Source organism: Burkholderia sp. AU4i, from assembly GCF_000466765.1.
Classification (GTDB): domain Bacteria; phylum Pseudomonadota; class Gammaproteobacteria; order Burkholderiales; family Burkholderiaceae; genus Burkholderia; species Burkholderia cepacia.
The window spans coordinates 57,392-114,160 of the sequence record NZ_ASSI01000107.1; the positions used below are offsets into that span (position 1 = coordinate 57,392).

At 58.8% G+C, this 56,769-nt stretch carries 47 protein-coding genes and 1 pseudogene (1 of these 48 running past the window's edge); 11 read left to right on the forward strand and 37 right to left on the reverse strand.

The genetic code is table 11. The features are described from left to right. The 14 genes from L810_RS24595 to L810_RS24660 all read right to left on the reverse strand — a co-directional run. A protein-coding gene (locus L810_RS24595; RefSeq protein ID WP_042975990.1) for a DUF7146 domain-containing protein crosses the window boundary here: on the reverse strand, window positions 1-464 show its beginning. The gene continues 610 nt to the left of window position 1, outside the view; only the first 464 of its 1,074 coding nucleotides appear in the window; it begins with the start codon at window positions 462-464; its stop codon lies off the left edge, out of view. A 59-nt stretch (window positions 465-523) separates the two neighbouring features. Further along, entirely contained in the window at window positions 524-2,659 is a 2,136-nt protein-coding gene (locus L810_RS24600; protein WP_021161019.1) for a hypothetical protein, read from the reverse strand. 57 nt (window positions 2,660-2,716) lie between these two features. After that, window positions 2,717-3,817, reverse strand: coding sequence for a DUF3150 domain-containing protein (locus L810_RS24605; RefSeq protein ID WP_021161020.1), 1,101 nt, complete (start codon window positions 3,815-3,817; stop codon window positions 2,717-2,719). A gap of 212 nt (window positions 3,818-4,029) precedes the next feature. After that, entirely contained in the window at window positions 4,030-5,358 is a 1,329-nt protein-coding gene (locus L810_RS24610) for a hypothetical protein (RefSeq protein WP_042975992.1), read from the reverse strand. 421 nt (window positions 5,359-5,779) lie between these two features. Beyond that, complete coding sequence (locus L810_RS24615; RefSeq protein WP_155836364.1) at window positions 5,780-6,214, reverse strand: hypothetical protein; 435 nt, start codon at window positions 6,212-6,214, stop codon at window positions 5,780-5,782. An 86-nt stretch (window positions 6,215-6,300) separates the two neighbouring features. Then, complete coding sequence (locus tag L810_RS24620) at window positions 6,301-7,374, reverse strand: ribonucleotide-diphosphate reductase subunit beta (RefSeq protein WP_021161022.1); 1,074 nt, start codon at window positions 7,372-7,374, stop codon at window positions 6,301-6,303. A gap of 79 nt (window positions 7,375-7,453) precedes the next feature. After that, the gene (locus L810_RS24625; protein ID WP_021161023.1) at window positions 7,454-10,294 is read right to left on the reverse strand and encodes a ribonucleoside-diphosphate reductase subunit alpha; all 2,841 of its coding nucleotides are present in this window, start codon (window positions 10,292-10,294) and stop codon (window positions 7,454-7,456) included. Between the two features lie 400 nt (window positions 10,295-10,694). Continuing rightward, entirely contained in the window at window positions 10,695-10,922 is a 228-nt protein-coding gene (locus L810_RS24630) for a hypothetical protein (protein WP_021161024.1), read from the reverse strand. Window positions 10,923-11,034: 112 nt separating this feature from the next. Beyond that, window positions 11,035-11,508, reverse strand: a complete 474-nt coding sequence (locus tag L810_RS24635) for a single-stranded DNA-binding protein (RefSeq protein WP_021161025.1) — start codon at window positions 11,506-11,508, stop codon at window positions 11,035-11,037. A 16-nt stretch (window positions 11,509-11,524) separates the two neighbouring features. Further along, window positions 11,525-12,553, reverse strand: a complete 1,029-nt coding sequence (locus L810_RS24640) for a hypothetical protein (RefSeq protein ID WP_042975996.1) — start codon at window positions 12,551-12,553, stop codon at window positions 11,525-11,527. A 10-nt stretch (window positions 12,554-12,563) separates the two neighbouring features. Next, on the reverse strand, window positions 12,564-13,169 hold the full coding sequence (locus tag L810_RS24645) for a hypothetical protein (protein WP_042975997.1): 606 nt from the start codon (window positions 13,167-13,169) through the stop codon (window positions 12,564-12,566). A 2-nt stretch (window positions 13,170-13,171) separates the two neighbouring features. Then, window positions 13,172-14,287 carry an AAA family ATPase gene (locus L810_RS24650; RefSeq protein ID WP_021161027.1) on the reverse strand — a complete coding sequence of 372 codons (1,116 nt, stop codon included), beginning with the start codon at window positions 14,285-14,287 and terminating at the stop codon, window positions 13,172-13,174. Window positions 14,288-14,345: 58 nt separating this feature from the next. Next, window positions 14,346-14,969, reverse strand: a complete 624-nt coding sequence (locus L810_RS24655; RefSeq protein ID WP_042975999.1) for a hypothetical protein — start codon at window positions 14,967-14,969, stop codon at window positions 14,346-14,348. Further along, complete coding sequence (locus L810_RS24660) at window positions 14,966-15,229, reverse strand: hypothetical protein (RefSeq protein ID WP_042976056.1); 264 nt, start codon at window positions 15,227-15,229, stop codon at window positions 14,966-14,968. The genes L810_RS24655 and L810_RS24660 overlap by 4 nt, the downstream gene beginning before the upstream one ends. A 676-nt stretch (window positions 15,230-15,905) precedes the next feature. Here L810_RS24660 and L810_RS24665 point away from each other — a divergent pair. The 3 genes from L810_RS24665 to L810_RS24675 are packed head-to-tail and all read left to right on the forward strand — an operon-like array spanning window position 15,906 to window position 18,935. Then, window positions 15,906-16,649, forward strand: coding sequence for a hypothetical protein (locus L810_RS24665; protein WP_021161029.1), 744 nt, complete (start codon window positions 15,906-15,908; stop codon window positions 16,647-16,649). Window positions 16,650-16,652: 3 nt separating this feature from the next. Further along, complete coding sequence (locus L810_RS24670) at window positions 16,653-18,494, forward strand: ATP-dependent helicase (protein ID WP_042976001.1); 1,842 nt, start codon at window positions 16,653-16,655, stop codon at window positions 18,492-18,494. A 42-nt stretch (window positions 18,495-18,536) separates the two neighbouring features. Beyond that, window positions 18,537-18,935, forward strand: coding sequence for a hypothetical protein (locus tag L810_RS24675; protein ID WP_021161031.1), 399 nt, complete (start codon window positions 18,537-18,539; stop codon window positions 18,933-18,935). Between the two features lie 56 nt (window positions 18,936-18,991). Here L810_RS24675 and L810_RS24680 read toward each other — a convergent pair whose 3' ends face one another. The 6 genes from L810_RS24680 to L810_RS45575 form a co-directional block, all read right to left on the reverse strand. After that, on the reverse strand, window positions 18,992-20,239 hold the full coding sequence (locus L810_RS24680) for a hypothetical protein (protein WP_257008965.1): 1,248 nt from the start codon (window positions 20,237-20,239) through the stop codon (window positions 18,992-18,994). An 82-nt stretch (window positions 20,240-20,321) separates the two neighbouring features. Next, a complete protein-coding gene (locus L810_RS24685) occupies window positions 20,322-21,011 on the reverse strand; it encodes a polymer-forming cytoskeletal protein (protein ID WP_021161033.1) in 690 nt (229 codons plus the stop codon). Then, complete coding sequence (locus tag L810_RS47490) at window positions 21,008-21,619, reverse strand: hypothetical protein (protein WP_155836365.1); 612 nt, start codon at window positions 21,617-21,619, stop codon at window positions 21,008-21,010. The genes L810_RS24685 and L810_RS47490 overlap by 4 nt, the downstream gene beginning before the upstream one ends. Before the next feature lie 300 nt (window positions 21,620-21,919). Continuing rightward, window positions 21,920-23,194: a recombination directionality factor gene (locus tag L810_RS24690; RefSeq protein WP_021161034.1), complete on the reverse strand. Its 1,275-nt coding sequence runs from the start codon at window positions 23,192-23,194 to the stop codon at window positions 21,920-21,922. A 65-nt stretch (window positions 23,195-23,259) separates the two neighbouring features. Further along, on the reverse strand, window positions 23,260-23,898 hold the full coding sequence (locus L810_RS24695) for a hypothetical protein (RefSeq protein WP_257008967.1): 639 nt from the start codon (window positions 23,896-23,898) through the stop codon (window positions 23,260-23,262). Between the two features lie 112 nt (window positions 23,899-24,010). Next, window positions 24,011-24,412, reverse strand: a complete 402-nt coding sequence (locus L810_RS45575; RefSeq protein WP_081712895.1) for a hypothetical protein — start codon at window positions 24,410-24,412, stop codon at window positions 24,011-24,013. A 124-nt stretch (window positions 24,413-24,536) separates the two neighbouring features. On the opposite strand from L810_RS45575, the gene L810_RS24700 reads away from it, so the two are divergent. Continuing rightward, window positions 24,537-25,439, forward strand: a complete 903-nt coding sequence (locus L810_RS24700; RefSeq protein ID WP_042976004.1) for a PD-(D/E)XK nuclease-like domain-containing protein — start codon at window positions 24,537-24,539, stop codon at window positions 25,437-25,439. 11 nt (window positions 25,440-25,450) lie between these two features. Here the strand turns inward: L810_RS24700 and L810_RS24705 are convergent, their stop codons facing one another. Beyond that, window positions 25,451-26,029, reverse strand: coding sequence for a YcbK family protein (locus L810_RS24705; protein WP_042976006.1), 579 nt, complete (start codon window positions 26,027-26,029; stop codon window positions 25,451-25,453). Window positions 26,030-26,166: 137 nt separating this feature from the next. After that, window positions 26,167-26,370, reverse strand: coding sequence for a hypothetical protein (locus L810_RS24710; RefSeq protein WP_021161037.1), 204 nt, complete (start codon window positions 26,368-26,370; stop codon window positions 26,167-26,169). 1,058 nt (window positions 26,371-27,428) lie between these two features. On the opposite strand from L810_RS24710, the gene L810_RS24715 reads away from it, so the two are divergent. The 3 genes from L810_RS24715 to L810_RS24725 all read left to right on the forward strand — a co-directional run bounded on the left by L810_RS24715 (window position 27,429) and on the right by L810_RS24725 (window position 31,492). Continuing rightward, window positions 27,429-28,766, forward strand: a complete 1,338-nt coding sequence (locus L810_RS24715; RefSeq protein ID WP_021161038.1) for a replication initiation protein — start codon at window positions 27,429-27,431, stop codon at window positions 28,764-28,766. Window positions 28,767-29,791: 1,025 nt separating this feature from the next. Next, entirely contained in the window at window positions 29,792-30,457 is a 666-nt protein-coding gene (locus L810_RS24720) for a ParA family protein (RefSeq protein WP_042976009.1), read from the forward strand. Between the two features lie 6 nt (window positions 30,458-30,463). Then, window positions 30,464-31,492, forward strand: a complete 1,029-nt coding sequence (locus L810_RS24725) for a ParB/RepB/Spo0J family partition protein (RefSeq protein ID WP_042976010.1) — start codon at window positions 30,464-30,466, stop codon at window positions 31,490-31,492. A 280-nt stretch (window positions 31,493-31,772) separates the two neighbouring features. Here L810_RS24725 and L810_RS24730 read toward each other — a convergent pair whose 3' ends face one another. Together L810_RS24730 and L810_RS24735 are read right to left on the reverse strand one after the other, a co-directional pair. Beyond that, window positions 31,773-32,057: a hypothetical protein gene (locus tag L810_RS24730; RefSeq protein ID WP_021161041.1), complete on the reverse strand. Its 285-nt coding sequence runs from the start codon at window positions 32,055-32,057 to the stop codon at window positions 31,773-31,775. 510 nt (window positions 32,058-32,567) lie between these two features. After that, window positions 32,568-33,092, reverse strand: coding sequence for a hypothetical protein (locus tag L810_RS24735; protein WP_021161042.1), 525 nt, complete (start codon window positions 33,090-33,092; stop codon window positions 32,568-32,570). 605 nt (window positions 33,093-33,697) lie between these two features. Here L810_RS24735 and L810_RS24745 point away from each other — a divergent pair. After that, on the forward strand, window positions 33,698-35,308 hold the full coding sequence (locus L810_RS24745; protein WP_021161043.1) for a replication initiation protein: 1,611 nt from the start codon (window positions 33,698-33,700) through the stop codon (window positions 35,306-35,308). Window positions 35,309-35,510: 202 nt separating this feature from the next. On the opposite strand, the gene L810_RS24750 is transcribed toward L810_RS24745, so the two are convergent. From L810_RS24750 to L810_RS24760, 3 genes are all read right to left on the reverse strand, one after another. Further along, window positions 35,511-36,761: a DUF3443 domain-containing protein gene (locus tag L810_RS24750; protein ID WP_021161044.1), complete on the reverse strand. Its 1,251-nt coding sequence runs from the start codon at window positions 36,759-36,761 to the stop codon at window positions 35,511-35,513. Window positions 36,762-36,772: 11 nt separating this feature from the next. Then, the gene (locus L810_RS24755) at window positions 36,773-37,249 is read right to left on the reverse strand and encodes a DUF2844 domain-containing protein (RefSeq protein ID WP_063625746.1); all 477 of its coding nucleotides are present in this window, start codon (window positions 37,247-37,249) and stop codon (window positions 36,773-36,775) included. Window positions 37,250-37,442: 193 nt separating this feature from the next. Further along, window positions 37,443-37,670 (reverse strand): hypothetical protein, encoded by a 228-nt coding sequence (locus L810_RS24760; RefSeq protein WP_021161046.1) that lies wholly within the window; start codon window positions 37,668-37,670, stop codon window positions 37,443-37,445. A 936-nt stretch (window positions 37,671-38,606) separates the two neighbouring features. Here L810_RS24760 and L810_RS24765 point away from each other — a divergent pair. After that, entirely contained in the window at window positions 38,607-41,933 is a 3,327-nt protein-coding gene (locus tag L810_RS24765; protein WP_042976015.1) for a hypothetical protein, read from the forward strand. 210 nt (window positions 41,934-42,143) lie between these two features. Here the strand turns inward: L810_RS24765 and L810_RS24770 are convergent, their stop codons facing one another. Beyond that, window positions 42,144-43,484, reverse strand: coding sequence for a tyrosine-type recombinase/integrase (locus L810_RS24770; protein ID WP_021161048.1), 1,341 nt, complete (start codon window positions 43,482-43,484; stop codon window positions 42,144-42,146). Window positions 43,485-43,695: 211 nt separating this feature from the next. Here L810_RS24770 and L810_RS24775 point away from each other — a divergent pair, with 211 nt between their 5' ends. Beyond that, window positions 43,696-44,781, forward strand: a complete 1,086-nt coding sequence (locus L810_RS24775; protein WP_021161049.1) for a DNA-binding protein — start codon at window positions 43,696-43,698, stop codon at window positions 44,779-44,781. Window positions 44,782-44,924: 143 nt separating this feature from the next. Here L810_RS24775 and L810_RS24780 read toward each other — a convergent pair whose 3' ends face one another. The 4 genes from L810_RS24780 to L810_RS24795 all read right to left on the reverse strand — a co-directional run bounded on the left by L810_RS24780 (window position 44,925) and on the right by L810_RS24795 (window position 51,269). Further along, window positions 44,925-46,622: a phage integrase family protein gene (locus L810_RS24780; RefSeq protein WP_021161050.1), complete on the reverse strand. Its 1,698-nt coding sequence runs from the start codon at window positions 46,620-46,622 to the stop codon at window positions 44,925-44,927. A gap of 105 nt (window positions 46,623-46,727) precedes the next feature. Next, entirely contained in the window at window positions 46,728-47,933 is a 1,206-nt protein-coding gene (locus L810_RS24785) for a hypothetical protein (RefSeq protein ID WP_011875610.1), read from the reverse strand. After that, on the reverse strand, window positions 47,930-48,277 hold the full coding sequence (gene tnpC / locus L810_RS24790; protein WP_011875611.1) for a Tn3 family transposase post-transcriptional regulator TnpC: 348 nt from the start codon (window positions 48,275-48,277) through the stop codon (window positions 47,930-47,932). The genes L810_RS24785 and tnpC overlap by 4 nt, the downstream gene beginning before the upstream one ends. After that, a complete protein-coding gene (locus L810_RS24795) occupies window positions 48,264-51,269 on the reverse strand; it encodes a Tn3 family transposase (RefSeq protein WP_011875612.1) in 3,006 nt (1,001 codons plus the stop codon). Before L810_RS24795 ends, tnpC begins: the two co-directional genes overlap by 14 nt. A 137-nt stretch (window positions 51,270-51,406) precedes the next feature. Here L810_RS24795 and L810_RS47495 point away from each other — a divergent pair, with 137 nt between their 5' ends. Beyond that, window positions 51,407-51,937 (forward strand): hypothetical protein, encoded by a 531-nt coding sequence (locus L810_RS47495; RefSeq protein WP_042976018.1) that lies wholly within the window; start codon window positions 51,407-51,409, stop codon window positions 51,935-51,937. A gap of 206 nt (window positions 51,938-52,143) precedes the next feature. Here L810_RS47495 and L810_RS45590 read toward each other — a convergent pair. The 5 genes and pseudogenes from L810_RS45590 to L810_RS24820 all read right to left on the reverse strand — a co-directional run. Continuing rightward, window positions 52,144-52,405 (reverse strand): annotated as a pseudogene (locus L810_RS45590) (transposase zinc-binding domain-containing protein); the annotation flags it as partial. A gap of 18 nt (window positions 52,406-52,423) precedes the next feature. Further along, window positions 52,424-53,299: a tyrosine-type recombinase/integrase gene (locus L810_RS24805; RefSeq protein ID WP_011875615.1), complete on the reverse strand. Its 876-nt coding sequence runs from the start codon at window positions 53,297-53,299 to the stop codon at window positions 52,424-52,426. Window positions 53,300-53,647: 348 nt separating this feature from the next. Further along, window positions 53,648-54,514, reverse strand: coding sequence for a LysR family transcriptional regulator (locus L810_RS24810; RefSeq protein WP_011875616.1), 867 nt, complete (start codon window positions 54,512-54,514; stop codon window positions 53,648-53,650). A 4-nt stretch (window positions 54,515-54,518) separates the two neighbouring features. Then, the gene (locus L810_RS24815; RefSeq protein WP_042976020.1) at window positions 54,519-55,523 is read right to left on the reverse strand and encodes a phosphonate dehydrogenase; all 1,005 of its coding nucleotides are present in this window, start codon (window positions 55,521-55,523) and stop codon (window positions 54,519-54,521) included. Between the two features lie 16 nt (window positions 55,524-55,539). Further along, window positions 55,540-56,739 (reverse strand): PhnE/PtxC family ABC transporter permease, encoded by a 1,200-nt coding sequence (locus L810_RS24820; RefSeq protein ID WP_306415728.1) that lies wholly within the window; start codon window positions 56,737-56,739, stop codon window positions 55,540-55,542. Window positions 56,740-56,769 lie beyond the last annotated feature (30 nt).

A 56,769-nucleotide genomic window follows, 5' to 3' on the forward strand; every position in this document is an offset into this window, starting at 1 on the left:
ACCGGATCACCAACCGAGATTCGCCGAGCCTCGTTCCAAAGCTTTACGTGGCGAGCCTTGCGTCGAGCAAACTCCTCCTTGCTCATCGGCTCGCCAGACCGGCGCGGTGCATCTGCATTGCGTGGACGTACCGGAGACTCGGGCAAACCCGCCCCAAGTGACTCCAGCACCCAGCGAACACGTTGCATGAACGTCTTCTCAGGGAAAACCACGCTCAGCAGCTTGAGGCCGTTGCCGCCGCCGCATCCGCGGCAGAAGTAACTTCCATCACCGTACTTGTCGGTAAAGACATATCGGTCCTTGCCCCCACAAAAAGGACACGGACCGTTTCGCTTCAGTCGCAGATACTGTTCGTCCAGGCCGGCCACCTGCAGCAAGTCAGGCCAACGACCATCCGAACGCGACTGAGCTTCGGCGACCTGCCTTTCATTCTCAAGCCGACGCTCGAGCACATCAACGCTCATCGTCTACCCCTTTTGCTACTGCAGTTGAAAAACCGGGGGGATTTCCCCCCGGGCCCGGCCTACGCCGCCTTTTTCAGAACGAGATGCTTGCGAAGCAGCTCGAACATCTGGGTCGGCAAATCTGCAACCTCCGTGATACAGATGCTGTTGGGAATCACACCGGAGATATCGAGGCCGATACCAACACCCATCACCTCAATACCCCAGCGCTGACACGATGCAACCACATCCACCACGCCTTCCTTGCTGTCCGGCATACCGTCGGTTATCGGCAGAAGAATCCGCCGGGTCGCCTTGGTCGACAACAGCGAATACTGGCCATACAGCATCGCGTCTGCGAGCGGCGTGTTGTGACCGTCCGCTCGAACCGCCGCGATCCGGCCGGCACGTTTCCGCACCGGCTCGCCGAAGCGATTCAGCACGAGAACATCCCGATCGCACTCCTTCGATCCAGCCGGAAACGCGGACGTTGCCACCTGTACCCCGTCGATTTGCCCTAAAGCAATACCGAGCGCGGTGCAGGTATCCATCGCCAACGTCATCCGCTCTTCCAATCGCATACTTCCGGAACGATCCAGAAGCAGGTGGATGGCCACGTCGATGCTGGTGCGCGACGACTCCCGCTCGAAGATGTTCAGGTCGCCAGTCGACAGCCTGAGAGCACCCAGATTGGAAAGCCGTTCACCCGCATACGCATCCCAGCTTCTGGTTTGCGTTACTGCTTCCAGAGCCGTCGTCAATCTCCGACGCAGCGCGATCGACTCGCGCTTGACGCGCTGGACGATTTCGCCGTTGTCTTCGATCTCTTCCGTGAACGGGATCGCGTTCGACAGAACAGGAGGCGCCTCCGACTCAGCCGCCATGCCGTTCAGCATGCCCTGAACTATTTCCCCGAGATCCTCTCCGGGGTTGTAGCCAGCGCCCAACGCCGCACGAACATTGCACGACGTCGCTTTCTGAGAGAGGTCCAACGACGACGCTCCTGAATCATTCACCTGCGTTTGCTGCTGCCCGTCGTCAGCCGAGGCGCCCTCGCCCCCGCCATCTTCAGTAGCAGCAACAGAACCAGGTTCTTGACCCGAACCGTCGCCCATCTGGGTACCATCGCCCGCCTTCGAATCGCCGCTCGGCTGTGCACCATCACCCAGGTCGGTCGCAGAACCAGCGTCACCTTGCGACTGGTCGCCGTCCGGTTGCATTTCGGCGTTACCCTCGGCATCAGCAGAACCGCCTTGCGCCGAGGACGGATCCTCGGCCGCATCGGATTCAGCGTCCGCGGGACCTTGCGAAGGTCCCGCTTCGTCGGTCGACGTCGCATCACCCTCCGCCGCAGAACCACTACCGTTTTCGCCCGCCGCGGCTGGATCAGCCGACGCAGGATCGGACTGAACGTCACCGTCATCACCGGATTCGCCGTCTTGCCCGCTGTCGCCGGGCTGACTGCTATCGCCGGCAGATCCTGCTTCGACGTTCGCATCGGAATCAGCCTTCGAGGAATCCCCGCTGGTCTCATCCTGACCATCGGCTTCCGGCTCGCTCAAATCCTGCTCCGGATCCGAGTTCTCCTCTGCATACTGCTGCAGTAGGGAAACGGCCTCGACAGCGATCTGGGCGGCATCGGCCGACGAGTGTGCGAATTGAACCTTGCCGATGACCGTAAGATATGCGTCCGCAAAGGAACTGCCGAACGCACTCGTAAGCCACTGCACGGCGATCGCCTCGCGAGCCTGAAAGAAGGTTCGCTTGAGCTGTCGCCAGTTCAACGTATGCATCGTCGCGGTTATCAGAGCTTCAGCCAGATCGGAGGAATTCGACATTTCGCGAAGTTGCCCGTCTTTCGATAGGGTTTCGCGCATTGCCGTAAAGATCCGATTGGCACCAGGGTAGCGCCGCTCCACCAGGCCTTCTATGCGCACGTCCTCGAGCGCGTTGTAGATCCGGTAAGTGAACGCCGGCAGGTCCATCGCCTCAACCGACTCGAAGTCGGTATGAACGATATGCCCCGCCCCCTCGTGGAGGACAAACCCGAGACCGAGGACTCGAGCCTTTTCTACTTCGATTGGAAGATCGGGAAGCACGATCTCGCTGGGATTCGCATAGGCTCGATTACCGCCAATGCGCACCTTCAGACCACACTTCTCCGCAAGCAGCCTGGCCGCGATGGGCAAGGCGCCTTTCAGCGTATTGATGTTCATGCGATTCCTTCGAGAAAGAATCGCCCCCGAAGGGGCGATCGTTACGCCCCTTCGGGTTTAGATCCCGAAGCCCGTCGCCATGCCCGGTTGGGGCGGCAAAGGCAACGGCATCGACGGAACTGCCGGGCCAGGACGGCCGACAGATGCTGGGGAACCAGCGCTCACAACAGGCTGCTGGGGAGCAGCCATCGGCACCGCGACCGGCGGTGCGTCACCCTCTTCGTCCGCCGCACCGAAGCGCGGACCGACGGCGAGGTTGAAAGTCGAGGCGACGTCCCCCGACTCCAGACACTGCTGGCCAAACGCGCGCATGCGTTCCGGTCGCTTGAGGATCCCCGTCAGACCCCAAAGGGTCGTCAGATGGATACCCTCGATCTTGCCCTTCTCCGGCAGCAACTTAATGCTGTAGTCGATGGTCTCGATGATCGGACGTACACACGGGTCAAGGAAGGCGAGGCCCTCCATCTTCTCGCGAATCGCCTGCAGCGCGTTCTTGCAACGCTGCGTGACATAGTCACGAGCCTGGCCCTTCCTCTCGCTGCCGAACGACAGGGTGCGTTCTTCAAACGCCGCTGCTTCCTGGGCAATCTCTCGGAAGAGCGTCCCAGCCAGCCCCTGCTCGGCTTGTTTCAGGCCACCCGACAGTTGGTCGAAATCTTCTTCCGACTCGCCGACGGAGCGAACCTTGAACGCCTGCCAGCGGAATCCCAGAGCACCTTCGACGTACGCCTTTTCGGGCGCTTCGTCTTTGATGATATGGGCCCATTCCTGATTTTGCGGCGCGTTCTGCCACTCGAGGATCAGACGGTCGTAGTTCGACACGAGATGGGTACGCTCCTTCTCGTATTCGGCCGCGATTGCGTCGAGATCATCGGCGACCAGCTTCGCCTTCCCGGCCGGGATGGCATAGCCGCCCAGGAAACGCACTCCGCGGCTTTCACAAGCCTTTTGCGCCCGCTTTTTGAGCTTATCGAACACCTTGAGGTGCTCGCTGTCGATCACCTTCTTGCTACCCAGCGACGCAAGGTCACCGTGCGGCAGATCTTCGACTTCGCCGATATCGGTCGTTTTCAGCTTGCGCCGGCCGGACCAGATATGGGCTTCGATACTGAAACAGAGAACCTTTTCGAGGGTTCGGACTTCGGTTTGCTGCGACATGGAGATCTCCTGGAAACCCCGAAGACTCCATGCCCCCTACCGGGCATGAAATCCCCGGTAGGGTTGACAAACGAATGGCTGACTTAGATAGGTGTGCCAGCTACCCTTTCTGCGCTACGCGCAAAAAACCTCTTTGCAAACGCCTCGCTTTGCAAAGAAGTCTCCCGACTAAATGGGCCGGCCAAGCCCATATGCACGGCCGCCGTACGCTATCAGCGTACAGACACGCCCCAGAGGCCTCCCTGTTGACACCGTGCGGCGAGTTTCCCCACCTGCTCAGCGCCCCAGTTGTCCGGTACCAGTACCTCTGCAAGGTACTTCGTGCCGAAGGCTTCCGAAATCGCAGTATGCCATTGCAACTGCTGGCCGACCCCCTCCGCGGTTCGCACCGCATCGATACATCCGTCCGACGTCAGTCCGACGGCGTGCACAGAAACCGGACGGTCCGCAACCAGGCCCCACCCGAAAATCTGCACGTTCCTGAGTCCATACATGCGGACACGCTCCGCCACTTCTGGCGACAGCAGTTCCGACACGGGTCCGGCATCGAATTCCGCGCAATCGAACCATGCCGAAGCGCCACGCTCCCGTGCGAGATCGCACGAAGCGTCATAGGCTTCATCACGGATCATCCCAGCCAGCTGTACAAGCGCCGCGTTGGCTTTATCCGCGTCCCCTGCGCTCCCAAGCTTCTGGAGTGCTGAGGCAATGCCCGAGATTCCGATGGCGATGCGTCGGGCTTCACTGGATCGCTCCAGATTCCCGCCGATCGCATGAACGTCGTGCATCGCGTCAAGATCGCGAACCGCCAGGCGGACGTGCTCCTTGAGCCGCCTGTCGTCGAGCTGGGTGTTCTTGCCAGGAATTTCCACGAGGTAATCACACAAGTTCAAAACGATCCCCGTGACCGCCTCGTTCGCGCCGACAAACTCGGAATTCGTTCCAAAGATGCCGCCGCAGCCATCCCGAACCACTGAACTCTCGTCGAAAAATACGCCGCTGACCCCCGTCCCAAGAGACTCGAATGCGATCAGCGACTGCGCGACTCCCGCGCTTGATCCGCGCCGGCCGTTGCCGACACGGACATACGTTTCCGCGGTTCCCAATGATGCCGCGTCAGCAAGATGATCTTCGCTGATCACGACCATCGGAAACGTACCGTCCGACAGGTTGCCTCGTCGCGACGACTCATAGAGCCGTCCGATCGAGTGCAGAAGCAACCCGCGTGAGGTATCGATGGAAATCGTCTCATCCGTGGATGTCACTGGCGCCGACGTATCGACGAGCAGCGGCACACCATCGTGTCCGGCCATCACGACATCGGCCAGGACATCATATGCAGAACTCTCGCTTGAAGTAGCCAGACTGATTGCCAGTCTCGGGCTCAGACATGGGTCCGAGGCGCGCTCTTCTATGAACGCGCGACGGGCCAACGCAGGAAAGGCGGAACGCGGTTGGGGAAGTCCATCAGCAATGCTGGGGAGCCCCCGCCCCGTTTGCACCATGATCTGGGTATCAGACACCTGGGGTTGGACGTTCATGTTGATCTCCTTGTCGAACGTGAACCCCGGAATCGGGGCCCCCCAGAACGTTGGGGATCGCTCTGGGGGGCCTCGAAACCAAGAACACTCGAAAGGAGAATTGCCTATCCAGAACGGAAAGGCACGACGTGAGGGATAAACCCTGAGGCCTGGGTAGTCCAGATCAAACGCAGGACGGGCATACCAGGCAGCCCTTCTGTGCCGGAGCACAAAAAACCTCACAAGCATCCAACTCATGCATGCTTGTGACGTCTCAGGAAGGGAAAAGTGCCGATTTCCGGCTCAGGCTAGTATCGACCCCCAGCTAGGTAGCAAAATTATAGTACAGGTGAATTCTTGTCGGGAAATTTTCGCGGCCATGTGGAAAGACCCTGCAGTGCAGGGTCTCGGGTCACACTGGATACCGAATAGGTAACCACTTTTACGTTCCCGACGGCTGATGCCTCAGGAGTTGCCTCCCTTGAGCCTCGAGCCGGGAATCGACCTTCTTCGCACCCCAGTACATCATTGCCATCACGAGCATGACTACCACGATGATGGCAGTCTGGGAACTCTCGCCCTGGATTTCAAACTCCGTTTCCAGAAAGGGCTTCCCGACTTCAAGAAGCAGGGCAATAACGAAGAAGAACAGTGCGTCCTGGAACACGTCCTTACCCAACCTCTTGCTGGAACCCTTTTCCAGAGCCTTCTCGCGAAGACTTTGTGCTTCGGATTCCAATTCCCTGATTCGCTTGCGAGCCAGCTTCAGCTCGCTTCTCGTCGATTCAAGGTGACATCTGGCATTGGCCTCGCGAGCCATTGCCTGCTCCACGCGAACTGCCCGCGGATTTTTGCTTTTACTGCGGTTGTATTTCATAGACTTCTCCATTTAAAAAAATGACACCCGGAAACCCGGGTGCCGTACGTTGTCACTGCTGCTGGCAACGCCAGCGACCGCAACCATCAATCCCAGCTGAGCGCGCCGCCCGTCTGGTACTCGATCACTCGAGTCTCAAAAAAGTTGCGCTCTTTCCGCAAATCGAGCATTTCGCTCATCCACGGGAACGGGTTCGTCTCGCCCTCGAAATCCGGGTTGAGACCGATCTGAGTCTTTCGCCGGTTGGCAATGAAACGCAGATAACCTTTGAAGAGATCGGCATTCAGACCGAGGACGCCGCGGGGCATGGTGTCCTCCGCGTACTGATATTCGAGGCGTACAGCTTGCTTGAATACCTCGTCCACCTTCTGCTTGAACGATTCAGTCCACAGGTGCGGATTCTCCAGCTTGATCGCATTGATCAGGTCGATACCAAAATTGCAGTGCATCGACTCATCCCGAAGGATGTACTGGTACTGCTCCGCCGCACCCGTCATCTTGTTCTGCCGGCCCAAAGACAGGATCTGCGTAAAGCCGACATAGAAGAACAGGCCTTCCATCAGACATGCGAAAACGATCAAGCTCAAAAGCAGCTTCTGATCGTTCTCGACCGTTCCCGTCGTGAACGACGGATCGGTCAAGGTCTCGATGAACGGAATCAGGAAATCGTCCTTTGCCTTGATCGAAGCAACCTCTCGATAGGCATTGAAGACCTCCCCTTCGTCCAGTCCAAGGGACTCCACGATGTATTGATAGGCGTGCGTGTGCACGGCCTCCTCAAACGCCTGCCGAAGCAGGAACTGGCGACATTCCGGTGCGGTAATATGCCGGTAGGTACCGAGCACGATGTTGTTCGCAGCCAGCGAGTCGGCAGTCGTGAAGAACCCCAGATTCCGGGTGATGATCCGACGTTCGTCGGCCGTCAAGCCGTTCGGGTCTTTCCACAGCGCAATGTCCCGCGCCATGTTGATCTCCTGCGGCATCCAGTGGTTCGCGCAGCCATTCAAATATTTTTCCCACGCCCATTTGTACTTGAACGGTACGAGCTGGTTCACATCGGTCTTGCCGTTGATGATCCTCTTGTCAGCAGCATCGACACGACCGGTGGCACCACCTGCATGCGCGTGAGCAACCGCGCTGAAGGATGAAGATATTTCCATCTCAAACTCCACAACGAGAAGATGCAGGACAGCCCGAAGGCCGTCCTGCGATTAAGACATCGCGAGTCCACCAGCACTGCTACTGGCAGGCCTCGCACTCGTCAAAGCCCGGATCGCCCGGACGCATCGTGCAGACCGGACCGTCCGCTTCCAGAGCCGGCGCCGCGGCGACCTGCGGAGCAACAGCAGCCGGAGCGGACGGGGTAACCGCGTTGAGCGTTCCCGATGCCACGGTCGACTTTTCCACCGACGTGGCCGCCATCGTGCGCAGGTAGTAGGTCGTTTTCAGACCGCGAACCCATGCCAGCTTGTAGACCTCGTCCAGCTTCTTGCCCGACGCGCCGGCGATGTAGATGTTCAGCGATTGAGCCTGGTCGATCCACTTCTGCCGGCGGGCAGCTCCCTCCACGAGCCACTTCGGATCGATCTCGAACGCCGTTGCATAGCGCGCCTTGATCTCCTCGGGAATGCGGTCGATACGCTGAACAGACCCTTCGTAATACTTCAGGTCGGCCAGCATCAACTCGTCCCAGATGCCGAGCTTCTTCAGTTCGGCAATCAGGTACTCGTTGACCAGAGTGAACTCTCCGGACAGATTCGACTTCACGTACAGGTTCTGAAACTGCGGCTCGATACACGCCGACACCCCCACGATGTTCGAGATCGTTGCCGTCGGCGCGATCGCGATACAGTTGGAGTTGCGCATCCCTTGCTTCAGGATCTTCTCCCGCAGGCCGTCCCAGTCCATCGTGATGCTCTGATCGACTTCGAGGTACTGCTCGCCACGAGCTTCAGCCAACAACTTCAGCGAGTCGAACGGCAGGACACCCTTCGACCACAGCGACCCCTTGAAACTGGAGTAAGCGCCGCGCTCCGCTGCCAGATCCGACGAAGCCTCGTAGGCGTAGTACGCCAGAGCCTCCATCGAACGGTCCGAGAACTCGACCGCCGCTTCGCTGCCGAACGGAATGCCAAGGATGTACAGCGCATCCTGGTATCCCATCAGGCCCAGACCCACCGGACGGTGCTTCAGGTTCGCCGAACGAGCCTTCGCCACCGCGTAGTAGTTCATGTCGATCACGTTGTCGAGCATCCGCATCGCAATGCGGACGGTACGACGCAGTTTCTCGTGATCGATCTGGCCATCCTTGACGTGGTTGACCAGGTTGACCGAGCCCAGGTTACAGACGGCAATTTCCACGTCGCTCGTGTTCAGCGTGATTTCGGTACACAGGTTGGAGCTATGCACCACGCCGACATGTTGCTGCGGGGAACGGATGTTGCACGGGTCCTTGAACGTGATCCAAGGATGGCCGGTTTCGAACAGCATGCCGAGCATCTTGCGCCACAGTTCAACGGCCGGACGTCGCTTGTACAGCTTGATAACGCCGGCATCTGCCTGCGCCTCGTACTGCACATAGCGCTCCTCGAACTTCGCGCCATACAGATCGTGAAGATCCGGCACGTCGTTCGGCGAGAACAGCGTCCAGTCGCTGCCTTCCATCACGCGTTTCATGAACAGGTCAGGAATCCAGTTCGCCGTATTCATGTCATGCGTACGTCGACGATCATCCCCGGTGTTCTTGCGCAGATCCAGAAACTCCTCGATATCGAGGTGCCAAGACTCCAGATAGGCACAGACTGCACCCTTGCGCTTCCCACCTTGGTTGACCGCCACAGCAGTATCGTTGACCACCTTGAGGAAGGGGACAACACCCTGCGACTTGCCATTGGTACCCTTGATCCAGGCGCCCATGGCACGGACGTTCGTCCAGTCGTTACCCAGACCGCCGGCGAACTTCGACAGCAGAGCGTTTTCCTTCAGACCGTCGTAGATCCCTTCGAGATCGTCCGAAATGGTCGTCAGGTAGCAGCTCGACAGCTGCGACCGGCGCGAGCCCGTGTTGAAGAGTGTCGGTGTGCTCGACATGTAGTCGAACGTTGACAGCACTTCGTAGAACTCGATCGCACGCGTTTCGCGCTCGATTTCGCCCCGGGCCAGACCCATCGCCACACGCATCAGGAACGCCTGCGGCAGTTCGATGCGACGCTCGTTGACGTGCAGCAGATAGCGGTCGTACAGGGTTTGCATGCCGAGATAGTCGAGAAGCCCATCACGCTCCGGACGGATTGCCGAAGCAAGACGGCCGAGATCGAAACCCTTCGACATATCCTCGGTCAAAAGCTCGGCTTTAACGCCATCCTCGATACCGCGGATGAACGCCTCGCCGTAGCCTGCCGCTACCTCGTCCAACGTCACCGGCTTGCCGAAAACGTCGTGGCCAAGCTGGAACGCAAGCACGAGCCGCGCAGCCGCTTTCGCGTGTTGCGGCTCGACCTCGATCTTCGTACGCGCCGAAAGAACCAGCGCATTCTCGATCTCGGTCTCCTTCGCCTCGTTGTAGAGGTTCCGGACTGCTTCGTCGAACAGGTCCTTCGCCGACACGCTCTCGAGCCCAAACACCACGGACTCGACGATCGCAATCCAGAAGGCCGCATCGAACGGCACCACAGCACCGTCACGCTGGCGATACGACTTGATGTGATCGTACTGACCCAGCGTCGGCGCCGGCGTGCGCTTCTGCGCAGCCATTTCGCGGTAAAGCACATACCCGCGTGCAACTTCATGCTCACCGCTACGCATGAGCGAGAGTTCCACCTGGTCCTGAATGTCCTCGATGCGGAAAGCAGCGCTCTCCCCACGACGATTCAGGGCAGCACAGACGGCGTTGGTCAATTCCTCGACCTTCACACGTTGCGCGGCACTCAGGGACGACACACCGGCGCGATACAGATTGCCGTGTGCGTCGTACAGGAATGCCTTGGCGATCGCGTTTGCGATCTTCGCTCTGTCGAACGGTACGGTCTCGCCGTTACGGCGGATGACCATGTGTGCACCAATCAGATCTTCGCGTTTCATTTCATACTCCTACTGTAAAAGTTGTTACCCAGGTGAGAAGGCGCGAGGCCCAGTTAAACGGCCTCGCATCGAGATCGCTTAAGTGGATCCCGAATCAAGTGGGTGACAAGAATTCGGCAGGAATCTTCCCCAACGGGAAAGTGAAGCCCCGCCGGGTTAAAGAACGTCGACCTCGACGATCGACAACATGAGAAAAGGACCGAAATCCCCGAAGCAGGTGATGCTTCAAAGCGGTAGTCACCAAGGTGACCGTGGCTGAATCCGTCAGCTCGGGAGCGAACATCGCTCAATAAAACCGGTTACTTCCCGAAGCGGATCCACTGGATCGGCTTGGGGAAGTCCGCTCAGAGAGCGGGCTTCGGTTTGAGTGCGGCACACGCACCACACACAGAACATGCGGTCAATCCAGCACCGCGGCGACGAAGACGCTGTTCGTGGAAACGAACTGGTCGGGATCGAGGAACTCGTTTTCCACGACCAGACCGATACCGTCGAACGCGACCTTCTTCACCGTCGACTTGCCGTCGGCCTTGACCGTCACATCGCAAGCGAACGTATTGCGCATGACCTGCTCGTTCTTGATGAATTCGACCAGGTCAGCGCCCGTCTTCACACGTTGAGTATTCATGTCCATCTCCGTCAAATTGAATTGTCGTAGGCGGACACGTCCCCCGGTTGGGGGACGTGCCCCCTTCCGGGAAAAACTCAGTTTCAAATCGATTCAGATAGCGACCAAACCTTCAAAAGGCCGGACCACCATCTTCATCGCCGTAGCCACCCGCATATGCCGGACCTTCGTCACGGGATTGCTCGTTGCCACCTTGCGACTGACCATTACCTCGCGAACCTGCGTGCCCGTTGGACTGTCGGCGAACCAACTCGCCCTTCTTGGCAATCAGCTCCATGGACTGGACGTACATCTCCACCACCTTGCACTTCTGCCCGTTCTTCTCGTAAGTACGAGGTTTAACACGGCAGGTGATGTTGACGAGGTCGCCGCTCTGGTACTTCTCAGCCACCTTCTCTGCATAGTCGCCGACCACAACGCAGTCGTGCCACTCCGCGACTTCCACCCATCTGCCCGCCTTCTTGTCGAAGTAGTCATCGTTCGAGCAGAGCGAGAACTTCGCCACCGGCGTACGCGACGGAAGGAACCGTACTTCCGGGTCCTTGCCGATCCGGCCGTGAATAAAACAGACGTTCGTATTGCGCATACGGTTTCCTTTACTTTCAAAGCTTCACGACGTTGTAGGCATTCTTCCAGGCCTTCCGCCCGTCCGGCTCTCTCCACTCGATACGGCCGAGGTGTTCGATCCGCACGCGACTTCCTACCTCCGCACCACAATCGGCGATCGCACGCTCGAGGTCCGTGCCATAGACCGGCAGTGCATTACCGTGCAACTCATCCGCTTCGATGGTCACGCAGTACTGCTCGATCTCCTTGTTGTCGATCTTGCGAGGCTTGACGCCGATCTCGACAATCTCGCCCGTGTACACCTTGGACGGACGGCTACGTTTCTGCTTCTTTTCCACGGCTTCCTTGAACGAGCTCGGCATGACTGCAACGTCGCCGTCCTCTTTCTTGGAACGCTTGGCTGACTTTTCCGAAGAATCGCCGGCATCACGTTTCGTGGACTCCTGGTCTTTCGATTCCGACTTCGGGGCTGACGAAGCGACAGGATCCGAAGAACCCGACGCAACGACTCGCAGCTTCACCTCATGCTCCCCTCGCAACAGCTTGTTCACCTGTGCAACGGTAGCCTTGAGGATCGACTCGATCTCGGACATACCCGAATACGAGATCTCCTCCAGTTCGCGGCGCTCGAAACCAAGACGCTCGGAAAGGGTGCGGTCATAGATCTTCACCAGCCTCTTGACCTTACCGCCCGGGTAGAACCAAAACAGGACCGCCCCGAACCCCCTCTCGAACGTGATCGTCCGAGTGAAAGCAGCCGTGACCGGCCCTTTCGATACCGAAACGGTGGAAACGGACTTCGCAGTCTCCACCTTTTGAGGGTTCGACGTCTCTGCCGGATTGACCGATGCGACTTCCTCCGCCCCAACTTCCGCTACATCTTTTTTGCGGGAAGACTTCGCATACCGCAGGACGGCTCGCGCCAACCATGCAACACCAACTGTCGTACGGTGCAGCGCAACGTAAGCCAGTTTGAACACGAGTTCAACCGCGTCAAACAGTAAGTCAACCAGCGACTCGGAAATAGTCTGCCGCTTCCGTGCCGTGCTAGCTTGCTGAGACATATCTACCTCTCTAGAAATTGACCAATGACCTCCCCACCGTAAAGACCGTTGGAGTGGTAATCAGTCCAGCCTTGACAGATGTTCCGTGGTGCTCCCCCATCAGGAGATCGCGCCCAAAGAACGACATCATCTCTTTCCCACCACGATGGATGGGTACTTCATCGAGATCTTCACTCGTGCTATCCGGCTTCGCTACCTGAATGCCCAGACGCATCGCTGCGCCGAGAATTCCGATCACGGTTTGCGCGTTTGCACGTGTCCCTACAACGGTGACACCTTCGTAGGATTCGACAAAACTCCAGTCGGGGTCGCTCCCGACGTATTCCGCCACAATCTCGCGGAACGTGGAATCGATCGAGCCGTTGACGACCACCAGCAGATCCGAGGCCTGAAACTGTTCGACACAGCCCTCGTTCAACGATCGCTCACCGATCAACTCGAACCCAAAGGACTCGAGCTGACTCTGAAGCGCTGACGACGTCGCCGATGCCACGTCCTCCCCCTTCAGTCGGCCACCGGTAACGCCGACGAAAATGCGTGTCGTGTTTTCGGTGGCCATCGGTACAGCGATGTCGATCCCGTCAGAGATCTTGCGATACAACTGGACGGGAATCATGGTCAGGCACCTGCGGGTTGCATCGTGTGCAGGTTGTCCTTGCTGGACTTGTAGTCACCGCCGCCGAACGTCTGCGTCACGAGCTCATGCACGGCAACGCGGACTTCATCCGAACAGGAAAGCGACCACGCGCGCTCCAGCCCGTAATGCATCGGCGACTCGACCAAGCTGCCCTGTGTCGAAGCACTCATCGCCTTTGAGACCCAACGACGCAAAACGCGCGTCGATATGGTCTTGTCGAGTGCCCCCGAATCGTCGGTCACTCCCGCATACAACTTGCGGACCTGATTCGCGACCGAAACGAACTTTTCAGCGAGAACATGGGCCGGCAACGACGGCTGATACGGTGCGATCATCTCCGTGATCAACTGAACTTCGATCTCCTGCGGGAGATACCCGAACCAGCTGAACTCGAAGCGCTCGTCATTTGCGTTGTCCTGCGTATGACGTCCTTGCACCAGCCCCTTGTCGTCTTTCGGGTTGCAGGTCGCGTAGACGCGAAACCCGTGACGCGGAACTACCAGTTCGCCGGTTTCGGGAACGAGGTACGGCCGTCCCTCCAAAAGGAGGTTCAACCCGGTCATTTCGCCCGGATCGATGACGTTGTACTCGTCGATGAGAACCGACATGCCGAGGCGTGCGGCCATGAGCACGGGCCCGTCAACCCACGAAACCCCGCCATCCTTGTTCGGGACGAGGCGGCCAATCAGGTGATAAGCCTGGGTTCGCGGATTGGCGGACATACTCAGCAGCGGAAGATTCAGGGAAGCGTGAAACTGCTGGACGCCCATCGTCTTGCCGGTGCCGGGATGGCCCATTGCACAGAAGGCGTTGCCGCCCGCCATGTAGAAGTGAAGCAGATCGCGCAGATTGTCGATCGGCCACTTGTACGTCGGATCCTTTGCCGGAGTGAACACGGAAGGTTCGCTCAGACCGAGGATCTTTGCACCACGCATGCGTTCGATGCCGAAGCACGCGAACCCATCGAAGTGAACCCATTGCGGGCTCGCCTTCTGTTCAACAGGAGCCGCAGCAGCAGCGGCCGTCGCGGGTTCCTGCGAAGCCTTTTTGCGGGACTTGCTCGGAGCGGCGGCAGCTTGAGTTGCTTGGGTCGTCATGGAATTCTCCAGAAATTTTGGAGACTCCAGCCCTCTCGGGGACTGGAGCCCCCAGGGCTTAACTACTCAGAATCTGCGACTTCCTCGCGCGGATCTGTTCCCTGAGTTCATCAGGGTTCAGGCCGGCGACTCGGCAGCAGGTGACGAAGGTGAACGGGATCTCGCTCTGATAGAGCTTGACCCGCATCCGACGCTTCTCAATGACTTCGGTTTTCTGACCGTCGACGATCTCCTCCTTGGATTCAGAAAGAAACTGGTCACGGTATCCCATGAAGTTCGGCTTCAACACCCAGTCAAGGATGTCTTGCTTCTCTTCCAGATTGCCGCGCATCGACAGCAGCTCGATTGAACGCTCGAGAAGCAAAGCGTGGAGCCACTCGACCCCCTCTTCACTCCACTCCTCTCCCTCACAATCTCCCCCGACGACACCGACGGCCGGAACCGGCACTTCACTTTCGCTCACCTCGAAAATCTCGGCAAACGACTCACGAAGCAACGGCATATCCAGGTCATCGAATCCTTCGGGGATCGAGCGAACCTTCGTCTTGCTTAGGGCGTAGGCAGACTGCCTGGCCTTTCTTTCGCGTGCCGCCTGATCCGCCTTCGCTTCTCGAACGACCTGCTCATGTTCGGGAATAAAGAAGAACGTACCCTGGACAGGCACCGTCTCGATCGAGTTCATGACCCGTTCTCCTTTTCGGTGAACAGATCCGCACCCTCTCTCAGCGCCTGAACGATATCCGTGATACCACGGTTATCTTTCTTGACGCTAAGGTAGTGATGCTGCCCGTGGTCCTTTTTCTCCCGGTGGAAAATGAGGCATCCACGGGGATTCGACAACTCCCAGACCGTGAAAAACCGATCCCGGGTGATGTCGTCGACCTCGACGCGTGACTCGACACGAGAATTGCCTTGCAGACGAGAGACTTCCGTCCAGTTCATAGGCTTCTCCATCACAGAGACGCGAGAAGCCCATTCCCTTTGCGGAAATGAGATTCCCGCAAGGGTTGAAAACGCAGCACGATGCTACGCCAGGCGATGCCTGAGACAGATTGGCTGGAGGACCAGCTATGCCGGGAAACCCCGGACTCACCCCCTGACACGACAACGGACAGAGGGCATTTCAACGACGTCTAACAGCTACGTCGCGCGAAATACTGGCTTTGGAATAGACAATGGAGGAGATGAGAAAGCGTATCAACGCCTATTCGAAAGCCCCCGGGAACCACCCGGGGGCGAGTACTTCTGGCAGTGCTTGAGGCACTCCCGGGTCCGCAGGACCCTTTTACAAAGCGATTTGGCAGTTTCCTGCCAGGAACCGACCGTCGTCAGTCCGCAACAAGGGGGCTCGAGATGAGTACCAGCTCCAGCTGCTGGGCACCGATTCTCTACCGGCGCGGAGTCGATTCTGTACTGGCCCACAGGAAATTGCAAGCGAATTCCTGACAAGAAATACGCCCAACCTTTTGACTACCCAGCGCGATCCGCCCCTACCAGTCGTCCCGAATAGCACCCGCCCGCAGCGCGGAAAGACCGGCCTCTTAGATCACGTTTCAGCGTTGTTACAGCAAAGACCGAGAATTAACCTACGCTGACCCACTTCCTATGAGGAAATATTATGACCACCGCGGAAAGCGTCAACCTCCTGCGCCCGTCCGTGACCATGCAGGTCGCGGAATTCGCCCGGGAGACCTTCGGCCGCCAAATGCGCGGCGCGCTGGAAAAAGAGCCGGTCGAATTCGGATCGAGCATTGTCCAGTCGTTCGTCCGGCGTGACTACACGCTCCTGAACAAGAACCTGCACTTCGCGATCGACGCGCCGCGCACGCTGCCGCGATACGACACGACCACCTGCGATGAAGTCGACGAGTTGTTCCGCAAGAAGATCGGCGAATCGATCACCTACGTCAACAACCTGAAACAGCAACTCTGGCAATTGTTCCAGGCCAACGCAGTCGACCCGAAGGCTGAATTCCCCAGCGTCCTGCGGCAGGATCTGTTCTACGTCTCGCCGCACGCAAAGAACTACATCAAGCTGCTCCGCATCGCCGACGAGTACATGCTGCTGCTCTGGTCCGCCTACCTGAACGGCCTCGTCTCCGCCCGCGATCGCCACGGCGAAGAGCTCAAGGTGCGCAAGCGCATCCGCTCCATCACGAACCTCGCTCGTGACGTCAAGTTCCAGACGTACAAGAAGTTCAACGCGTGGCAGGCGAACGAGCAGACCCGCACCGGCGCCACGACGGCCGGCGCCGCTTCCGCTCAAGCAGCCTCCGCACAAGCCGAACCGGCTGGTCCGACGAAGGACGCTGGTGCGACCGAGTCGGCGCCGTCCGTCGAAGATCAAGCGCAGGCGGCTTAATCCGTGAGCCTCAATCCTTCCCAACACCGTGTGGCCCATGGCTTCGGCAATATGCTTGCCGTCGCCGGGCCAGGTTCGGGAAAGACCAAGACGATCATCACGAAGATCGGCGTCATCCTGCAAGCCGATCGAAAGTTCCGGGTAGGTGCCGTCACCTTCACCAGCGACACCGCGAACGAAATGCGCGAACGTCTGGTGAAGGAGTTCGGCCCCGACGTCCTCAAGCGCGTCGACCTCGGTACCTTTCACAAGCTGTCGATCGACCATCTCCGCCGGCATAAGATGCTCGGCAAGATTGCTACCCCGCCTGAGCAGAAGACGTTCCTGCGCCGGGCCATCTCGGCAACGAACACCGAAATTGACAACGAAGAAGCATTCAAGCTCTTCGAGAACTACAAGTGCGCTATCGAGCACGATGGGAGCGAGATTCCGCCGTTCATCCGAGCCTACAACGAGATGCTCAAGCGCAACCGCGTCGTGGATCTATACGACGTCATGCGCGACTGCGCGACGAAGATGAGCAATGGGGAATTGCCTCCCTTGCCCGTCACGCACCTGCTCGTGGACGAATTCCAGGATAGCGACGAAATCCAGTTCGTTTGGATGATGGCGCACGCCAAGCGTGATATTCCTGTCACGATCGTCGGGGATGACGATCAGTCCATCTATGCCTGGCGGCGCGCACTCGGCTACAAAGGCATGATCGATTTCGTTGAGCAAACTGGCGCTGAAATCATCCCATTGGGAGAAAACTATCGTTCCCACTCGGAAATTCTTGCCCCCGCGGATCGATTGATTCGCCACAATGCCGGCCAGCGTGTCGAAAAAGATCTCGTGGCCAAGCGTGGGCCCGGTGGCTCAACGCACGTCTATGCCGTTTCGGCCGCTAACCGCGAAGACGGTGAAGAGCACGACACGGTCGCGCTTCAGACGGAATTTCTCGTGCCATACATCATGGAAGCCGTGCTGCCCGAGGACGAGCAGCCTGGTGGGCGCCTTGCAGTCCGGCCCGGCGAATGGGCTATTCTTGCCCGGACCAACTTCCTTCTTGACTCTGTTGAAACCGTGTTGGACCAGTTCAACATCCGCTCGCGGAGAAACGGCGGATCGTTCTGGGACAAGGATTACATCAACACCTACCTGCAGTTGCTGATTTCGGTTGAAACGATGAACCGCAGCGGCATCGACCACGCGTTGGCATTTGTCGGTACAAGCGAGGAAGCACTGAGCCAGCTCCACAAGCGCATTCCAGGCGCAACGATGGCGCCGTTCTTCGAGCGGGACTTCGACGATTACGGCGATATCGCCAAGATTGACGCTGAGCATATGCGCGCGCTCCAACAGTTACTCGTCACGTGGCGTCAGGACGCTCTGTTCCGCAAAATTCCGGGGACGACGACACCGATGCGAGCAGTCAACCAAGCGATCGATTCCGCGGCGACTTATTTGACGATGGGGCTTCGTGCTGGTAACTTCCGCGATCGCGTGGCCAGACACCTGAGCAAAGCAGGTGACATTCTGAAGCGCCGCAACGGCTCACTTGTCTCACGCGTCCAAAGTGTCCAGAAGCCCAAGGGCAAGGACGATCCAGCATCGGTCGGCCTGTTCACCATGCACAGTTGCAAAGGACTCGAGTTCGGCAACACTGCCATCGTCGGCGCCGACAAGGATATCGTTCCATCGCTCGGCGAGGGCAGCACCGAGGTCGACGAGCGACGGCTTTTTTATGTCGCCATGACTCGAGCGAAGAATCGTCTTTTCATCCTTCACACGCCGACCAACGATACCCCCTATATCGCTGAGGCTGGCTTGGTTTCCAACCCTGCGACCGTCTACCCGTCGTAACGCTTTTCCCATATAGACGTTCAACCAAGAGAAAGCTCCCCGATGAACCGCATCGCGCTACCAACCGTTGACGACTACAAGCGCCTCTACCAGCAGGAGAAGGCGGAAGTCTATTCCGAAGACAAATGGGCCGACACGGCGTGGATTTACGACGCTTGCGTGCTTGCGTGGAAGGGTCTCGTATATGCCGTCGTGCTCGTCCCGGTCGTCGCGTTCTGGGTCGCAGCATCGGATCCGCAGCACGCCCGGGAAATTCTCAATCAGGGCAGCGTCGACGATCTGAAGGCGCTGCTGTTCCGGTATTTCGTCGGATTCTTTGCGCTGAGTGTCTTCGGGCACGCCCTCTTCTACCGCTGGACCCTCCCGGCAAAGATCAAGCGCCGAATTACGGCAAAGGTCGTTGCCCAGTACATCAAGGACGACATCCGCAGCGGCCGCTAACCTGCTTCACCATGCGGCGAAGTCCCCGGATCTATGGACTTCGCCGTGCCAATGACCTACTGGTTCATCGCTATCAGCAGCGGCAGATTGAAGAGCCGCGCGAACCCTTCCGCATAGCGGTGTTGCAATACAGGCTCTCCCGTACCCTTCGTCCACCACAGATTGGACAGGCCGACGATCATATCCGGCTTCTCGCGGCCGATCGAATACAGCACTTCCCAAGGCAGGAATTCCTCGTAACAGAAGAGGAAGAGCGCGCTCCGACCGTTAATTGGCACCACCCCGCGCGCAAACCAGTCAGCCGGGTAGTGGTATTTCGACAGCGGATTCCACTCGGCAACGGGAACCGTTTGGCGTGCCTCGAAGATGGACTGATGCATGCCGCCCGGCCAATATTCGTACTCCCGTGCTTGATTAGCCATCCCGGCATCCGTGAGCTCGTTCGAGCCGAATATCACCGATACCTTGTCCCTCTCGGCTTCCTGCGCAATCATGATGTCGATCGCGCCCTGCTCGGACGAATCGAAAGTGCCGATGATGCTCTCAGGGAACACGATCACCTTCGCCCCGGCCTTTGAAGATTCGTGGATCGCACGATTCATTTTGGCCAGCGTTCCAGGAACAGTTTCCGGCGTTTGCACTCCCCACGTGGTCGACACGGCCAACCAGTCCCCGACCCGCGAATGCTGCCTCTCCTGCAGGGGCGATAGGACGAGCGACAGCACCACTGCACCGGCGACCGCGAACCGTCCTCGCTTGGTATGGGCGTAGGCTCCGAGCAGCATCGTCAAACCTAGGCCAAGCACGAGGCCGAACCACTTCGTTCCCGGAAACCAGAATCCCCAAGTTGCGATCAGTGTGCCGGGCAGAAATGCTCCGACCGGAGGGTATGCCCACAGGACCGTCCACGCCAGAATTGCAATGGCCTTCTTCTTCAGGCTTTCCGTGTTTTTTGGGTACAGCGCCGCAACTGTCGAACTGAAGGCAAGGCCATACGCAGATCCGGCAGCAATCCCCAAGAGCCAGGACCCACCGAAGAACTGTCCGGCGCCTCCAAACCCCATGATTCCGATATCCAGCCCATACCCAATACCGAGTAGCCACGCCTGCATCCGAGACCGACACATGACCATGAAAACGGGGAGGAGCGCGGCCAGTAGTGGAGCGGCGCCACTGCGCCAACTAATCGAGCAGACAGCGACCCCGAGAAGAAACGTACATCCGTACATCACGGCCGTGTTCTTCAAAAGATCCTCGAGGCGTCTGCGCCACTCTCCTGCATACCCTAGAACGTGATCTGCCATCCCACCTTGCTCCAAAATGAAAATGCCGCGACGGTCATAAAAGACATCGCCGCGGCTTCAATGCGCAAACCGGAATATCCGGTCAGCTGGTGTATCGCACACCGTTTCCGGCCGCATAGCCGTCTTGATGACCGTGAGCTTGCTGCGCCGGTCCCTGCTCGTTTTCGGCGGGTATGACGATCCGTAACGGAACGGGATTGTTGAAGTTCGCGACCGGCGACGGATTGTTGGCCAATGCCAGAGGTGCCCCCGGTACCGGGGGCTGCTGCGGCACCTGATCGCGTTGCGGATGCTGGCCGGGCGGCTGCCACGTTTCGGCCGACTGCTGGGAGGCCGTCTGCCCCGCCTGCATGTCTGCTTCAGAAATACGCCGAATCTGGCCACTCACGTTCGTGGACGAAATGCCGTTGTGCTGGATGTCTGCGTGCAGCTGGGCAATGTGGCTCACCAGGAGACCGTCCGCCATCTCGCAACGGATCACCGCCTTGCGATTGGGCAACCCAACCTGGCCGAATATGAGGCACCGCCCCTTCGCGAACACGCTGCCCTCGATGATCGCGTTCTGATCGATCACGAGCGTGCCGCTTTCGCTGTAGACGTTGCCCTTGATCACGCCGCCGACACGACCGCCCTCCTTGAGGCGTAGAGATCCGTCCGATTCGATCGTCGCACCAGCCGGGAAAATCGTCGTCACGCGTTCAAGCGTGGGGTCGATTTTCAGGACGTACTGAACGATATCGACCTGCTGATCATTGCTCGTTGCATTACTCATTTGGAGTCACTCCCTTTCGAATCGGTCGCTTTGTTGCTGAACTGGCCACCCACCAAGATGGGGGAATTCTGTTCCGAAGGCTGCTGACTGACCTCACGCTCTGCATGCCGCCGAACCTCCGGGACCGGATGTCCTCGACGATGAACCGGCAGGGGCGGCGCCGGCGGAATTGGCAGAACAGGAGTAGCCGACGCCATTACGTTCGCCGGCACTGGATTGACGGTCACCGATTTAACGGGTTCAGCCTTCACCTCCACCGACGTAACCTTTGCCGGTTGGGCTACTTGCGGAGCTGCGGCGGCCGGCTGAACTTGCGGTTGCGGCGTGACAGGAACACTTGCTTGAGCAACCGGCGTCGGATCGGTAGCGGCTGACTGCACCTTCGGCTGCGCGGTAGTGTCGTTCGCCGGAGCCGTGCGTTGGCTCGGTGCGGCCATTGTCACCGCGGTCGGGCTGGGTTTCGACGGCACATGCGCAGTCGGAAGTAAGCCTTCGATGAACCTCCCGCCTCCATGCAACCAGATATCCCCGCCGACCATCACCACGAATAGCACGGCCACGACTGCCCAGGCGGTTCGCATCCGCTCGGCATCCAGCGGCTTCATCACGAAAAGCGCTCGCCACTTCCCTTTCGGTACGACGACAGGATCAGACGAACTAGGCGCAGATCGAACGACCGCTTCCGGAGCCGGTCGGGGACTCACTGCACGCGGAGCTCGGGCGACCTCCGCCGCAGCCGCCTTCGGCTGAACGGGTTGAACCGGCGCCGCGGCTGGCCTCGGAGGAGTCGGTGTAGCAGAAGTTTGCGGAGACACACCGGGCGAAGGGCCATCGAGTCGAATCGAAATCGTCGACCCGATCACCCGCGAATCAAGTTCTTCAAAGGCCATAGCTTTCCTTTTGATCCATCAAAACGCTGCAGGCACCGCATTCGCACGCGGCATTTCCGGGATACCGGACAGGGCGGTGGCCACGACTCGCGGAATCGCTGCGCTCGCCGGCGGCTGAGCGACCGCCGCGGCCCCGATGCCCTTGACTGCCGCTTCCACGAGATGAAGAGTCTTCGGGCGGTCTTCGGAAACCTTTTGCTCCACATCCGGATCCTGGGACTGGGACTGCGTCGGCGCAGCTTCGCCTTCCTGTCCGCCCGCCAATGCAGCTGCACGCATCCGCTCGCGAGCACCAGCAGCAGGCCCCACAGCCGACCAGCGGGTCGTTGCAACGTCCGTTTCGAGTACGCCAGCCACCGCCTGCCCATCCGACAACTTTTCACAGGAGTTAACGGCGGCGCCCTCGAAATGTTGAGCGTTAGCTTCCTGCGAAGAACGTCGAGTGTCCTTTGCATAGAAGTCTTGAACCTGGCCAAACTCCTCCGGCGGGGCAAACTGCGAGTGCTTCTTCAGCTCAAGCATGGCAGCCTCGAGTCCCTCTTGATCGAAGCCGGCCTCCAGTTGCTCCTTTTCGTGCTCCCGGGCCATCTTGACCGCCTCGATGGGACTCACTCCTCGTAGCACCAAGTCGGCGTAGAAAACCGGACCCTGGGCCGAGTCCATCGATGCAGTGTTTCTCATCTTCAGCGACATCGGGATGCCGACGAGTTTCCCGCCGAACGCACCATGCATCGCGTGAAGCTTGGCGACTAGCGTCTGGCCAGTGTTTTTGCCTGCCGAATGCAGGACGAATACCGAGAACTGGTCACCTTGGCCGTCGATACGAAATTTGAACGAGGTCCGGCGCTGGCAAAGCACATCCTGGCTGTTGCCGAACGGGCATCGGTCGCAGCCCGGGCACTCAGCTGCACCGGTCCGATTTGCGTCGACGATACGAATCGCATTCTTGCCATCGCCAACACAAACCCGCTTGCCGTCCGAAAGACGGCGGGCCTCAAATTGTTGAGTCAGAAGCAACTCGGGGTTGTTGTACGGCAGCAGGATCGGGATTTCACGCAGCAGATTCGGCTCTTGGTTTTCGCCGTCGGCCTGTCTGTTCTCCTTCTGCATTTTGAGTAGCTTCTCGTGAAGAGCATGCTTGACCCACGTACCGTCGAGTTCCTTACGCCGGGTATGCACCTCGAAGTAATCGAAATGCAGAAGTTCATCTGCTGCCCCCGCCTCGCCAGGGCGAACATCGCCCATGCGAACCGTGCCGAGAATAGGTGTGTCGAATTCGAGTCCGGTAACCATTGCTTCCTCCGTAAGTCAGTGGAGGTCATTTCATCAGATTGCGATCCAGTTTCTAGCCCTTTCGTTCAGTGGCGCGTTTCATGACCCCACACCGCCGACTTTCCCGTCAGGAAGCGAATGCTTTCGTCCAGTCGCGCAATCTCCCCACCGACATCTCCACCGTTCCGTGCCGGCACATCGATCACACGGACGCTAGATCCGTTATGGAGATGGACGCGGTAGGTTTGATCGATGGTGGTGATCGTGACACCGTCGATTTCGCTCTCCTCGGCGATTGTTCGAGTACCCGTGCTGATCAACATTCGGCGCGCGTCATCGATCGCCGCGTCGATCCACTTGGCCTGGCCGATAACGGCACCATCGAGTTCGGTCATATGGAAACCCAAATAACCCTGCAGCTTCGGCACCACTGATTGCCAAACGTCCGGCGCCGGAAGGCTGAAACGCGAGCTTCCGTTCGTCTCTCGCGCTACCACGCCGATCGCCATGACGACTTCCGGCCAGACCTCTCCAGGCGCGATCGCGTGGACATATTGTTCGATGCTCGCGGTACGGTTGTGCATGGCGAGCGACACCATTTCGCGCTCGAATTCCTTCATGGTCTCCGGCGAAATCACCGTTGCACCGGTAAGGGGAATTAGACGATCCAATGCGCGAACCCGGTAGGGCGTTGCGGCCCGTAGGATCCGCGTGAGTTCGGTCATGAAAAGATACTGTCCGCGAATCGACTCCGTCTCGCATCGGCGATTCCTCGGCAAGAGGATCGGCACACCAAACAGAGCTCCGCTATGCGTTCCAATTACGTGTTCGGTCATGTCAGATTCCCAGAAAGAATGAATTGTTGGTATGTTCGAGCGCGTTCGGAACATCGCGAACAAGCCCCACTGTACGAAAGAGCACCGCAACCTCAGCTTGATCCAGACGCGGAAACTCCCTACAAAATTCTGTGAATCCATGCGTCTGTGATGACACCACGCAGCCCTTCTCGTCTTTCAGCGTCAAGTGATCCGGATATCTGTCCGTTGCAGCCAAGAGCGTCGCGAGTGCCCGAGCACGAAGTAACGGAGGATTCCCCACGTTGTTGTAGACGGATCGAACTTCCTGGCAGACGTCGGTGGGCTGCGCGAAGTGAGTTTTTCCGAACTGCTTGAACGTCTGCTCGACGAATCGTTGTAGATCCGCGGCGCCAGGTCGGGATAGAGAGTTCACACGTTTCATGGGATCGACGATACGCGATCACTTTCGGATATCTAGTCCTCTCGCGATGGGACAACTGACTCACGAGGCCCCTTGAAACATCAACACCTGCCTGTACGCTGTATTCAAACAGGAGAGTTATCGAATGAACGCACGCGCGCAGATCCAGCATCAAGTCGGCCAGACCATCTGGAGCGGACAGAACAAAATCACGTTCGGTCGCGATCCGGACAGCTACACCATGGCGGTAACCGACGATGAGTATCACGGAGATACCGAGCATGTCTCGTCGACGCAACTCAAATCGATGCTGAAGACGCCGCAGCATTTTCTTGCGGCTGTTCAGGGCGCAGGAAAGGACACTGCAGCGCTTGAGTTCGGCAGGCTGGCTCATATGGCCGTGTTTGAACCTTGGCGCTTCGAGGATCTTGTCCTGCCCTTTGATGGCGAGTTCAACCGGCGCTATCGCGAGTGCAAAAAGTTCGTCGCCGACCATCCGAATCACATCGTCATTGGCCAAGACAAGTACGACGCGCTTCTGGCCATGCGGAATGCTGTCCGCTCGCATCGGTTTCGCGGCCGGGCGCTCGGGGAATGGTTCGATGAGGGTGAGCCCGAGAAAGCAATCTACTTTGTCGAGAGGGTCACTGGCGTCAAATGCCGGGTCAAGGTCGACTGTCTGCACCCGGAATTCATCTTCGATCTGAAGTCGACTCTGGACGTGCTTCCCCGCTCGTTCAGCTCGGCCGTTCAGAACTACCACTACGATATGTCTGCGTTCATGTACCAAACGGGGGTGCAGTACTTCACCGGCGACGAGCGTCCGTTCATTTTCGTGCCCGTCGAAAAAGACGCGCCCTATAGCGTCATGACCTACACCGCGGGTGATTCTCTGCTCGACAACGGGGCGCAGAAGTTTGAGGATGCGTTGAATCGGCTCAAGCACGCACGCGAGCACGACTCGTGGCCGGGATACGCGGGGGAATTTGTGCTCGAGATCGATCGGTGGCACGAGTACAAGTCGAACCACCACATTCTCGGGGACTGAGCCGCGATCTACTAGCCTGCCCATGTCCGAAGCCGACCACTGTCGACGTGCACAAAATGCTTAGTGGCGTAGTACCCCACGCCACCTCCGCGCAAATACATACCGAGCCTCGCCAGATAGTCGGTAGGAACGTCAGGAACACGAATATCGGCAGCTCGACCGACAAGATGCATGGAGTTTCGAGCGGCCCCCTCGGTCACGTTGTTCGTAGCGTTCGTCCGATATCCGGACGTTACGACGATCGGCCTTTCCATCCCTGCCTGCGCGAACCACCCATACACACCGCAGAGAATGTCCAAGAGCGTCGGGTTCATCTGAACGATAGATCCGGCACGGACATCCCGCAGCAACGTGCAACACTGCACGTAGGCGTCAACGACCAGTTGACCGTCCGCCCAATACACCGTCCGAACCTCTTCGCCGGTCTCTTTTCTCTTCAACCAGAGAGCCCGCGGCCGCGACCAGTAGTCGCCACTCTGTTGCGCAAAAACCTCCGGAGCCCATGCGGCAGCGGTCAACAGCGCAGTGCTCCGCAGAAACCGACGGCGGGGCATGCTTTCGATCGAAGGCGGGGTGAGGAGATTTTCCATCTCCGCATTTTTTCTGGACTTTGGCGCACCATCCAGTGCGAAACGAAGCCCATCGAGGGCCGCTTTCCAACCGCTGCGGCGGCCGAATCATGTGAACCCCAATAGAAAAAGGGGAGAAGCTTACGCCCCTCCCCTTCTTACACATGGTGATGATCATGCCCGTTTTGCTCTGCGTAGTACGTGGCATCAGCTTCGATGTTGCGCCGATCTTCCTCACCGGCGTACCACTCTGCTTGTTCCCTCGCACGCTTCTGCTTTGGCGTTTCGTCCAGGTCAAAAAAACCTGCGACGAAGCAAAACAGCACGAACAGGCCGACTGCCCATTCAAACAACGTTTTCATATCTGCTCCAAGGTGTTGCGGAGCAGCTCAACCCCTGGGGTGAGTTGCCCCGTAGGTCGGTAAGCCGGTTTCCCGGATGGGCTGGATCCCCAGCTGGTCAGTTGAAACAAGAATCTTCGTCTCAGTGTGAGGCCTCATGGTATCGAAGGGTCTACTCAATGGCAACGACGAACAGCTTCTCGCCAGGAATTGTCCACAAGGTCCGACGACAGGTTACCGGTTCTACAGGAGTGGAGCCGTGTTTGTATACATTCTTTTAAAAATTACAGTCCTTGTTTAATTGTTTAGCGTGCGCCGAGCCGTGTGGGACAGGTGATGGCGGGAGGAAAGGTAACCAGTCATACAGGAAAGGGAGCCATTCACACGGCACCTCGTCGGCTCCAGGTTGCCATTTTTGCCAGCACACGGTACCCGAATTTACGGCACGTCATGTAAATGCGGTTACCTGCGGGCAAACGTTGCACAGATCTTGAGCATGCTGATGCGTGGTCGTCAGGTAACCGGATTTACTGCCGGGCTGCACTCTTGGTGCGAGTGTCATGTTCCAAAACCGTCATGCTGTGGAAAATTTGCAACGAAATCATCACGGTCGAAAGAGAACTACTTGAGTTCTCAGCAAGAAGAAGTCAGGCGGCAAAGGTAACTATTTTTACCGCGCTTTCCACCTGTGGATCGAAGCCCTATGAAACCGGGCGACCGCGTCCGTAAAAGCGGTTACCAATCCGTCGGGGCGGGGATGAGCAGGGTGCCTTCAGACCCAACTGGTAACCAACTTTATGGATTCCAGAAAGGCTTTCCGTCGGAAGCTTTTCGTTCCACCGTGCTGGTGGCAAACCGGGCAAATTCGCCTTTTCGTACGAATAGGCCCCCGAATGGACGTTTCTTTCCCTCTTCCCTCCGTGTTGCCGTCCGTATATTTTTGCTTCCAGTCAAGAAGTTACCGTTGCCATTGAGGGGTAACGGTACTCGGAAAACAGCGTCGCATGCGCACCGCATGGACTTCGTTTTGAGAAGGGTTTCCGCGCCTGGGCGCTACTCGGTATTGGGATCTGCAGGAAATGAGCGACATCAGTACAAGTTCAATTAGGCAACTGGCAGTCACAACTAGCAAGGCAAGCGTTCCTGCGGAGAAGCGCAGCACGCCAGTCACGATGCGCAAGGCTAAGGAGGCGATCTTCGTCTTTCCTGAAAAGCCGTTGTCCGTACTGCAGCGTCGCTTGTTCAACGCGTGCGTCTATTTCGCGCAGCGCAATCCAAGCCTTCAGAGTTGGGTCGTTCAGTTGTCCCAGCTTGAGCCGATCATCGGGTACAACGATTCGAGTAATCGTCGGTACATCATGGGCGAACTCATCAGCCTGATGAAGGCCCATGTGATCTGGGACGCGACGGTAAATCCTCAAGATAGAAGACTCTCGGCCTCTACCCTTCTCGCCGATGTGACACACCTGGTCGATCAGCGAGCCTATGAATTCTCTTTCAGCCCGAAGCTTCGAGAGGTCCTCCTAAATCCGGAAATTTGGCAACGCATCGACCTCGCCATCTCCCAGCGATTCCGTTCGATGGGCACCGCGCCGCTCTACGAATGGTGCAAACGTTACGAGCGCACGGGACTTACGAGTCGCTGGGCCTGGGAAGACTTTCGCCACGCCGTCGTCGGCATCGTTGAGGCGGATTCGATCTACCAGCAGTACAAGTTCTTCAAATCGAAAATTCTCAAGCGAGCGATCGCGGAAGTGAACGATCTCTCTGACATCGAAGTGACCTTGAAGGAGTACAAGAACGGACGGGTGGTCGAGCAAATTCAGTTCGAGGTTCGGAAAAAGAACAGTGCCCGGCCAGCTCTCGAGAGCGAACCGGAAGAGTTGAGCAGCGTGCCATCCGTGACGGCCCTTCTCGAGGACGTGCTTCGACTGGGAGTAACACCGAACCGAGCTGCCCAGATCATCAACGAATACACACCGGGAGACATTCGAGCGGCGCTGAACCATACCGTTCTCCGTGACGCCGCCACGAACAAGGAGCCTCTAAAGAATCGTGCATCCTTCTTCATCTGCAGTCTGGAGAAAGGGTATGCAAGGCCGGTCCCTCTCCCTTCGGCCGTCGCCAAGACTGAACCCTCAGCCCCAGTGTTGACCGATGCTTCCCTGCGTGAAAGCTTCATGCGCAGCCGAGATCCTCTGGCCGAGGCGTCCTTTCTTGCTATGGCGCTCGATGAACAATCTGACGTTCTACACGACTACAACTCACGCGCTTCACACGAACAGCTGCGCTACGATCCCGCCAAAAAATCGAAACTCTCAAAAACTGCATTTATTCGCTATCTGAATCTTCGTCTATGGGGCGAGCCCTCAGACGCAGACGTGTATGCCTTCCACTTTCCCAAAGCGGTAGCGTAACCCAACCCTTATAGCCCTTCTCTCCGAAGGAATACCACTCACACCGGGGTCTCTCGCCCGGTTCACCTCTGCCCTCCCCTCCCCAATTTGATCGTAGTCGCGAAAAAGCATTGGCCAGTTATCGGCCAGCTTCGGCCATTTTCCGGCCATCTTGTTTATTTCAACGATGGGTAAAACGAAAATCCGCCTCTCCACGTTATTGATAGGCCATCTATTGGCCAGCAACGGCCAATTAACGGCCTTCCGACGATTCCCGGACAGAAGAGACCGAATACAGCCACACACGCCGCACCGGCATTCGCTTGGTAGCCTCAGAGAGGGCAAGAGAGTCTATTGCCTGCAACCATTCACTTTCGCCTGTCGGGTCGGAGTTTCAGCGCTGAAACCAGTCGCCCGAGCCATCCGAAGTAAGAGAAGCATCCCGGGGCACGCACTTTCAGCGCTGAAAGTGGCGCCTTTGGTCACGCCAACCCTTGAGTCCCTTTAGATGTTTGCTGCGCGACACTCCAAGTGGCAACGCATCCCCATGGATATTGCTCAATGACCACGCCACTTTCAGCGCTGAAACCAGACCGACACACCGAAATGCACAGTGCCTGCAACTCAACCAAGCAGCCGGCGTTGAAAGTGTTTGATGTAGCTGCCTGAGAGTGACTCAGCCGTCCGTTGGCACAACAACAACCCCAACGCTTCATGCGTCGAAGTCAATCTTTGACTGGCGGCTACGGATGTCAAGCGGCACAAGTTTCAGCGCTGAAACCTAGCCTAGTGCTCGTACTTGTTTACGACTCGACCCCTGATCTCCCGCTGCCTTCATGTAGACAGTTGCCGCTAGGCTGCCGGCCTCGCCTCTGCTCCGTTCACCGTGCGCATCGAGTTTCAGCGCTGAAACTCGATGCATGACTGTGTGTAGGAGCGTTCGTCCATCACTTTCAGCGCTGAAAGTGACTGTTGGGCTGCGTTCTGTCTTGATTTTTGTATCGTTGCGATATATTGTTCCGAAGAATCTTTTAAAGGAGGGCTGCATGGGGATGGTATTTGCTGTCGCCAACCAGAAGGGCGGGGTTGGGAAAACGATGATCACGCTCAATTTGGCCGGAGCATACGCACATGATGATCCGAGCGCTCGCGTCCTCGTCGTCGATGCAGATTCCCAAAATACATCGATGCGATCATCTGGAGTCGGCGAGGAGCCATATCCTTTTGTTGTGACGAATATGGCGGCGGCCGGGAAAGGCCTCGGCCGGGAGATAGGTCGAATGGCACAAGACTACGATCTTGTGTTGGTCGACTGCCCCCCAAGCGTCGACAACCCGAATACAGAGAATGTTCTCCAGGTCGCCAATTTCGTTCTGATTCCGATGGATGCTTCCCCGTCCGACGCCTGGAGCACGCAGGGGATGATCCAGTTGGTCCGTCGGGTCATTGGTCCGGATCCCAAGCGATGCGGAATCGTCTTCAACAAGGTCAACACCAAGAGGGCGTCCTATCGGGACGTCAGCGAGGTAATCTCCGAGGGCAGTCCGTACCCGGTACTGAAGAGCGTGATTTCGTTGCGGGAGGTCTACAAGACCGCAATCGGTTTCGGTGCGACAGTATTCAGCGTGAAGGGACAGGCAACCAAGCCGGCCCGCCAAGAAATCACGAATGTCGCGATGGAAATGTTGGGAATTATGGGAATTTCGGAATAATTTCATATGAGCGATCAAAACCAAAGCCCGCCGCAACGCAGAAGTCTCGTGTCATCGCTTCGCAAAGGTATGGACATGGAGCGGGGCGCCGTCGACGCCAGACTCGATGCTCAAGAGGTCGGCGCTGCCCCGGTTGTTGGGGCCGACTCAACTCTTTCGCCGGCAGTTCCGGCGTACGGTGGCCGTGGCAATACCTCGTCCGTAAAGCCTCGCCTCACGTTGCCGCTGGGCGAGCTCGTTTCCAATCCATACAATCCTCGTACGTTCTACCGCCCCGAGAAGGTCGACGAGCTCGCAGTAAAGATGAAACGCGACGGGCAGTTGGAAGCAATCAAGGTTACCGAGAACGCGCGCTTCCCTGGTAAGTACGTGATCATCGACGGCGAGTATCGTTTCAGGGCAAAGAAAAGCGTCGCGGATGGGTTCATTGACGCCGAGGTTTTCCCCACGCTGAGCGATCGCGACCTCTTCCTGATTGCGAACAGCCTCAACAAGGATCGCACGCCTCAGAGTTTGTTCGATGATGCGCTGGCGTACCAGAAGCTGCTCGACGAAGGAGTATTCCCGGGTCAAGATGATCTGGCAGCCAGTCTCGGCATCAGCGAATCGCTCATGTCGAAAATTCTGAAGCTGAAAAAACTGCCAGAAACGCTGTTGCGCCGTATGGCCGAGGCTGACGAGCCGCTGGGAATTACTCATGCGTACAACATCGCGCTGATGTTCGAGCGCAAGGGATTGCACACTGCGGAGGAGGTCCTCGACAAGGTTCTCGCCGGCGAGATGAGTTCGAAGCATCTGCAAGACCTGAACTCCCGCAACGACAATGGCGAGGCGTCCCGGAAAACGCGTGCTCACTATCTCGCTCGCGTCCAATTTGCAGGAGCCGACGGCACCGAATACGGGCAATTGAAACGGTTTCGGGACGGACGCACCGAGCTCAAGCTCACCGGTCTCTCAGAAGAGCAACAGGAAGCACTGGGAGAGCGGCTGGAGGCCGTCGTGAGGGAGTTCATGGCTGGTAGTTCGGACGCGTAAGGCGCCCATAAGCGTTTTCAACCGGATTGCGGCCGATCACAAGCTTGCTAAGGAAACGAGAAGAGGGGAGGACGAATGCTGCGGCTGAAGAGTGCGATTCGATTGACGAGAGAGGAGGGGCAGATATTCGAAACCCTGACTGGGCAGTCAACGCTTCCGACAAGCATTGCCCAATACAACCGAGCTCTGGAGATAACGGCTCGGCATTACCACCTGCTGGCCGCGCAAGAGGACTCCGCAGATGCGGAGCTTCTTGCGCGGATAGCAGAAGGGGAACTGATTATGGCTGAGCCGGCATCAGTACCAGACGAGCGATGACGCTGCTCGCATAACGCCCGATTCCAGGCGCGTCGCAGAGCGTTGTCAGCTCTTTCGCAAAGCCCTTTTCCACCAGAATCTCCACGACCTCTTCGAGGCATGAGAGATCGCCGACGAGCGACGGATACCGGCGGAAGTTCTCGAGCAGCTTCTCCGGATACTTGCCAGCGACCTCGAGGAGGTGACTGTGGGCTTCCGAAATAGCTTGGCGACGCAGGGCACGTTCCGACATAACGACGTTCGACATGACAATCTCCATAGGAGCTTGCGAAGACGTCGTTACCCACGAGGGAATCGAGTCCCCGCATGGGTTGAAAACACGCGTGAGCCGCATCCCGATCAAATCGAGATACAGCCATAGCAGTGGCAGTGCAGATGACAAGCCGCCAGAAACGACGACGTCAGACAGGAAAATCCCGAAGGACTTTCTAGGCTACCGAAGTAGCAAGCCGTCCACCAAGGGACGAGCAAGATCCAATGGATCTCGCGGGAAAACCAGGCACGCATGTGTCCCGAATCCAGCTTGCAACGGAGGAAGCGAGCAAACCCAGGAGGGCTTGGAGAAAACCTTGGGAAAGGCCTTGAAGCTTTTCCCAAGATCTCCCCGAGTGGATCTGCGTTCTAGGAAGGGCTCGAAAGGGTGCGAGTTCCAGCTGCTCGGTACGTCAATGCGCGTATTGTTTTTGAGTGCAGCCAGAAAGTCAAGGGGTTACTTCCTGACAGGAACTATGATGCCTTAGCAGATAAATAATTCTCGTCAGTTTGCGTGGGCCGTAGTCGGAACGGCCTCGAGGAGCATCAACCGTTTGGTCAGTTGTTCCTCGACCCATGATGACTTGCTTTCTGCGGTAGCCGGTACGGAACCAGCCAGTTCGCCCAGCACTTGGCGTGCCTCGGCCGGCGAATTGGCCTTTTGCTTGAATCGCTCGACGAGGTCGGTATCCAGCCACAGGGAGGTTCGCTTGCCATCAGCGAGTCGAACTGGAACAGACTTGCGTCGTTGTCGTTTTTTTCCGCGGCCTTCCTGACTCTCGCCGGTCGCAGAAACCACTTCTTGCAATGCCTCTTTCACCGCATCTTTCACGTCGGCCCGCGTGACCCGATCTGCCATGCCCGCAGTCGACGTAGACGACGCTATCGCCGCAAGCCTCTGGTTCACGATTGGCGTAAAGCCGAGCACGAATTCCGCCAGCGCAACGCCGGTCACGCCCGACTGCGTGAGCAGCCGGACGGCTTCGCCAAGCAGGAAGCGCGCATTCGCGTCGGTGAGGTCAGATGACATAGTCCAGGTTCCAGCTCGGAGTGTATCAGCATAGGACTATGTGGGGCTAGTCGGTCAGCCAGAACAGGCTATGCTTGGCGATCTGGTCCTATTTTGCACAGTGAGCCTATGCAGAAATACCATTTTTCCCTATGAGAACCTGGCATCTGACATAGAAGCATAGCCTATGCGGCTATACCATCTAATCGCCGGAGTGCGCCCAAGAATAGTCGTATGACACGGTCCGATGGTCCCGTCGACACTGACGGCCCGGTGGTTTGGGGATTGTGGGTGTTGTTTCTACAGGACCCACGTTTGTGTTCCGACAAATATCTCAAAACTTCCCAACTTCCGACTCGTCAGAGCCTTACCAGATAAGGCTTTGACGGTGGGATGATGGTATTTTGGCATAGCTGGGATGGTGTTCCTGCCGGGGCATGATGGTAAGTCCGCCGTGGCATCGATGGCACTTTGGCATAGCCGCGATGTTCAGCGGCTCGATCGATGGTATTTTGGCATAGGCGATCGGTGGATAACTCGATCGATGGTTGGCCAACGCTGGTCTTCACCATCATTAGACGCTATGATGTTGACGCATTTCAACATGCGACCACACCACTGCACCGATGCCAAAGAAGCCGCGCCAACAAAACCTTTCACCAGAACAGCAGGGCCCCGGACTTGAACTCAAATGGCTGGAGCAGGAGAACGCCCCGGATAGTGACAGCTATGAGGTGCTCGCGCGTGACGGGGAACCAGGTACGCCCCAGACGCCGCTGTTTTCGGCCGACGAACTGTTTCTGCCAGAGCGCCCCGGCACCTATCGCAAGCCTGTCGCGGCTATTCACGCTATTCCGGTCCAGCGCGACAAAAACCTGAAACTGTCTGCCCGCAAGCTCATGGACGCGCTTGCGCTTGCCGTGCAACTCGATTTGCGCGCACGCGGCCGGGAAGCAGCTCAGACGCTGATCCGAAAGATCCGTGAAGATCGCGCGGCACCCCTCTTCGAAATCCGTACTCATCGGCTGGCCGAACTCGCAGGCCTATCGACCACGAATAAGGATCGGATATACGACACCCTTGCAGAACTGCTCAACTTCCAGTTTATCTGGAATGTGCTCGGCGAGGATGGCAAGGTGCAGTACGAGTCTATCGCAGCATTCATTATCCGTCGCGACAAGGGCGTCGGCAATCAGGCTGGGATTACGCGGTTTGCTTTCGAACCGGAGGTACTTTTGTGGTTCCTCGAACCGACGATGTGGGCGAACCTCAACTGGTCAGTAATGGCCAGTTTCGGGCGTGACGCGGGCTCGGGCGAGGCCGCTTTCGGCCTGTATCAAAATGCGTGGCGCTATATAGGAACCAACGCCAAGGTCACCCCGATACTGGATCTTGCGACGTGGATAGACTTGATTCTCGGCCCCTCGCGATTCGTGATCATCGGCGAGAAAAAAGAAAAGCAGGCCCGCGAATACGGGGAGTTCAAGCGAACCTACCTGAATCCGGCAATCGCGATGCTAAACGCGCATCCAGCGCTGACTCACACGATCGCGGCGGAAGAGTTCAAGTCCGGCCGCAAGGTTACCAAATTGCGTTTCAAGTTCACGGAAAAGCGCCAGCAAGCTTTCGAACTGCCCCTTGGTTGGCCCGATGACACAATCCAAAAGCTGAAGGATCTGGGTTTCGCGGAAAAGGACATGTCGACCTTGGCCCAGCTCTATACCCATCCGCAAGTCAAAGAAGCAATGTCGCGTATGGCGGTCTCCGAGACACGGCTGAAGGCTCGAGGGGAGGTGATCCAGTCCCGCGAAGCGTTCTTCCGCGCCATCCTTCGTAATGTATCGAACGAGCAGACTCAGACGGAGGAGGCAGATCAAAAAGCCCTCGATGAGGCGCGTCGACTTCAACAGCAAACCGAGTTGCAGCGCCGTCAGGAGGCCCTGGACGCCAAGTTCAAGGCACACCAGCGTTCATTGGTTGCAAGAGGTTTGCAGTCACTGCCCGAAGACGAGCGCAACCGCCTCATTCAGGCGCACTTGAAGGCTAATCCAGCCGATCGAGCGCTGTACAAGGAGGGAGAAACTCGCGCCGCTTGGCTCATTCTTTTCCAGCAGTGGCTCATCAATGCGAGGCAGGACCTTTTCCAGCAATGGCTACCCGAACTGCATGACAGGGACTTCCAGACCTGGCTCGTCTGGCAGTTCACCACCAGGACCGACAACGAAGCCGGCGCGTAGGCGGACTCGTTTAGCTCGAAGTGATCCCGAAACTTCTCACCTTAGTGGGTTATATACGCCTTTGCGCACTTCATGCACCCATGCGGCCGAATCTTCGATTCGTCCGAACCCAAGGTCTACAGGAAGAGCCGCCGATTCTGCATCAGCGAGACGTAAAAAAACCGGCCGAAAGGCCGGTTTTCAGGGAAGAGAAGGGCGCTGATCAGAACGCGAAGAATGGCCCCGTTCCACCCGAATTCGTCGTCCCCGCGATCGCCGTATAGATCGACCGACCGTAGAAGAAGGGGAGTCCCCAATCGAACAAGTTCGCTGAGCCGCCTTGAGCCGCGAAATCGTTCATCGCGTACGCACCATTGCCCACCATCGTGCTCGCGTTACCCACGTCGAAATTGAGTGAGACGTTGTTTCCGTTCAGTCCTTGCATCACGGCGGACAGATTCATGGTCGACGCAGGGCAGTAGAAGGTACTCCCGGAACAGGTGGTGATCGAGTCATTGAAGAAGAGACCATTCGATCCGCTGTCAAGGAACGATTCCGGAAATGTGTTGCCGTTGAACGACGTGGTCAGGTCATAGTTGTTGTTCAGCGTATAGACCTTCGCGGATCCCAGCGAATTATTGGCTTGCGTGTCGATGCCGAAGGTGAGGGTCCCCGAAACACTCGATACCCCAGTCGACGGAACGCTCGGCAGCGTCAACACGACCCCGTTATTGTCGTGCGCAAACATGCTCACCGGATTCGTCACCTGGTTTGCCAAAGGAACTGTGGTGCCGGGGCAGGTCGTCGCATTAGCGGGACAGCCAAAATACCATCCCGGCGACGTCGTCGCCACGCAGCTCGCACCGCAATCAGCTGCGTTCAAACCGACTCCGAGAACGCCGTTCGCGCCCAAAGCAGAGGGGCTGTTCAAGTCCGTCACGCCGGCTGGAATACAGTTGTTCGTGGCCGAGCCGCTGACAGCCGGATCCGCGATCAACTGGATCGGGGCCTTTGACGCCACTTCCCCTGCAAGCTTGATGTCCGCTTGCGCGACGGTGCCCCATGCCGTGCCTGAACCGAAGGTCGTGCATTCGGTCAGAGTGCCGCCGACCGTTGCCGAGACCTTCTGGAGCGGAAGCGTGACCTGAGAGTTGAACAGGCGCAGCCCAAAGGAGCCGGTGTCGACAAGAACGTTGTCGATCGTCTGGCAGTTAGATGTGCCCGGCATACAGATCGTGACCGACGTGTAGAGCACGTTTTGCGCGTTCCACGGGTTCGGGCCAACCGTTACGGACATCCGGTTCGCGACGGGAGTCGGCGCCGTACCCGTCGTCGGTGAAGTCGGCGACGTCGAGGTACTTGACGGCGGACTTTGCGTGATCGGGGCAGGGGAGTTCGAATCTCCGCCGCCGCCGCAAGCGGTCATCAAGGCGAAAAGGCACGAGGCAGCCGAGATCATGAGGATTTTGCGCATTGTCGAGTCCTTTATCGAATGTCCGAGCTCGTGACGCCGCTGGGAAATGCACTCGGGATATAGGCACGGCCGGCATAGAAACCCATGTGGCCGCTCGACTGGAACACGAAATCCCCGGACGAGACCGAGACCGGGCCGATGCCGCCGTGCGCCGCGCGAAACGCCTTGACGTCTGCGCTCGCCTGATCCACATACGTGCCAAGCAGTTGCCGGACGTTCGGCGCAGACGGGCCGCTCCAGGTCACTGCGAAGACCTTTCCGCCGGCGACGTATTCCCGCACGACCGTCGTACTTGGCAACACCATCTCGCTGACCGTATAGCCCACGCCGGCCGTCGCTTGGTGATTCACCGCCTGGTGGTTCGCGACCAGACGAACTTGATCATCCGATACGGAGGGTGCACCGCCCCCGAGTGAAGCGTAGGCAAGCGTACTGATCAAGCAACACGCCGTAGTTGTCAGCGCCAGCAATCTCTTTTTCATCGTCATCTACCCCCGACACGTTTATGGAAACAACCAAGGGTCACGGTCATCCGAGTTCCGTAACTTCCTGGTGGGAAGTATAAAAGCTGGCAGGTCCAAAAACGAGGTGTGTCGGATTCCAGTAACAGATCAGGGATGATGGAGGGGGAAGCCGGGTTGAAGTTTCCGTTGGGAAGTGATTTCCACCGGATGATCGACCTTATCGGTTCTTCGCCCGCTGCGCTGGGTTGAAGCGCGCGTACAGGATCGAACCCATCGTTGTATTGATCGCCTCGGACGTACGCAAGCCGGTCTTGGTGAGCAGGTCAACGATGCACAGATCGCGGGCCCGCTTGGCGCGTTCCCGGTCGGTGCGACATTCCCGGCCAGCGACCGCGTCCCGGGCAAGCTCGATGCCATCCTGCACGACGTGGGCCTCGAACCACATACTGGGCGAGCGTCGTTTCTGCCAGTCGGCCGTCGTTGAGGGAAGTGAAGGTGACAGCGCATTGCGGCGGCGAGCCTTATTGTTCGGTGCGACTTCGGGCAGCGGTGCCCACGACTTTCACTTGGAGGGCGACGAGAAGGGAAAGTCAGAGATCTCGCGGGGCCGAAGGAAAATCGTTGAAATCGCGCGCCAGCTGAACCACTCAAGGAGGGAACGTCGTGAAACAACAACGAGGGACACGGTGATGTCCCGAAAACAACGTGCGGCAAGGGGATCACGGAATTTTAGCTGCTGCGTTCCGCCAATGTTTCACGGTGAGACGCGTTTCGCCGACCAAAAATTTGCCTAAATTGGACTACCTGCGATGCGCCACCCCTCCAATCCGGGCGAGCGTATCAAATAATACGTATTCTGTCGTGTTTAGTATCGATTCCCGGTGCGAGGTGGGCGAGTCTAATCGTGTCGCAGTTACCCGAACCGGTTGAGTTACCGGTGGCGCTGCTGAGCGAGCACCCCGCGACATGTCCGTGGCCAGCGGGACATGCGTCTCGAGCTTGATCTAGCGTTGTCATCGTCGGAGCCGCAGACGAAGTAGGTTGCTGGCTGAACGAGCAAACCGACCTTATGATGGCGACGAATAACGAGAATCTAAAACAATCCGCTCACATATACGTTTTCCTTGAAGGAGTGAGGGGAATCCGGCGCGGGCGATACATTGCCGCACCCTCGCATTATGCGGCGGGTGTTTCACGCCAGTTCCAGCCCTCGTCATTCTTTCGTGCGGCCGGACGGCGGAAGGCTCGCCATGCAGCGCGCTCTAAAGGGGCACGCGCTGATTTCGGTACAACGGGACGGATCCGGCGGCGGGCGACGTGTAAATAGGCTAAGCCGGGAAGGTCCCAGGGAGCCTGGTTTTGAATGAGAGGGAAGAGAGCGATGAACAACGAAGCGATAACTCATGCGGAGCCGGAGACGCGGAAGGCGGACGGGCCGAGTCCGAGAGAGTTCATGCGCGCCCGACACCCCGACCTGTTCTCGGATACCGAGATGGATTCAACTCCTGCGCTATCGAAGGCGGTATTTGAGTACCACCTCGAGACGCTGACGAGCAGAAAGGAGGAGTACACGTTCGAGCACTTCTGCCGAAAGCTGGCGGAACATGAGATCTGTCCGAATCTTCGAGTCCAGACAGGTCCAACTGGGGGCGGGGACAGCAAGGTCGACTCCGAGACATATCCAGTTGCGCGCGAGGTCGCAGAGCGTTGGTGGACGGGCGAACCGTCTGGCGGCTCGGAACGGTGGGCATTCGCGTTCAGTGCCATGAAGGCGTGGCAGAAGAAGGTCCGTGCCGACGTTGCGAATATCGTCTCGACGGGACGCGACTATAAGCGCATCTACTTTTTCACAAACCAGTTTGTCAGCGACAGGGCGCGGGCAAAGGTTGAAGACGAGCTGAAAAAGGGCACCGGCATCCCGGTCCATATCGTAGACCGCAATTGGATCGTCGAGAAGGTGTACGACCACGGCCACCTTGGCATGGCGATAACAGCATTAGCCATTAGCGGAGCGGGCGAGGAGACGAAGCGACGACATGGGCCGCGCGACACAGCGCGGCTTACCGAGTTGGAAGAGCTAGACGCGCAGATCAGTGATCCGGCGCGCTATGAAGGGGCGCGCTTCCAGCTTGCAGAGGACAGCCTCAGCGGCGCACTTCTTGCGCGGGCGCTTGAGCGACCTCGACATGAAGTGGAGGGGCGGTTTGCGCAAGCCGAGCGCTTGGCGAAACCGTTGGGGATTAGCCAGCAGCTGATGCGTATTGCGTACAACCGAGCTTGGACGGCTTACTGGTGGTACGAGGACTATGGCCTCTTCAACCAGTTCTATTCAGAGGTTGAAAGCTATCTCGCCGATTCGAGCGAGGCGGACGATGTGGGCCGCTTGTTTAACCTATGGCAGTTGCTGATCACGATCGAGTCGCCCGAAAAACTGACGAAGGAAGCGGCGCAGAGTGAACGCCGGCGAGCGACGCTCAGTACGCTGCTTCAGCACATTGCCGATGATCGTTCTCGCCCGAACAACGCCCTCCAAGCGCGAACAAGCCTCGCACTGTTGCGAGCATCGGACGCAGTAAGGCGTCGATGCATCGCAGAGCTCGACGGTATTTGGACAGAGATTTCCTCCATTGTCGAAGAATCAACAACGATGGGGCAGTACCCCGTCGATTCGCTGGCGGACCTCGTTCGTGAGCTCGGGAACTTCGCTGAAGGAGCCGCATTCGACGAGTTGTACGAGAAGGTTGTGGCCTTGATGCAGCAGCGCAAAAGCGATGGCGACGCGGGCACACGGTATCTCGAACGCGGGGTACAGAAGCTCAGCCATGACAAGCCGTACGAGGCGATTGGCTGGATTGGCCGCGCCGAGGCGTTGCTGGTCAAAGAAGAGTACGAACGCGACCTCATCATGGCGCTCGTCGCCGGCAGCTACGCCTATGAAAGCGCAGGGCTGCTATGGGCCGCGCGGAACAAGATACTCATCGCGGCAGAACGGGGCCTTCGTTTATTCGAACGCACGGGCGAGATGCACGCGGTGACGGTACGGATCCTTCGACGCCTGGGTTGGATCGAGCTTCAACTCGGCCGGATTCCCCATGTGCTTCAAGCGATGACCTGGACAGCCTTTGCTGCCGCGCATGCGAAGCTCAATGAGGAACAGCGCGCCACACACACTGAAGAAGTCGAACTACAGGAGGCCGTTCTTGGCATCCATTGCTTGAACTTGCCGCTCAATCTGCTCCAAGCGACTGAGGCGTTGCCCGATGCCTTGGAACGGCTCGGTCTGGTCAATGCGCGCCTGGCGCTTCTTTTTGCGCTCGGGCACGAGAAGCGGATCTTCGCGGAGGGCTATTTTCCGCCAGAAACGGGTAAAGACGAGCTGCGAAAATTCTTCGAGGCGTGGCAAGACCAGCCGGCATCCGCAGATATTCCACAATGTGCGACGTTGCTCGAGGGGGCGAAGACAACCCTTCGATCGATTATTCTGGGCTCCGAGTTCGTAGTCGTCACGCCAAGCAAGCCGACGTTCCTCGGGGTAGCGGAATCGCTACTGGGTGCTATGGAGGCTTTCCTTGCCACAAGTGATGAGGCTGATCTGTTTCCACATGCCGAGCGGACCACGATTGTCATCCGGGACGGTGCAAACACCGCGGACGGGCCGTCTCTCAGCTTTAAAGCGGGCGCGGACAGCGATGCCGAGATCGTTTGCCCCCGAGATCTCGTATTCTCGAGCGCCGAAGCCCTTCAAGGGTTCGCCACGTGGTTGCGCGAGGCAGTGATTCACATTGCCGGCCACCGGTTCATGATTCGCGACGTGAAGGAGTGGCTGAATCGCGTTGGGGGCGAAGAAGCCGCGTTTGCTCGATCGTTCCTTTTGGGCAACGTCCTGACGGTCGCACGAAATGTCTTCGGCTACGAGCCGCACGTTCGCCTTGCCGACTGGATTGAACCGAATGACAAGATCTATGAGTGTCTGCGGACCGAGCCGTGGCGTGTACAACCGCCGCCAACAAAACTCGCTAGTCCATCGAAGGAGGCGCCGAAGTTCGGTACCGGGGCGCCGCCGACCACGCTGCTCGATGTCTCTGCGCGAAAGCACACAGAGCGTCAAGTCTTGTCGCCGATTGACATCGAGCTTTGGAACAAGGCTGGCTGGTGCGGGACGCTCTTCGGCTCGGGGGAGGGACAACCGCCGATGCTCGGACTACTGTTTCGCGACATCGGCGCGGGGATCGCGATCTTTCGCGCTTGGCGTGCTCGATGGGGGAAGGAAGACTTGCATGATGCGCTGCGCGTAGCGGTTGTAACGGGCCTCTCTGCTCTACACCCGGCCCATTACGCTGTGTCGGTCGGCCCCAATCTGACGCAAAGGCTCAATGCTGAGAAGGACTTCTTTGTCGCCGTGTCAAAGAATAATCGGATGACGCCAGATACGACGGCGAACCTTGATCGATTCCTGGCGGAATACCGACGCTATGGCGCGTACTTTCTCATGCCAGGAAGCATGGCGGCATCACCAAGGTTTGAGACGGACTGTTTCCTCACCAAACGTCACTTGCAGGTTCGGGCTGCTTGGGAGATAGGCGATAACGACCCGGACATGGCGATGCTTGAAGACGACGACGAGCCACTCGTGCCATCGACCGTATCTGATCCGCCGGTTAGACAGGCCTTAGAGCGGATTCGTGCATTTCGTCGGCGGCCAACGTAGACGGGGCGGTATTTTTGAGAATCCATGAGACGCTAAGGCGAGGTTGTCGCGAGAAGCGGGCCGATCGATGATGCGCCGTTCATCCATGCCGCGCGATCGTCAGTGCGGCTGATGCCCGACGTTCCTCGACGGGATTTTCGCGTAGAGTCCCTCACCGTGGTCGAAGCAAGTTCGCGCGGCGTGGCGCCGCGGACCGCTGGTATGCGTCGCTCAACGCCAGTTCATCCGATGGTTCTGGGTCGTCTCGTCGTGACGGTGATCGTCCTCTTCGTGCGCGTATTGGCTGGTGGTATTGATCGAGTCGTGCCCGAGGTTGTCGCGCACCGTGCGCAGATCGATCTGGCTGTCCAGCATGTGCGAGGCGGCCGTATGGCGCAGCCAGTGCGCCGACGCCGCGCGAAGGTGCGCCGCGTGCTCGACGTATTCGCCGCCTACCTCACCACCTTTAGCCTCGGTCCAGTCCGCCGCGCACTCGAATACTGCCTTGATCGCGTTATGCACGGTCTTGCGATTCACACCGTCACCGGCGGTATTGCCCGCCCGCCGGCGGAACGGTAGCAGCAGTGGCGTCGCTTCATTGCGCGCTGGCAGCGGCGCCAGGCCGTGCGCCTGGCGGTAGCGCATCAACTCCGTCAGCAACTCGGTGGAGACCGGAATGCGCCGGTACTTCAGGCCCTTGCCGATCACCTCGAGCCACCAGCGCGGCGTGCCGTCCGCGCCGATCTCGCGCACAAAATTTCCCATGAGGCCCGCGGCGACTTCCGAGATGCGCAGCCCCATCAGGTAGAAGAGGGTGGTGAGCCACCGCGCGCGCGCTTTCTCGCGTTGCTGCGCCGGGCCGTCTTCCGGCATGGCGGCCACGTAATCCTTGACGTGCTGCCACATCACGGCCGGCAGAAAGCGCGTGACGTGCTGCGCCGGCCGGCGCCGGCGCTGCCGCAGCAGCCCGAGCGGATTGCCGCGCAGGTGCCCCGCGTCGACGAGCCAGCCGAACATGCTGTCGAGGATCAGGACGGCCTGCTTCACGCTGACCGGATCGAGCTGGCTGGCGAACGGCCGCCAGCGCGGATCGCTGGTCGCGTAGCGCGCGCCGTTCTCCGTGACCCAGGTCGTGCTCGGCTGGGGATCGGCCAGAAACTGTCGATAGCGCGCCAGGTCCTCGTGCGTGAGCGACGCGATCGGCCATAGCGTCGCGATCACGGTCCAGATCGGGTGGTGCCGGTCGGGCGCGGCCAGGAACGCGCGGAATTCGCGTAGATCGTCTTGCGCGATCGCGCCGGGTCCCTGCAGCGCCTCGGCGAGCGCCCACAGCAGCAGCCGCTCGGCTTCCTTGCGGTAGTTCGCGTGCGTGGTCGGGCGATCGACATAGTTCGCGAGCCAGAGCGTGATCGCGTCCAGGTCGGTCTCGGCGCGGATCTGCCGGCGCTCGGGATCGCCCCGGTTCGCGCCCAGGCCGCCGACCTGATCGGCGCGCCGCGCAATCGCCGCGGCGTACCGGGCGGGCAATACGGTCGGTAGAGCGGCGATTGGCACGCCGGGTTCGGTCGTCATCGTCCTTTCCGTCGGATTTTAAGGCGCTTGTGGTCCAAAGTGCGCCGAATTGAGCGCGGCGCCGGGATGCAGCGATGAGGCGCGATTTGTTGCGCCCTCTCCGTAAGTTAATTCCCCATTATAAGCATAATGTGAATTACCGTGCAATTACCGTAGGGTATTCGCCATATTACGTAGTAATATCAAGAAGCACCCACCTCGGAAAATTGTCATGAACGACGTCCCTTCCTCCGATCCGGCCACCGGCGCGGCTCCCGATGCTGCGTCCAGCGCGGCCGACAACGGCACCCTGGCCGCCGAGATCGCGCGCCTGAAGGCCGCGCAGCCGAAGACGCGCGAGCTCTATCGCGAGGTCTGCGCGCTGCTCTTCTTTCGCTTTGGCATCACGCCGACCGCGAACCGCCTTTACCAGCTCGTGCGGCGCGGCAGCATGGGCACGCCCACCGAGGTGCTCGCCGAGTTCTGGGCGACCCTGCGCGAGAAAAGCCGGGTGCGGATTGAACGCCCCGACCTGCCGCCGGACTTGGGCGAGGCCGCCGGCGAGCTCATCGCGACCTTGTGGGACAAGTCGAACGCGGCGGCCCATGCCGCGCTGGACGTGGTGCGGAGCGAACTTGCCGCCGAGCGCGAGGCCGGCCGTCAGGAGATCGCCCTCGCGCGCGAAGCAACGGCGCAGGCCGAGGCGACGTTGGCTGAGCGGGAAACTGCCCTGCTCGTGGCGCAGGCGCGAATCCAGGAACTGGGCCAGGCGCTCGCGGGCAGCGAGGCGTCGCGCCGTGCGCTCGAGGGCGACGTGGTGCGTCTCCAGGCGGAAATTGGCCAACGCGACGCCGCGTTGGTGCAGGCCCGAGTTGACTTCGCGCACGAGTTGGAGAAGCTTCGGGAGGCGGCGCAGCGCTCCGAAGCGCGTTTGCAGGCGGCAGAGAAGCGCGCCCTCCTGGAGATCGAGCGCGAACGCGCGACGGCCGCTCGATTGCAAAGAGAGCTCGACGCCGCGACCCGCCGGGTCGAACAGCGCGACGAGCAGCATCGGGCTGAGGCTGAGGGATTGCGCACCCAACTCGGCGAAGCGCGTCATCAAGTCGCCGTCTTGCAGGGGCGGCTCGAAGCCGCTGAGGCGGGCCGCGTCGCAGATGCCCGCGAAATCGATGCCCTTCGGCAACAGCTTTCAGCCGCCTCCTCGCAGACGGCTGCGGGTGCGCCGCGCGATCGCCGGCCGACGAGGCCACGAAGCCGAGCGGCGAAGCTCATGGTGCCGCTGCACACGCCTCGTCGCAGCAAGGGACCGGGGGCATGAAGCCGTGCGAGTTTCTGTAGCGCTGCGCAACTTCTGCTCCAGTTGGGGTATCAACAAGGTAAGCGCAATTTCCTATCATAAGCATTGAAGTTATGAAATTGCCGGCACTTATTCCAAAAGCGCCATAAGGGATTGGTTCCCACCTACCGCTTGAGATCCGGCGAACGAAATGCCTGATCGAACTGCCGAGCTCGCTGCACCTCGTCGCTATGCAGATAGGTCGACGTCGTCGAAATCGACGAGTGACGGAGGTTGTCCCGCACCATGATCAGCTCGGCGCCACGCGCGAGCGCGTGCGACGCGTGCGTGTGACGCATCCAATGCGGGCTCGCGCGCCGCAGCTTCTCAGCGGTCGCCGGCCGTTCGTTCTGGATCGTGTCGGCCACCAGCACGAAGAATCGGCGCAGCACGCGCCAGAGCCGCGTGCTTTCAATGTGGGCGCGATCCTCCTCGAGGCTTGCGACGAGCGGCGTCGCCGGGTTCCAACGCGTCGGCGTGACCGGCAGTCCGCGCTGCACGAGAGACTGATCGAGCGCGGTGCGGGCGAGCGGCGGCAACGCCACCTTGCCGAGCTTGCCGCCCTTGCCGAGCACGTGCAGCCAGTGATCGCCGTGCTCGTCGCGGCGGATATCGCCGAGCGTCGCACCGACCAGTTCGCTCGCGCGCAGACCGGTCGCGTACCCGAAGTCCAGCAGAAATCGCAGGCGCTGGGCGGCTGCTTCGCTCCAGCCGTACGACCACTCGAGGCCGTCGGCCAGCGTGCGGATCAACAACCACTCGCCTTCGGAGAAGCCACGGGACACGTCCAGCCCCGCACGCTGGACTTGGCTCTTGATCTTGACGCCGGCAAACGGATTCGCGAGCACGTAGCGCTGCTCGACCAGCCAGCGAAACAGCGCCGACAGGACGTTCAGTGCGTATGCCGCCGAGCGTGCGGACAGCGGACCGGTGAAGGGCCGCCATTCGACGCTTTGCCGCGGCCGCGATGGCCCGACCCAGCGTTCGCGCGGTGTCGGCCGCCGCAGAAAACTCCGGTAGGCGATTGCATCGTCAGTGGTGAGCGACGACAGTGCGCAGCTGCGCTCGACGATCGCCCACAGGATCAGGCGCTCGGCCTCTTTCCGGTAAGCGCGCTGGGTGGCGGCCGATTCGTGCAGCGACAGCCAGGATTTAACCGCCTCATAGTCGTTCGAAGCCTTCAGCAGGCAGGCGCTTTGCGGCGCACGGAACTGGCCGCGCGAACCGTCGACCTCGTGTGGCACGCGCAGCTGTTCCCACGTCACGATGCTGCTCGACGGCGCTGCGACGATCAATGCTCGCGCCCGTTCGGTCAGCGCCGGATGCGCGGCGAAGAACGCCTCGATGCGACGCGCGCCGGCGACGCCGAGTCCGGCGATCGCCGACCACCAGCGACGTCGCCGCGGAATCCGCACGGTCAGGTCGGTCAGCGTCCAGATGCCGTGGGCATGTAGAGCCCCGGCAATGCGTGCGGGCAGCCACAGGTTGACGTGATCGGCGATCATCGGCACGGGCTCCGGCAGATTGCGCAGCATCTCGATTGTGCCGGCTACCCGATCCGCCGATGCTTTCGTTGGGCGATCGACGAAGACGCCTGCCAGATCTCCGCGATGGCGCGCCTGCGCGAACGCGACGAGCCGCCGACGAATCCGGCCGAGCACGCCGCGCGAGGACGTTCCGGCTGCTCTTCGGTCGCCCAGATAGCGGGCGACAGCTGCCCTAGCGTCCAGGCCGGCGTACCAGCTGCGCAATGCCGCGAGTTCGGCTTCGTCGGGAAAGCCACGTTCGGTTTTGTCGATGGGGAGGGTGTCGCACGTTTTCATGACTACCAGTTTAGAACAAATTCGATGACGGACTGATAATGTGCGTTATCTCTGTACCGATCACGAAAGACGTCCCGCCAGGATTTTTCACGATGATTTTCCGGCTTAGATCGCCTGCAGGGCGCGACTCAAAAAGTCCGCGTGCACAGAGGTTCCGGAGGCCAGAAAGCGAATCTGCTGCCGCACGGATTCGGGATCGACGCCAGCGTGTTCCGCTGCCTGCAGCGTGGCGCGGCTTGCATCGAGCACATCGACACCTGTGATCTCGTAGCCGTAGCCCATCGAGATCCAGTGCAACGCCGCGAGACCGGCGGCCATGGCGAATCCCGGCTGCTTCTGCGCAAAGTCCCTGGCCGCGCGCGTCAACGTCCGGGGGTCGGTCGGGCTGGCATTGGCCAGCTTGATGGCCTGGTTGAACAGGCCTGCGTCCTTGGCTGCCGCGAACCACTTCCCTGGCTCGCCCGGCGACGCAGCAACCAGGTCGCTCAGGATGGTCTCTTGCGCGATGTGCGGATACTTCTTTGCGATGGCACGGAAAGTTGCCAGGTAGGTGGTGCCCTGGTTCGCTTCGCATGCATAGCGCCGGTATGCCTCGTCGGCAAGACCCGATGACAGCAGGATCGCCTCGCAAGCTTTCGCAATCTGCCCGTCCGGGCTGTTGAGGCCGCGCGTGTTTTCCGCGTAGGCCACGGCTTCAGCCTTTCTGCCCATCGCAAGCAGTGCCTTGACGCCCCAGCGTCGGTAGTGCCACATCTTGAACGGAGCGCGGTCCACCAGTGCGATCAGCTGCGCATGTCGCCCAGCTGCATATAGCGAAGCCAGACAGATCGGTGTCCCCGCAAAATATCCCCCGGGCCCCTCGGACCAGACGTGCTCGACGAGATCAATAAACCTGTCGGCCCACTCGCTGGCGATTTCGGGCGTCACGCAGAGTGTGTCCCATTCGTCCGACAGACCTTCGATATAGGGGACGCCCTGATCCTGAATGGCTTCCCATAGCCGCTCGAGCCAGGCCTGGCGCGTGACTGTGTCGACCTGTGCGCCAGCAATGACCGGGACCAGTGTTTCGATCGCACGATTCACGGCCGTGCCGATCGCACCTGACGACCCGTCGACGTGTTCCAGCGCGGGCGAAACTTTCTCCAGAAATTTCACAGCGCCCTCTGCCGCAAGCACTGTATCGCCGCGCGCCACCTGCCGGATCTCCGCGAGCGCTTCCTTGATACGCTGGATCGGTACGTCCGAGCGCCAGCCGAAAGCGTGGCGCCGGAAACGCTGGGCGAACTGCCACTTGTACGAGGCAGGCTTCACAGTGGTTCGTCCGTTTCGGATCGCAGATCCTGCAGGGGGCGCAAGGCGAGAATCATTTTTTCGAGCACCATGATCCAGTCCTCGAGTTCCTCGATGGTGCAATCAGCCTGTTCGACCAGCGTAAGGTCATCCGTCGAGCACGACAGGCTCGCGCCATTGATAACGGTATGCGCCATGGCGTGCAGGCGCAGAAGATCGTCACGCAAACCATCGGGCTCGCAGCGGGCGCGGATGGTGTCGAAAAGATCCACGGCCTGCTGGATGACGGTCGTGTCGTATCGCTGCTGCAATGATTCCAGCGCGTCGGCATCGACGATGCCATAGGGGGTCTCAAGGTCGGGCATGGGATCGGGATCTCCGCAGGGAACGGACCGGGCCGGCGAACAGGTGATCGTGTATCCAGCCCTCGACGTGTCCAAAATCCAGTTCGTACCTGCCAAAACGTTTCAGGTTGCTGGTGAGGTAGGGACTGAGGAATCCAATGTCGTCGGGATTGACCTCAATGCCTTCATTCACCATCGATCGCAACGCCTGCATCATGTCCACCGTGTTCTGCAGGATCGCGGCCGAAGCCATCAGGTCGTTGTAACGCAGGCGTTTCTGCTGCTCGTCCGGGTCATTGACTGGCAAAACATCTCCGCCGAACGAAAACCACTTGGCAAAGCCATTATAGGACTCGACCTTGTTGGTTGTGGCGGTGATCTCCTGTCGCAGTTCGTTGCTGCCGAGCCACTCAAGCAGGAATACCGTGCGAACCACCTTGCCAAGCTCCTCGGCCGCCAGGGACAGGCGATTTTTCGGACTGGCCGCACCGAAACGGCGCAGTAGAAGGGGCGATGAAATGGCTCCGGACTGGATCGACAGCGCGAGCTGCATCAAGTCCTTCCAGTGGCGCCCGATGAGTTCCCAGTCAACCGTTTCCGCGAAAAGATCATCGATATGTTTGTATCGGGTCGCAGCATCCACGCGATACAGCTTGAGGTCCTGCCAGTTGCGAATCCGCGGCATCAGCTTGATGCCCAGCAGGTAGGTGAAGGCGAACACCGCAGCCGACTGCCCCTGGGTGTCGGCGTGCACCGTATCGGCCTCAACGCTCAATCCAGCCTTAAGCAGCCCTTCGATCACGTAGATGGCTTCCCATATGCCCGGCGGGATGAAATGCCGGAATACCGCGATATAGTTGTCGGCGACGTGGCGGTAGGCGACCGCGCCCATTTTCCGGTAGCGGAAGTGATAGCCTGCCAGCAGGTTGTTGTCGTAGAAGTCGTACTGGGTGCCGTCGGCTGCCACCGTCTTGCCGTCTCCCCAGTGCTTCGGCAGGTCAAGCCGGAGATAGAGTTCGATCAGCTCGCGTTGTGCACTCTCAAGGCGTTCGAGACTCAAGTGCCGGCGGTTGACGAACGACATCATGTGCGGCGTGATCCTGTCACCCATGTGGCGCGCGGCCTGAGTGGGACCAAGATTGCATCCCATTGCGAAGATGGTAAGCAGGTACCGCTGTTCGGCGTCGCGGATTTTGGGATCGTTGCCGCTTAACGGACCAAAGTGTCGTGTGAAATGTGTCCAGTGCTCGATATTGGCGAGTACGTCCAGCAGATTGCGCACAGGCATGCGCTTGACGATCGCCTTTTGCAGGGCCACCGCGCTTTCAGGGATGACCGTCGCCGTGGTGCGACGGACAACAAACTCACCTGCCTTGTTGACTGTCACATGGTCGGACTTCTCGGGAAAACGCTCATCCAACTGGCGTGCTGCATCGGAGAGCCATTCGCGCAGCTGCGCCACAAAGCCGGCACTGCTGTCGGCAATGCCAAGCCTCTCGCTGTATCCCGGCAGGCGCTTCTCACAGTCATGCCAGGGCAACAGGTAATCGCGATAGTCTGCAAAGGCATCCGAGCCGGCTACGCACAGGTCTCCGCTGCGCAGTTCCCTCGTCATGGCGGACAGTACGCACAGTTCCAGATAACGCCGGTTTGTCGTCGCACCCTTCTCGGGCGGGCGGAAAACCAGCTTGCGCCAACGCCCGGAAGCAAAGCTGAGATCGACCTCGACGTTGATCCATTCGCGATGAAGCGATTCGTTCCTGAAAACGACCTGCATTGCCTGCAGCAAGGACTCGGACTGGGTGGTCGAGCTCCATGCCAGTGCATGCGCCAGACGTAGTAGTACTGATCGATGTGCCTTGAAATGCCTCCACAGCAGCGGCAGATAATTTCTGCCGCTGTAGGCCCGGACCTCGGCACAGCTTTCGCGCAATGGTTCGAGGTCGCCCGACGGCGCCAGATAATGGCGAACACGCGCACCAAGTTCGGTGTCATCGGTATAGTCGTCGAGAATATTGACGACGCCGTCAAGCGTATCGACCAGGCTTTCCATCTGTTCGCGCTGACGTGCCTGGATCTGGTCTAGCTCTTCCCTGGCCCGCTTGTGGATTGCGCTCATACGACGGATGAACATCTCGGCCAGGTCGTCGCGGGCTCGCACGCGCATTTGATGCAGCAACGCGACAATGAGCGTATATCGCCGCTCCGGCAGGGTTTCCTTCAGATTCGCCGCGTCCAGACTCATCGCCTGCGTCGAGAGGGAGCGCAGCTTTGTCGCGGGAACACCCTCCAGCGCATGGTTGAAGTCGCCAAAACCATCGAGCCAGGCAAGATGGTCGACGAGCAGGGAGATATGCTTTCGCGATGGGCGTAAGGCGTATCGCTTGATGGTGTTGTACGCGCTCTGGCGCTGGTTGAATTCGCGCTTGATCAGCCGGTCCAGTTGGGCCTTGTCCTCATCAGAGAGGCGACGCGAGACACGTCGGAACAGCGCTGTTTGAACTCGCGTGTGGATCTGCTCCACAATGGCATCGAGCGTCGAGAACGCGGGCAGTTCGACCTGCTGCTGGATCAGGCTGTCGATGGTTGCATTGATGATGTCCACCGGCTGATCCATCGTCTCGGCGGCCTCATGTGCCGCGCGTACCGCGATTTCGTTGGCATCGGAGCCGTAGTAGGACTGGATGCCGAGAAATTCGCGGATTGCCGCATAGTGACGAAACAAGGCGGGCGACCTTGCCCTGTTGTAGCCGAATGCGGCCTCGGCGCCTATATTCGCGCTCGCCCGGATGTGCTCGATGACAACGGGGGGAATGGCGTCAACGAAGGGAAAGTAGTGCATCTGCTGAAAGACCTTCAGCAGAACCAGCAGGCCCAGTCTCGAGGACTGGCCACGCGCGTTGCGGCGCACCCACTCAAGCTCTTCGACGTCCGGCGTATAGAACGCCTGCAGTTCCTCCGGTGAAAAACCCTTGGGCAACCTCGGATACGCGGTACGTTCGATGGTCGCCATGCCGGATTCCGGATCTCGAATGGGCTGGCCAGTGTAGCGCAAAAAATCCGGCAAAGCCGTCACACTTGTGCACAGTCTGTGCAACCAGCTGGCCGCTATAATTTTCGGATTCAGAACGCAGCGAAGGGGACAGAAACATGGGCAAAGCCAGCCAGCAGAAAAAATCGTCTCGCGCCCGCAAGCTGGGCACGCGCGACCTGGAGGCATTGCGACGGGGAGCGGTTCAGTCAGGGATCCCCGACGCTATCGTTTTCGATCGTAATGACCTGCCGCCGGAGCAGAAAATCTCCTGGCCCCTCGCCCAACTGCTTCAGGATGAGGTATCCGATCATCCAACACTGGAGGAATATCAGAGCGCACTGACGGCGATAGTTGCGGCTTGGAATACCAGCCTCCTGCCCGAGAGCGAGCGTGCTGAAGCGCTACGTGATCGGATCGGATTCGACAAAAGTGTTCCACCCGAAATACGGCGTGAGGTCACACAGGGCATCGAGCGCCTGATTGAGGAAAAAGTGGCCCGTTTTCCCCATGACCGCCGCCGTATCGTCTCGTGGGAGGCGAGGCTCGAAGGTGACGTACTCCGGGTCGTAGCGGCGGCGTCTGACGGTCCCCGGCACGATACCCTGGAGGATGTCATGCGGGGTTTGCTGCGAACGATGTCCGCGTAAGAGACCGCACATTCAGCCCAGTCAGCTAAGGACGCGACCGTCCCGCGCTGGCTGACCACGTTGACCTGTCTGCATGCCGACGCGCAAGCGGACGCGATAGCTCAGGGACGCATTCACGGCCCGAGTTCCTTATTCCATCAAAGCATAGAGATCCGTCGCTTCATAACTTTCAGGCTTATGATAGCAATTTGACCGGATCTTGGTCAGATCCCGTAATACGCCACCGGAAGCAGGTCTGCCTGACGGGCTTCCAACCAACGCTGTGCCGCCTTGGCCTGACACTTCGGGCAGTGGCGATTGCGGCAGGAATTGTAGCAGCACGTGTCCCCCCAGCGCCGCGCTGCGGCACTGTTCGATGGCCGACATGACCTTGAGCTGTCCCAGACTCAGATGCTCGCGCTGAGACCAACGCCAGGCCGGACCAAAGGCGCGGAAGATATCCGCGACCTCCAGGGTCGGACGCCCCATGGAAGGAACTCGGTGGTTCTATTCCGGGTGCAGCATCTCCAGGGGGCTGACCACTTCGCGCAGGAGGTCGGTGGCGACCTGGGTATAGAGCGCCGTCGTGTCCAATTGCTTGTGCCCGAGTAGCACCTGGATCACACGAATATCCACCTTCTGCTCCAGCAGGTGCGTTGCAAAGCAATGTCGAAGCGTGTGCATCGAGACGCGCTTGTCGATCTTCGCCTCCGCGGCGGCGGCATGGATAGCCCGGTTGAGCTGGCGGGTGCTGAGCGATTCGATCGGGTTGAGGCCCGGAAACAGCCAGCCGCCATCGAGCATCTTGCCCTGTGCGCGTGCCACACGCCACCACACTCGCAGGCGTTCGAGCAGTACTGGTGAAAGCATGGCGTAGCGATCCTTGCGGCCTTTGCCCTGTTCAACGCGCAGCGTCATGCGTTGGCTGTCAATGTCGCAAACCTTGAGCGCGACAACTTCGCTGGCGCGCAGCCCAGTTCCGTAGGCGAGCGACAGTGCCGTTTGATGCTTCAGGTTGCCAGACGCCGCGATCAGGCGACCCACTTCCTCGCGGCTTAATACGACGGGGAGTCTCTGCGGGACACGAACGGGTTGCATCTTGGCCATCAGCTCGGCACGATCGAGCGTGACGTCGAAGAAGAACTTCAATCCGGCAATCGCGGCATTGAGCGAGATCGGCGAAGTGCCGGTATCGACGAGATGCAACTGATACCACCTCAGATCTTCTACGGTGGCCGTATCAGGCGAGCGGCCGAGAAACCCCGCGAATCGTTTCACGGCGCGCAGGTAACCGTTTTGTGTCTTGGCAGTGAATTTGCGCATCCGCATGTCGTCGATCATGCGCTGGCGCAGCGGACTGATGGTTTGAGTGGATGGGTTCATGGCTCGGCTCCTGTCGAAAAACGAGGCGGATTGCCTCATTCCTCAACATAGAAAACCGGGGCTTTGTCTCAACTACCCACCGGCGCCGGATCGGAGCCCCCTACCGCGCGAGCGGTTTAGTCCATTGATAGAAGCCGCCATTCAACGGTAGTGACTCATCGGCAGAAATCGGCCAAACCGGACTGTGGGAATTTAATGGAAGTGCGGCTTGCTGGATGTCCGCTTTCAACATATTCGAATACCGATTCTGGATTGGAAGGCTTGCGCTAAATCGGTTTACTATCCAGTTTGAAGACCGGATGGTTTAGCAGAAGTGAAACCCCGCATACACAAATTCCTGACACCCTATCAAGGCGACTTGAGCAAAAAGTCGGCGAATTGCGCCGCAGGACCATCGTGCAGCCCGCCGCCATCGCGACGTACAACATAAAGCGCTTTTTGTATCGGTTCGCCTGAAATTGGTATTGCGTGCAACTGTCCGTTGCGCACTTCATGGGTTACGGCCGCGGCCATGACCAGAGAAATGCCGAGGCCGGCTTGTACTGCATGTTTTACCGCTTCCGTGCTCCCCAGTTGCATCGATACACCAATCGTGCTCGCGTCAGTGCCAAAATACTGTTGCAACAGACGCTCCGTTCCGCTACCGGCCTCCCCCCCCAACAATTGCTGGCCCTTTAACAAATCACGGGGAATATTGCTCATGCCGGCCCAAGGATGGTTCGGCGGAACGATTAAGACCAGCTCTTCACGTCGCCAAACCGTTGGAACAAATCCGGGGCGGTCATCCCACCACTCCATAATTGCAACATCGATTTCAAGATTTTGCAGCTTATCGGCGATGGCGGTATTGGCCCCAATGATCACGTCCAACTCATGCGGCGAAACATCCTTGTACGATTTCAAATACGGCTGCAGCAGATATATCCCCGTATTGGAACTGGCCCCAATCACGACTGAGGTTTTTTTAAATAAGGTGCTGGCCAGTTCGTAGGTTCTTATCATGTTTTCCGCGTATGGCAGGAAGACATGGCCTTCCGGCGTCAGCGTGCTGCCTGCATTGTTGCGTGCGATCAAATTGACATTCAGCGATTGTTCCAGCCGCTTTACATGCTGCGTCACGGCTGGTTGCGACAAACCAGTATTTTTGGCGGCTTCACGAAAACCGCCGCATCTCGCAACCGCCAGAAAGGTTGCAACGGATCCCAGTTTAATCATACGGCTATACCGATGTAAATAAGGGGTTATTGATTGCGCCGACAGGTCTTTCTCCAGCCAGAGCCTGGAGGATGTTGGTTGCCGCTTGCCGCTCAATCTCTATCCGCACTTCCTTGACCGCCGACCCAAGGTGAGGTGTGAAAAAAGTCTGCAAGGTATTGTCCAGCAGGGATTGAGGAATGCTTTCCGGCCTTTCCGGCCGAGCCCATTCCTCCATCTCGAACACATCGGCTGCATAGCCGGCAAGCCTTCCCGTTCGTAGCGCCTCGACCACTGCCGATTCATCGACCACAGAACCACGGCAGGCATTGATCAGATAACTGCCAGACTGCATTTTGCCTATGGTATCGGCATTGAACAGGTGCAGGTTTTGCGGAGTCATCGGCAGCATCGGAACCACGAAATCGCTGGTTGCCAACAATTCGTCGAAGCTCAAGCGGCGTGCGCCCCATGCCTGCTCCAGATCGTCGGTCAGCGCGACGTTGTCGCAGTAAACCAGTTTCATATCGAAGGCCGAAAGCCGCCTAGCAATTGCCCTGCCCACTGCCCCCATACCTACAATGCCAAGTGTACGGCCTGTCAGTCCGATGCCATACAATTCCGGGCGCCAGCCTTGAAATCTTCCGCTGCGGATTCTGCGGTCACCTTCCATCAGATGCCGAGTCAAACCCAAAAGCAGACCGATTGTCAATTCGGCCGTCGGAATCGTAAGCAGGTCCGGCACGATGCTGAACCATATTCCACGTTGTGTGCAGGCATCAACGTCGAAATTATCGTAACCCTTGAGCGCAGCGCTGACTATCTTCAGTTTAGGGCATCTCCCAAGAAAATCCGCGTCTATAGTATCTGGCATGAAAACCATCAGCGCGTCGGCATCCTTGGCGCGTAGCAGCAAGTCTTCACGGGGAAGTGTCTCGCGCGTTGTGTTGGGAATGACATCTGCGGCGGATTGCAATAGATCGATGATCTCAGGGTGGACCCAGTGGGTAAGTACAATTTTTGGTTTCATAAAATCTTATTGCTCCTCATGTTATGGCCTGTGAGAGCTTGTAGCGGCACCGTAGCGCTTCGCTTGCATTGTCGATCAAGGCAACAAGTCCCCAAGTGATCAGGATATAGGCCATCATTTGTTGATAAAAGAATAACTGCTGCGCATTGTAAAGTGCCTGTCCGATACCACCCGCACCGATCAGCCCCATTACCGTGGCCATGCGCAAATTCCACTCAAAGCGAAACAGAGAATGTGCGGCCAGCGGCCCGAGCGCCAAGGGAAAGGTGGCGTAGGCGGAAACGGCCAGCCTGGAGGCACCTGTTGACGCCAAGGCAAGTTGTGGTGCTGGAGCGGCGTTCTCTAGAGATTCGGCGAATAGTCTTGCCAGGCAACCCGCCGAGTGGATGCCCAGCGCCCAGGCACCTGCCGTCGGGCCGACACCAGCGACTGCGATCAGGACTAGACCCCATACCACCTCCGGCACCGTGCGCAGGAACTCCATCATCCGTCGCACCGGCCAAGCAAGCCAAATCGGTGCGATATTTCGCGCGCTGCAAGTCCCCGCGATGATCGCCGCAATTATCGCGCCGCTGGTACCTGCAGCCGCCATCCATATGGTTTCCCAGATTTGCTGGGGCAACTGTGTCCATCCCCGGGCAGTCATTTCAGGCGGGAACATTTGCCCGAATACCTCTATCGCGTGTCCAAGCGCGATCATATGAGGACTATAGGCCGTCAGGGCGACCAAACCGGCGGGAATCAACGCCAACAGCCAGCGCGGGTGCTTCCTGAGCCAGAATGCAACCTGATCCAACACGGCGATCATTGTAACGAGAACAAGAATTAAGGTGGTCACGCGAGGTAAATCCAGTGCTGCCAGCGAACCAACCAACTCACTGCCAAGTCCGCCTCCGCCAACTGCGCCAACGACGATGGACGCACGCAAAGCGCTTTCAAACTCGTACGCGCCATAAGTCATTAGGTCAGCACGCTTTAGCGGCAAAAGGCCATACATGGCAATTTGCAGCCGCGAAGCGCCGGTGGCGCCGAGCGCGTCGAGTGGCCCCTTTGGTGCTGTACGCAAAATGTCTGCGAACATCTTGGAGACGATGGCAGTGTAATACAACGCAATCGCCAGCAAGCCGGCCCCCGGCCCGATGCCGAAGAGGATGACGCAGAGAATTGCCAGCGTTAAATCAGGAATGGCCCGCCAGGCTGCAAGTGCCGAAAGCAGCGTGCGCGCGAGCTAACGTCAAGAGTGGTG

Excerpts from the sequence above, each read along its gene's own strand:
- L810_RS24760 (WP_021161046.1), bottom strand. The coding sequence starts at position 37,670 with ATGTGGTTCGAGGCCCACGTCGTGCAGGATGGCATCGAGCTTGCCCGG.
- L810_RS24705 (WP_042976006.1), bottom strand. The coding sequence starts at position 26,029 with ATGGAAAATCTCCTCACCCCGCCTTCGATCGAAAGCATGCCCCGCCGT.
- L810_RS24710 (WP_021161037.1), bottom strand. The coding sequence starts at position 26,370 with ATGAAAACGTTGTTTGAATGGGCAGTCGGCCTGTTCGTGCTGTTTTGC.
- L810_RS24655 (WP_042975999.1), bottom strand. The coding sequence starts at position 14,969 with ATGAACTCGATCGAGACGGTGCCTGTCCAGGGTACGTTCTTCTTTATT.
- L810_RS24775 (WP_021161049.1), top strand. The coding sequence starts at position 43,696 with ATGAACGACGTCCCTTCCTCCGATCCGGCCACCGGCGCGGCTCCCGAT.
- tnpC (WP_011875611.1), bottom strand. The coding sequence starts at position 48,277 with ATGCCCGACCTTGAGACCCCCTATGGCATCGTCGATGCCGACGCGCTG.
- L810_RS24755 (WP_063625746.1), bottom strand. The coding sequence starts at position 37,249 with ATGACGATGAAAAAGAGATTGCTGGCGCTGACAACTACGGCGTGTTGC.
- L810_RS24715 (WP_021161038.1), top strand. The coding sequence starts at position 27,429 with ATGAGCGACATCAGTACAAGTTCAATTAGGCAACTGGCAGTCACAACT.
- L810_RS24605 (WP_021161020.1), bottom strand. The coding sequence starts at position 3,817 with ATGTCGCAGCAAACCGAAGTCCGAACCCTCGAAAAGGTTCTCTGTTTC.
- L810_RS24600 (WP_021161019.1), bottom strand. The coding sequence starts at position 2,659 with ATGAACATCAATACGCTGAAAGGCGCCTTGCCCATCGCGGCCAGGCTG.
- L810_RS24700 (WP_042976004.1), top strand. The coding sequence starts at position 24,537 with ATGAACGCACGCGCGCAGATCCAGCATCAAGTCGGCCAGACCATCTGG.
- L810_RS24745 (WP_021161043.1), top strand. The coding sequence starts at position 33,698 with ATGCCAAAGAAGCCGCGCCAACAAAACCTTTCACCAGAACAGCAGGGC.
- L810_RS24720 (WP_042976009.1), top strand. The coding sequence starts at position 29,792 with ATGGGGATGGTATTTGCTGTCGCCAACCAGAAGGGCGGGGTTGGGAAA.
- L810_RS24805 (WP_011875615.1), bottom strand. The coding sequence starts at position 53,299 with ATGAACCCATCCACTCAAACCATCAGTCCGCTGCGCCAGCGCATGATC.
- L810_RS24765 (WP_042976015.1), top strand. The coding sequence starts at position 38,607 with ATGAACAACGAAGCGATAACTCATGCGGAGCCGGAGACGCGGAAGGCG.
- L810_RS24695 (WP_257008967.1), bottom strand. The coding sequence starts at position 23,898 with ATGACCGAACTCACGCGGATCCTACGGGCCGCAACGCCCTACCGGGTT.
- L810_RS24680 (WP_257008965.1), bottom strand. The coding sequence starts at position 20,239 with ATGGCAGATCACGTTCTAGGGTATGCAGGAGAGTGGCGCAGACGCCTC.
- L810_RS24770 (WP_021161048.1), bottom strand. The coding sequence starts at position 43,484 with ATGACGACCGAACCCGGCGTGCCAATCGCCGCTCTACCGACCGTATTG.
- L810_RS24610 (WP_042975992.1), bottom strand. The coding sequence starts at position 5,358 with ATGAACGTCCAACCCCAGGTGTCTGATACCCAGATCATGGTGCAAACG.
- L810_RS47495 (WP_042976018.1), top strand. The coding sequence starts at position 51,407 with ATGGGCAAAGCCAGCCAGCAGAAAAAATCGTCTCGCGCCCGCAAGCTG.
- L810_RS24690 (WP_021161034.1), bottom strand. The coding sequence starts at position 23,194 with ATGGTTACCGGACTCGAATTCGACACACCTATTCTCGGCACGGTTCGC.
- L810_RS24675 (WP_021161031.1), top strand. The coding sequence starts at position 18,537 with ATGAACCGCATCGCGCTACCAACCGTTGACGACTACAAGCGCCTCTAC.
- L810_RS24645 (WP_042975997.1), bottom strand. The coding sequence starts at position 13,169 with ATGATTCCCGTCCAGTTGTATCGCAAGATCTCTGACGGGATCGACATC.
- L810_RS24810 (WP_011875616.1), bottom strand. The coding sequence starts at position 54,514 with ATGATTAAACTGGGATCCGTTGCAACCTTTCTGGCGGTTGCGAGATGC.
- L810_RS24780 (WP_021161050.1), bottom strand. The coding sequence starts at position 46,622 with ATGAAAACGTGCGACACCCTCCCCATCGACAAAACCGAACGTGGCTTT.
- L810_RS24650 (WP_021161027.1), bottom strand. The coding sequence starts at position 14,287 with ATGACGACCCAAGCAACTCAAGCTGCCGCCGCTCCGAGCAAGTCCCGC.
- L810_RS24625 (WP_021161023.1), bottom strand. The coding sequence starts at position 10,294 with ATGAAACGCGAAGATCTGATTGGTGCACACATGGTCATCCGCCGTAAC.
- L810_RS45575 (WP_081712895.1), bottom strand. The coding sequence starts at position 24,412 with ATGAAACGTGTGAACTCTCTATCCCGACCTGGCGCCGCGGATCTACAA.
- L810_RS24640 (WP_042975996.1), bottom strand. The coding sequence starts at position 12,553 with ATGTCTCAGCAAGCTAGCACGGCACGGAAGCGGCAGACTATTTCCGAG.
- L810_RS24725 (WP_042976010.1), top strand. The coding sequence starts at position 30,464 with ATGAGCGATCAAAACCAAAGCCCGCCGCAACGCAGAAGTCTCGTGTCA.
- L810_RS24620 (WP_021161022.1), bottom strand. The coding sequence starts at position 7,374 with ATGGAAATATCTTCATCCTTCAGCGCGGTTGCTCACGCGCATGCAGGT.
- L810_RS24635 (WP_021161025.1), bottom strand. The coding sequence starts at position 11,508 with ATGCGCAATACGAACGTCTGTTTTATTCACGGCCGGATCGGCAAGGAC.
- L810_RS24795 (WP_011875612.1), bottom strand. The coding sequence starts at position 51,269 with ATGGCGACCATCGAACGTACCGCGTATCCGAGGTTGCCCAAGGGTTTT.
- L810_RS24815 (WP_042976020.1), bottom strand. The coding sequence starts at position 55,523 with ATGAAACCAAAAATTGTACTTACCCACTGGGTCCACCCTGAGATCATC.
- L810_RS24730 (WP_021161041.1), bottom strand. The coding sequence starts at position 32,057 with ATGTCGAACGTCGTTATGTCGGAACGTGCCCTGCGTCGCCAAGCTATT.
- L810_RS24665 (WP_021161029.1), top strand. The coding sequence starts at position 15,906 with ATGACCACCGCGGAAAGCGTCAACCTCCTGCGCCCGTCCGTGACCATG.
- L810_RS24685 (WP_021161033.1), bottom strand. The coding sequence starts at position 21,011 with ATGAGTAATGCAACGAGCAATGATCAGCAGGTCGATATCGTTCAGTAC.
- L810_RS24630 (WP_021161024.1), bottom strand. The coding sequence starts at position 10,922 with ATGAATACTCAACGTGTGAAGACGGGCGCTGACCTGGTCGAATTCATC.
- L810_RS24660 (WP_042976056.1), bottom strand. The coding sequence starts at position 15,229 with ATGAACTGGACGGAAGTCTCTCGTCTGCAAGGCAATTCTCGTGTCGAG.
- L810_RS24735 (WP_021161042.1), bottom strand. The coding sequence starts at position 33,092 with ATGTCATCTGACCTCACCGACGCGAATGCGCGCTTCCTGCTTGGCGAA.
- L810_RS24750 (WP_021161044.1), bottom strand. The coding sequence starts at position 36,761 with ATGCGCAAAATCCTCATGATCTCGGCTGCCTCGTGCCTTTTCGCCTTG.
- L810_RS24615 (WP_155836364.1), bottom strand. The coding sequence starts at position 6,214 with ATGAAATACAACCGCAGTAAAAGCAAAAATCCGCGGGCAGTTCGCGTG.